Here is a 57,671-nt window from a genome sequence, read left to right on the forward strand (position 1 = left end):
GCTGGATCACCTCCCGTACGACGAGCGCGCCGCTCTCGGCGTCTTCTCGGCCGCCGAGCGCGCCGCCCAGCAGCGCGCCGAGCACCAGGGCGCCGCGGCGGAGGTCATCATCGACACCGCGGCCCTGGCCCAGTCCGCCCCCATCGAGGAGCACCCGGCCGAGCCCGCCGCCGACCTGCCCGCCCCGGCCCCCAGGCCCACGCCCCCCACCCCGAAGGCGAACGGCTCCGCCCACGCTCTCGAAAGCCACCAGGGCCGCACCGCCGACGCCCCCCTGTGCATGACCTGCGGCACCAAGATGCGCCCGGCGGGCAGCTGCTACGTCTGCGAGGGCTGCGGCAGCACCAGCGGCTGCAGCTGACAGCGGGGGCGGGTCGCCGCTGAGGCGACGGGTTGAACGCCCGTTGTACGGGGGTCTGGCATACGTGATCGCCCCCTGGTTTCGATCTGGAGCCAGGGGGCAACAGGTGCCTCTCGGCGCCCCCGCTGGGCGGCCGAGACGGCAGACGCCCGGTCTTCCAGGGTCAGGCGTTCGTCGCGACCGAACGATGTCGACGCGCACGTATGACGGAGGTGTTGATCATTTCAGAGAATCCTCGTCAGACCGGTGACAAGGCCGCCTCGGATGCCGGCAAGACGCTGGCGGGCCAGAACGCGACCGACGCGGAGAAGTCCGCCGCGGCGAGCGCGCTGTCGCAGGCACCCGAGAGCACCGGCCAGACCGGTGAGAAGGCCGCCTCGGACGCCGGCGAGACGCTGGGGAGCAAGGACGCGACCAAGACGGAGAAGTCCGCCGCGGCCAGCGCCCTGTCGCAGACGCCTTCCGACGAGAAGTGACATGCGGGCTGCCCGGGTCACCACCCGGGCAGCCGCCCCGCACGTCTCTCGGCTTCCGCCCGCCTCCCCGGCGGGTGAGGACCGGCGCGTCGTCGTCATCCACGTTTGACGGGTTCATCGCGGGGCGCCTGGCTGAGGGCGCCAGGGGGTTGCCGGTGAGGTTCTCGTGGTGCCGGTTCCCAGGAGGACGGCCAGGGCGATGGCGGTGGGGATGAGCAGGTAGGCGCCGCAGGAGGCCAGGACGAGCAGGGTGAAGGCGGTCGCCACCTGGGCGAGGCGGCGGGGGCGGCCGGTCAGGAGGCGGGCGGCGGCGGCGCAGCCGATGGCGGTTACGGCGGCCAGGCAGGCCGAGGTCGACCGCATGAGGGCGTCCAGGTCGAGCGAGAGGACGGCGGCGGACGCGGCGGCGAGCGTCGTCAGGGCGGCGGGGGCGGCGAGGCCGCGGCCGGCCATGGCGGCGGTGGCGACGGGCCGGGGGAGGGCGCCCTCGCGGGCGAGGGCCGGGCCCAGCCGGGCGATGCCCGCGATGTAGGTGTTGAGGGCGCCGAAGCTGAGCACGAGGGCGGCCACGGCCGTGACCGGGCGCGCGGCGCCGCCGATGCCGAGTTCGAGCAGCGCGGTCAGCGCGACGGGCGACTCGCCGGCCGGGCCGCGGAGCACACCGGCGCTCGCCACGGCGAGGCCGACGTAGAGCACGCCCGCGATGACCAGCGTGAGGACGGTCGCCCGGTACAGGTCGCGCCGGGGGTCGGCGAAGTCGCCCGACAGGTGGCTCGCCGCCTCCCAGCCCACGAACGCGAAGAACAGCACCCCCGCCGCGTGCACGACGCCTGTCCACCCGTGCGGGGCGAAGGGGACGAAGTCGGCGGCCCGCACGTGCGGGGCGGCGGCGAGCACGGCGGTGACCAGCAGCAGCACGAGCAGGCCGGTCAGCAGGAGCTGCAGGCGTCCCGACAGGCGCAGGCCGGCGAAGTTGGCCGCGAACGCGACGGCCAGGAGCGCCACGGCCGTCGCGAAGGCGCCCGCCCGGCCGAGCCCCAGCTCGGCGGCCACGTACTCGCCGCCGATGAGCGCGCCCGCGAACACGCCGCAGGGGATCGACAGGTAGAACCACCAGCCCGCGAGCGCCGAGACGCGGGGGCCGAACGCGCGGGAGGCGAACGCCGCCACCCCGCCGCCGCCGGGGAAGCGGGCGCCCAGAACGGCGAAGGTGAGCGCGACCGGCACGCTCAGCGCCAGCAGCCCCGCCCATGCGACGACGGCCGCCGGGCCCGCCGCCTGCGCCGCCAGGCCCGGCAGGGCCAGCACGCCCGGCCCGAGCACGCCCCCGGTCAGCAGCGCCGTCCCCTGGCTCGCGCCGATCCGGTGCGCCTTCCCCTTGGCCTGCCCACCCGTCGGTGACCGTCTGATCGCCAGAATCATGTCCCCCCCATTCCCCCAGTCGGTGAATCGAGGAAGACGCTAGTCAGGCGTACGGCTGTAACCGCCTTCAATCGAACGTTCGGCTCAAACAGGTGCGAGAATCCCCGGCATGGACGAACTTGATTCGGAGATCATCCGGCTTCTCCAGACAGACGCTCGGCTGTCCAACCGGGAGCTGGCGCGGCAGCTCGGCGTGGCGCCCTCGACCTGTCTGGAACGTGTGCGTGCCCTCGGCCGGCGCGGCGTGATCCGCGGCTACCACGCCGACATCGACATGAACGCCCTCAACCGCGGCGTACAGGCGATGGTCGCCGTCCAGGTGCGCCCGCTCAGCCGCACGGTGATCACCACGTTCAAGGACTCGGTGAGCGCGCTTCCCGAGGTGCTCAGCGTCTTCGTGCTCTCGGGCGGGGACGACTTCCTGCTGCACGTGACCGCCCAGGACCTTGACCACCTGCACTCCTTCCTGCTCGACCGGCTGAGCAAGCGCAAGGAGATCGTCAGCTGGCGCACGTCCATGATCTTCCAGCGTGTCCAGAAGACGGTCCTCAGCAGGCTCCCGGACCCGCCCGCCGCGGAGTGACGGGGTGGCCGGGCGGGTCCCTCCCGGAGCTGTGGGACGGCGCTCAGCGGGCGGCCGGCCCGCAGGCTGGGCGGTGACCGGTGGCGGCCGAGGCGCGTCACTACACTGGGCGGTCGTCGGCGGCGGGGGGAGGTGGCGGTGGGCCGGTGGGTCGAGGTCGGCGACCGTGTCTGGGTGCGGCGGCATGACGAGCTGGACCTCTCCCTCGGGCTGATCGCGGGGGAGCGGGCCTGCCTGGTGGTCGACACCGGGGGCGACGAAGGCCAGGGGACGGAGTTCGCCTCGGCCGTCCGGGAGCTGACCGGGCTGCCGTGGGAGGTGGTGCTCACGCACGCCCACTTCGACCACGCCTTCGGCGTCGCGGCGTTCGGCGACCGGCCCGTGTGGGCGCACCCCGGCTGCCGGGACGACCTGGCCGCGACCGCCGAGGCGCAGCGGGCGGCGTGGTCCGAGCATTACCGGAAGGCGGGCAGGCCCGAGGTGGCCGCGCGCCTGGAGACCACCCGCGTCGTCCTGCCCGGGCGGCTCGTGGCGACCTCGGCGGAGCTCGACCTCGGCGGACGGCTGGTGCGGCTGGCGCATCCCGGCCCCGGGCACACCGGCCACGACCTGGTGGCGCACGTGCCCGACGCGGGCGTGCTGTTCGCCGGAGACCTGGTCGAACAGGGGGCGCCGCCGTCGTTCGACGACGCCTACCCGTCGGCCTGGCCGGGTGCGGTCGACCGGCTGCTGGCCTTCGGCGCGACCACCGTGGTCCCCGGCCACGGCGACCCCGTGGACGCCGCCTTCCTCACCCGCCAGCGCGCGGAGCTGGCCGAGGTCGCGGAGCTGTGCCGCTCGGTCGCCCGTGGCGAGACGACGGCCGCCGAGGCCCTCGCCCGCTCCCCGTACCCGGAGGACTTCACCATGACCGCGCTGAACCGCCCGGTAACCCCTGTCTGACCCGAGCGGCGACATCGCGGGGTGTGGCACCGCCGGGAGGCGCTCATCATGACCGCGCGGAACCGCCCGCCGGTCCCTGTCTGAGCGAAGCGGCCACGCCGCAGGGGCACGCACCGCCGGGAAGCGCTCACTCGCATCCGCGCGGTGAGCGTCGGGTCAGCCCGGCCAGGGGCTCTCAGGTCGCGGGCCGGCACCGGGGAGGCTCGCCGTCGGCCGGGCCGTCAGTCGGCGTCGCGGACCAGCAGGGCTATCTGGACGCGGTTGGCCAGGCCGAGCTTGGCCAGCGAGCGGCTGACGTGGGCTTTCACCGTGGTCTCGCTCATGTCCAGCTCACGGGCGATCTCGGCGTTGGACAGCCCTCGGGCCACAGCGGAGGCGACGTCGCGTTCGCGGCCGCTGAGCAGGGCCAGGCGCCGTCGTGCGGCGTGCGTGTCGGCGGAGCCGTGGCCGGCGAAGGTGTCGATCAGTCGTCTGGTGACCGTGGGAGCGAGGATGGCGCTGCCGTCGGCCACGGTGCGGACGGCGGCGATCAGGTCGCGGGGCGCGGTGTCCTTGAGCAGGAACCCGGCGGCCCTGGCGCGCAGGGCGCCGTGGACGTACTCGTCGAGGTCGAAGGTCGTCAGCATGACGACCTTGGGCGGTTCGGGCGACCGGTTGATCTCCCTGAGCGCGGCCACGCCGTCCATGCGCGGCATCCGCACGTCCATCAGCACGACGTGCGGCCAGTGCCGCGCGACGGCGGTCACCGCCTCGGTGCCGTCGGCGGCCTCGCCGACCACCTCGATGTCCTCGGCGGAGTCCAGGATCATGCGCAGACCGGCGCGCACCAGGGCCTCGTCGTCGACGATCAGGACCCGGATCACGCCGGAAGCCTCGCGGACACCACGAAGCCGCCGTCGGCACGCGGCCCGGCGGTGAACTCGCCGCCCAGCAGCTCGACACCCTCCCGCAGGCCGACCAGGCCGAGCCCGCCGCCGGGCATCGCCGGCCGGCGCCCGCGAGGCGCGGCGTTGGCGACGGTGATCTCCAGCCCGGCCGGGAGGCGGCGCACCACCACTCGTGTGGCGGCGGCGCCGGCGTGCTTGTGGATGTTGGTGAGGGCTTCCCGCACGACGCGGTAGGCGGTGTGCTGCACGACGACGGGCAGCTCGCCCGCCGTCCCCTCGTCGTGCCGTTCCACGGGCACGCCGGCCGACCGGGACTGGTCGAGCAGCCCGTCGAGATCGTCCAGCGTCGGCTGCGGCGGGAACGGCTCTCCGCCCGCCGGGCCGTCATGCGCGTGGGGCGCGCCGTCAGGGCGGCTGAGGATGCCGAGGACGGCCCTGAGCTGGGCGAGAGCCTCTCCGCCCGTGGTGCGGATGAGCTCCGCCTCGGCCGCGGTCGCCTCGTCCGGGGCGTTGACCTCCAGGGCGCCGGCGCGCAGGACCATCAGGGAGACCCGGTGCGCCACCACGTCGTGCATGTCCCGCGCTATGCGGGCGCGTTCCTGCGCGCGGGCCTGCCCGACGCGGGCGGCCTGCTCGCGCTCCAGACGCTGGGCACGGTCGCGCAGGCCCGCCACGACCTGGCGGCGGGCCCGCGTCCACAACCCGATCGTCAGCGGAAGCCAGACGAACAGCGGCGCGCTGCCGAGCGAGACCAGCACGTCGACGGCGGGGCGCGGCACCACCGCCGCCAGGGTCGCCGCGGCCGCGTAGACCCCCAGGTGGAGCGGCCGCCGGTGGCTGATCGCCGCCACATACACCGCCACCGACAGCAGGAAACCGGGTGAGCGCAGCACGGCGTCCACGACGGCGACCAGCGCCAGCGGCCACCACCGGCGCCGCGCCGGCCAGGCCGCGGTTGCGGCCAGCGCTCCCACCGCAGCGGCCAGGGCGTACGGGGACACCGGGACGGGCCCGAGCAGCGCGCTCGGCGCCGCGCCGGGCAGGCCCGCCGGAATGAACGCGCCGCAGAAGGCGGCGGCGGGCAGCAGACAGGAGGCCGGCCGGTGGCTGGGCCCGTGGACCCTCACAGGCCCAGCCTAGAGACCGCGTCCAGCGGCTCAGCGCCGGCGGAGGTCCGCGGTCGGGGGTGGAGATGGGGGCGGCGGATCCGCGCGGGGCTCGGCCCGGAGAGGGTGGTCACCAGCTCAGCGTCCGCAGGCGCCTGCGGTCGGGGTCGGGGGCGGTGGCGGTGGCGAGCTCGGGGACGGCGTCGCGGAGCACACGGATGCCGAGCGGCACGAGCACCAGGCACGCGACGGCGCCGGAGAGGGCGTCGAGCGGCTCGCTCGCCTTGAGCACGCCCCCCCACAAGGTGCCCCACCAGAGCAGGACCAGCGAGCGTCCCAGGCCGAACGTGCCCGACCGGAACGCCCCCGCGGCCAGCAGCAGCACCCCGAGGTACTGGCAGGCGGACGCGATGACCGGCACCCGCCACGGCCCGTACGAGATGTCCACGTACGTGGACATCACCGCGGTGGTCGCCGGGCCGAGGCCCTGCGCCTCGGCGAGCTGGAAGGCCGTCTGGTCGACGCCGGCGAAGTACAGGCGCCCGAACAGGCCCAGCACAGCCAGCGTGCCGCCCCAGAAGGCCAGGCCCGGCGAGCGGGCCGCGATGATCCGCGCCAGCGTGGCGAACGCGGGCCACAGCAGCAGGGCGCCCGCGGCGAAGCAGGCGTATCCGGCCGTGACCAGCGCGGGGTGCGCCAGGTACGCGGCGAGCTGCTCCGGCGCGGCGAACGGCTGCGCGGCGAACGCCTCGGCCTGGGCGGGCGTGAACGCCGCCGAGCGGACCCCGAGGTGCCGCAGCAGCAGGCCCGCGAACCACACGACGGGCCCGAGGACGAGCGCCGTCCCCCCGATGATCCGGCCGGGGAACCACGGGTTCCGGCAGAGGAGGGCCGGGGTGCTGAACGTGCCGCCCGATCGGGCGGCGGTGTCTGTTCCTGACATGCTCCGCACCCTGCGGCACCGGCGTCGCCGTCACATCGTCCGAACGACGCGGCGGCCGTCTCTTTGGTAGCGGGTACCGCGTGTCGGGTGCCGGGTGCCACGTGTCGGGCGCCGTGTGTCGGGCCCCGCGGTGTCGGCCGGTCAGGCGGCCGGGGTGGAGCCTCCGGGGCGGGGGAAGCGGATGACGTTGCGGCCGGTGTAGGCCTGGAGGTGGACGACCTTGGTGTCGTGGGAGGGTCTCCGGTCGTGCGCCGACCGGATGTCGCGGACCTTGTGCCGTGGAGCGTATGCGGGCACCGCCGCAAGCCTTCTCATCGTGTCCCCCCGGACGTGATGCTTCTGTTATTGAGATGTCTACAGATCCAGTCGTAAGACTATTGTAAAGATCTCTAGTACGGCAGGGGATGGCCGGAAGGGGACCGCAGATCCAGGGCGAGCCGGTCTCCGACGCGGCGGCCCGTGCGTTTGCGGGTGCTCCTGATGCGCTTCATCGCCGTCTCCCTCCGGTCGCCGACCTTTCGAGCAGACTATTGCGCGCGGTGCCCCACGTCCTCTTGTTTTCGTCGGCGACCGCCGCCCCGGTTGCATGCTCCAGCCGTCCTCCAACCGCCGGTCGTACGCTCGCGGACGCCGCCCTCCCCCCGGCTGACCTGGAGGCGTCTGCCATGGCTCTTCGATCCCTGTTGCGGCTCGGCGCGGCCCTCGGCCTGTTCGCGATCGTGCGGGACCCCGTGCGAACCGCCGGAAAGCTGCCCTTCCGCGATCCCTCCGTCCCGCTCGACCGGCGCGTGGACGACCTTCTCGGGCGGCTGACGCCGCGGGAGAGGATCTCGCTGCTGCACCAGTACCAGCCCGCGATCGCGCGCCTGGGCGTCGCGTCCTTCAAGACCGGCACCGAGGCGCTGCACGGCGTCGCCTGGTCCATGGACGTGGACGCCAAGGGCGCCACGGTGACGGCACGCGGCACGGTGTTCCCGCAGGCGGTGGGCCTGGCGAGCACCTGGGACCCCGCGCTGCTGGAGCGGGTGGGCTCGGTCGTCGGCGACGAGGTCCGCGGGTACCACGCCGAGAACCCGCGGGTGTGGGGCCTGAACGTGTGGGCTCCGGTGGTGAACCCGCTGCGCGACCCCCGGTGGGGGCGCAACGAGGAGGGCTACTCCGAGGATCCGACGCTCACCGCCGCGATGGCGGTCGCGTACGCCACCGGGTTGAGGGGCGAGGACCCCGACCACCTGAAGACGGCCCCCACGCTCAAGCACTACCTGGCCAACAACAACGAGGTGCGCCGCGACACCACCTCCGCCGGCCTGCGCCCCCGGGTGGAGCACGAGTACGAGCGGCCCGCGTTCGAGGCGGCCGTCGCGGCCGACGCCGCCACCGGGGTCATGGCCTCCTACAACCTGGTCAACGGCCGCCCCGCGACCGTCAACCCGGGCCTGAACACCGTCGTGCGCTCCTGGACCGGCCGCGACCTGCTCAACGTCACCGACTCCTCGGCGCCGTCCATGCTCGCCGGACCGCAGGCCTACCTTCCCGACCTCCCGCACGCGTACGCCGCCGCGCTCAAGGCGGGCGTCGACGTCTTCACCACCGAGGACACAGACGCCGGCCCGACCGTCGCGGCCATCGACGACGCGCTCGCCCAGGGCCTGATCACCGAGGCGGACGTCGACACCGCCGTCCGGCACATCCTGTCGATCCGCTTCCGGCTGGGGGAGTTCGACCCCGGCGGCGGGCGCTACGGCTCGATCGGCAAGGACGTCGTCGACGGCCCCGAGCACCGGCGCCTGGCCAGGCGGGCGGCCTCCGCCGCGATGGTGCTGCTCAAGAACGCGCACGGCGCGCTGCCGTTGAGCGCCGCGACCACCCGGAAGGTCGCCGTGGTCGGCCCGCTGGCCGGCACGATCTACACCGACTGGTACTCCGGCGGCCTGCCGTACCGCGTCACGCCGGTCGACGGCATCCGGGAGCGGCTCGGCGACGGCGCGGTGGTCGCGGCCGAGGGCGCCGACCGCGTCGCCCTGCGGAACGTGGCCACCGGGAGATACGTGACCGCGGGCGGCGGCCCGGACGGGGCCGCGCTGAAGGAGGGCCCGGCCGCGGCCGGCGACGCCGAGCTGTTCGACGTCTTCGACTGGGGCCAGGGCGTGCTGACGCTGCGGAGCGTGGCCAACGGCAGGTACGTGGGCTACGACTGGACGAACTTCGTCAACGACCAGGAGCAGCCCAACGGCTGGTTCGTCCAGCAGCAGTTCAAACTGGAACCGCAGGACGACGGCACCTTCCTGCTCCGGTACGCCGGCTACGAGGCGGGGCGGCCGTGGTTCGGCCCCAAGACCTGCCTGGCGCCGGACGACGACGGCACCCTCGTGCTGACCACCGCCGACCAGGCAGCCCGGTTCGCCAGGGAGACCGTCACCAGCGGAGTCGAGGCGGCCGTGGCCGCCGCCAAGGCAGCCGACGTCGCGGTGGTCGTCGTCGGCAGCATGCCGTTCATCAACGGCCGCGAGGAGCACGACCGCACCGACCTGAACCTCGCCGAGGGCCAGCACGAGCTGGTCAGGGCCGTGGCCGGGGCCAACCCGGACACCGTGCTGGTGCTGCAGAACAGCTACCCGACCACGATCAACTGGGAGCAGGAGCACGTCCCGGCGATCCTGTGGACCACCCACGCGGGCGCCGAGACCGGCAACGCCCTGGCCGACGTGCTGTTCGGCGACGTCAGCCCGGCCGGGCGGCTGACGCAGACGTGGCCCAGGTCGGCGGACGACCTCCCCGACATCCTCGACTACGACGTCATCAAGGCTCGCGCCACGTACATGTACTCCACCGCCGAGCCGCTGTACCCCTTCGGCCACGGGCTCGGCTACACCACGTTCGCCTACGAGGGCCTTGAGCTCGCCGCCGGCTCGGTGGGGCCGGGGGGCGTGGTCGAGGCCCGGGTGACGGTCGCCAACACCGGGGCCGTGGACGGCGACGAGGTCGTCCAGCTCTACACCCGCCAGCGGTCCTCCCGCGTGGAGCAGCCTCTCAGGCGGCTACGCGCGTTCCGCCGCGTCCACCTGCGCGCGGGCGAGCGGGCGACCGTCACGCTGGCGTTCCCCGCCGCCGAGCTGGCCTTCTGGGACGTCACCCGCGGCCGATGGGTGGTGGAGAGCGCCGTGCACGACGTCATGGCGGGCGCGTCGTCGGCCGACATCCGCCGCACGGCGGCGCTGGAGGTGGCGGGGGAGACGATCCCGCCGCGCGACCTGTCCAGGGTGACCCGGGCCGCCGACTTCGACGACTACCGGGGGGTGGTGCTCGTCGACGAGACCAAGGCCGGCGGGGACGCCGTCGGCGGCACCGGCGCCGGCGACTGGATCTGTTTCGCGGGCGCCGACCTACGGGCGGGCGCCACTGGACTCACCGCCCGGGTGGCGGCGACGGCCGCCGGGGCGATCGAGGTCCGCCTCGGCTCGCCCGGCGGCACGCTCGCCGGCACGGCCGAGGTGCCGGCGACGGGCGGCGTCTACTCCTACCGCTCGGTCACCGCGCCGCTCGTCCCGGCGCCGGGCGTCCACGACGTGTACCTGGTGTTCACCGGAGACCTGCGGATCAGCGACTTCTCCCTCTCGCCGGGCGAGGGGCGGTAGGGCGCGGCGGCTTCGGCGGGCGGCGCGGCGCGGGATCGCCGTCGTTGACGTTTGTTCGTTTAGTAGGCAAACTAACGGCCAGCCTGTCCCGGATCGCCAGGAGCGCCGATGCCGTACCGTCCCCCTCTGATCGCGCACGAGTACTTCAGCGCTGACCCGCCGGAGCTCCCGGTGCGGGCCCGGGGAGAGCAGGGCTTGTCGGCGCTCACGCGCGCCGAGCCCATGGCGGCGGACGACCGGGGCGTGACCTTCAAGGCGTCCACCACGGCGGAGGAGGTGCTGCTCGTCCAGGTCTCGGTCGCGGGCGAGGGCGTGATCCGCGTACGGCTAGGCGAGGACGTCGCGGCCCGAACGCGGTCGGCGCGGGCGACCGAGATGGTGCGCCCGGGCACGTACGCGGGGGCGCGGATCGAGACCGGCGAGAACCGCACGGTGGTGGACGCCGGCACGGTGCGCGCGGAGATCACCCTGGACCCCTGGCACCTGCGGTTCACCGACGCCGGCGGCCGCGTGCTCACCGAGCAGGACCGCGGGCACGTGGACATCAGCGGCCGGCTGCGCACGCTGCCCTTCGGGCGCTCCCGGGTGGACGGCGCCACGGTGGCCTACCAGGAGAGCCTCGTCGCCCGTCCCGACGAGCACTTCGGCGGCTTCGGGGAGAAGTTCACGCCGCTCGACAAGCGGGGGCAGCGCCCGCTGATGTGGAACTTCGACGCCTTCGGCGCGGAGTCCGACCGCTCATACAAGAACGTCCCCTTCTACGTCTCCAGCCGCGGCTACGGCCTGGTCGTCGACAGCGGCATGCCGGTGGAGTTCGACGTCTGCCGCGCCACCCACAGCTGCGTGGAGATCGTCGTGCCGGACGACCTGATCGACTACTACGTCGTCGCCGGCCCGACCGTGCCGGAGGTGCTCGCCCGGTTCGACCGCCTGACCTGCGCCCCGGAGCTGCCGCCCAAGTGGGCGTTCGGGAGCTGGATCTCCTCGGGCTTCTTCAAGGACTCCCAGGAGCGGGTGCTGGAGCGGGCCGGGAGGATCCGCGAGCGCGGCATCCCCTGCGACGTCCTGCACCTGGACTGCTTCTGGCAGGTGAAGGGCCACTGGTCGGACATGCGGTGGGACGCCGAGAGCTTCCCCGACCCCGAGGGCATGCTGGCCGCGCTGGCCGCGCAGGGCTTCCGCGTCTGCCTGTGGATGAATCCCTATGTCTCCCACCTCAGCCCCGCCTATGCCGAGGCGGCGGCCGAGGGGTACTTCCTGAAGAACCGCGACGGCGAGGTGTACGTCGCCGACGCCTGGCACGGGTCGTACCCGGCGTGCGGCGTCGTCGACTTCACCAACCCGGCGGCCGTCGAGTGGTTCAAGGGCCTGCTGCGCCCGCTGCTGCGGCAGGGCGTCGCGTGCTTCAAGACCGACTTCGCCGAGGGCGTGCCCGCCGACGCAACGTCCTTCAACGGCATGACCGGCACCGAGCTGCACAACGTCTACGCGCTGCTGTTCAACGACGTGGTGGCCGAGGTCACCCGGGAGGTGAACGGGCACGCCCTGGTCTGGGCCCGCTCCTCCTTCCTCGGCGGCCAGCGGCACGCGGCCCAGTGGAGCGGCGACACCTACACCTCCTACGCGGCGATGGGCAGCACGATCCGCGGCGGGCTGTCACACGGCCTGTCGGGCATCCCGTACTGGAGCCACGACGTGGGCGGCTTCACCGGCAGGCCGTCCGACGACCTGTACGTCCGGTGGGCGCAGTTCGGCGCGCTGTCGTCGCTCGTGCGGTTCCACGGCACCACCACCCGCGAGCCCTGGGAGTTCCCGGAGGTCGAGCACCTGGCCGTCGAGGCGCTGACCCTGCGGTACCGCCTCATGCCGTACATCTACTCGGCGGCGGTGGAGGCGGCCCGCACCGGGGCGCCGATGATGCGCGCCCTGTGCGTCGACCACCCGGACGACCCGGTGGCCTGGCAGGCAGACCTGGAGTACCTGCTCGGGCCCGACCTGCTCGTCGCGCCGATGACCGCGCCCGAGGGCACCCGGCAGGTCTACCTCCCGGCGGGCCGATGGGTCGACTACTGGACCCACGAGGTGCACACGGGCGGGCGGTACGTCGAGGTGACCAAGCCGCTCGGCCGGATCCCCCTGTTCGTCCGGCACGGCGCGCTGCTGCCGGTGACCGAGGTGCGCGACACGGTCGGCGACGAGCCGTTCGCCGGCGTCACCGTGGTCGCCTACGGCGCCGGCGAGACCGGCGAGAGCCGGACCACCGTCAGAGACGTCGACGGTGACACGACGGTCACCGCCACCAGGGACGGCGACGTGCTCCGCGTCACCGTCTCCGGCCCCGCGCGGATCACCGACGCCGAGATAGCCCCTCTCGAAGGCGCCCCTGCCACGGCCGCCGTCGCATAGCAACCCCCTGGAGAAACACCATGTCCAAGATAGGGATCGTCGCCGCGGTGGTCGCGGCGGCGCTGGCACTGGCCGCCTGCGGCTCATCGGATGACGCCGGCGGGGGCGGTGCGGGCGAGGCGAGGACGCTGAAGCTCTGGCACTACGAGAACGCCACCAGCGCCATGGGCGTCGCGTGGTCCGAAGCGGTCAAGCGCTTCGAGGCCACCCACCCCGGCGTCAAGGTGAAGTTCGAGGAGAAGGGCTTCGAGCAGATCCAGAAGACCGCGGGCATGGTGCTCGGCTCCGACCAGGCGCCCGACGTCATGGAGTACAACAAGGGCAACGCCACGGCGGGCCTGCTGTCGAAGCAGGGGCTGCTCGCCGACCTGAGCGAGGAGGCGGCCAAGCGCGGCTGGGACAAGCTGCTGAGCCCGAGCCTGCAGGCCACCGCCCGCTACGACGAGCGCGGGGTGATGGGCTCGGGCCGTTGGTTCGGCGTCCCGAACTACGCCGAGTACGTCATGGTCTATTACAACAAGGACGCCTTCGAGAAGCAGGGCGTGAAGGTGCCCACCACGTTCGAGGAGTTCACCGGCGTCCTCGACGCCTTCGCCAAGGCCGGCGTCACCCCCATCACGGTCGCCGGCGCCGAGTACCCGGCCCAGCAGATCATGTACCAGCTCGCGCTGAGCAAGGCGCAGCGCCCCTGGGTGGACGCCTTCCAGCGCTACCAGGGCAAGACCGACTTCCACGGCCCGGAGTTCACCTACGGGGCGACCACCTTCGCCGACTGGGTGAAGAAGGGCTACATCGGCAAGGAGTCCGCCGGGCTGAAGGCCGAGGACATGGGCGTCGCCTTCACCTCCGGCAAGTTCCCCATCATGATCTCCGGCAGCTGGTGGTACGGGCGGATGGCCACCGAGATCAAGGACTTCGAGTGGGGCACGTTCCTGTGGCCGGGCAACCAGATGAGCGCCGGGTCCAGCGGCAACATATGGGTCGTGCCGGAGAAGTCCGCGAACAAGGACCTGGCGTACGACTTCATCGACATCACGATGAGCAAGGACATCCAGAACCGGCTGGGCAACGCGGGCGGCATCCCGGTCGCGGCCGACGTGTCGGCGATCACCGGTGAGAAGAACAAGGAGCTCATCGAGAACTACAACAAGCTGGCGGCGCAGGACGGGCTGGCGTTCTACCCCGACTGGCCGGCGCCCGGCTACTACGACGTCATGGTGGCCGGCGTGCAGGAGCTGATCAACGGCACCAAGGCGCCGGACGCGGTGCTGGACGACTTCGCGGCGCCGTACAACGACAACCTCGCCGACATCGGCGGCTGAGGTGGCGGTGCACGCCCCGGTGACGCGGCCGGCGTCGCCCGGCGCCGCGTCAGAACCGCCCCGGCGAACGCGCCGGGGCGGGGGGTACTGGGTCTACCTGGTGCCCAGCGCGGTGCTGTTCCTCGCGGTGGTCATCGTGCCTTTCCTGATGAACATCGCGATCAGCTTCACCCGGTGGAGCGGCTTCGGCGTCCCGAAGTGGATCGGCCTGGACAACTACCGGAAGCTGCTGGGGGACGAGATCTTCTGGGTCTCCTTCCAGCACAACGTGGCGCTGATCCTCGCGATGGCGGTGATCCCGACCATCGCCGGCCTGATCCTGGCCGCGGCCCTGTTCGACTACATCGGCAGGCGGTTCGGCTCCCGGACGGCGAGCGCGCTGCGCGCCGCCTACTACCTGCCGCAGGTGCTGCCGGTCGCGGTGGCCGGCGTCGTGTGGGGCTGGATGCTGCACCCGTCGTACGGCGCGCTGAACGAGATCCTCGGGGCCGCCGGGCTGGGCTCGCTCGCGCGCAACTGGCTCGGCGACCCCGACCTCGCCCTGGCGACCGTGATGGCCGTCATGGTGTGGTTCCAGCTCGGCTACCCGGTGGTCATCTTCATGGCCGGGCTCCAGCGGGCCGACCCGGCGCTGTCGGAGGCCGCGGAGATCGACGGCGCCTCCTGGTGGCGGCGCTTCTGGCACGTCACGGTGCCGCAGATCAGGCCGGAGATCTTCGTGGTGCTGCTGACCTGCACCATCGCGGCGCTCAAGGTCTTCGGGCCGATCTTCGTGCTGACCCGCGGCGGGCCGGGCCAGGCGACGAACGTGCCCGCCTACTTCAGCTACCAGAACTTCTTCCAGAAGGCCAACGTCGGGTACGGCTCGGCCATCGCGACCGTCCTCGCGCTGATCATCGTCGTCGTGACGTTCCTCTTCCTGCGCGTCCAGGAGCGCAAGCCATGACCTCCCTGTCCCTGCGGCGCGAGACCGCCCAGGTGCGGGCGGCCCGCCGTCGCGCCCCCGCCGCCGGGGCGGGCCCCGGCCGGTGGGCCGTGCTCGCCGCGCTCGTGGTGCTCGCGGTGGTGATGCTCGTGCCGTTCGCCATCGTCACCCTCAACGCGCTGAAGACCCCGGCGGAGTACGCGGCCAACGGCCCGCTCGCCCTGCCCGGCGGCATCTACCTGGACGGGCTCGTCGAGTTCTGGAACCGCGTCGACTTCGGCCGCAAGCTGCTCAACAGCTTCCTCATCAGCGCGTCGGTGGCGGTGCTGGCCGTCACGCTCGCGGTGCTGAACGCCTACGCGCTCGGCATCGGGCGGGTACGGGGCCGGCTGTGGATCCTCGTGCTGTTCCTGATGGCCAACACGCTGCCGCAGGAGGCGCTGGTCTACCCGCTGTACTACATCGCCAAGGAGGTGGGGCTGTACGACAGCCGGATGGCGGTGATCCTCATCTTCACCGTGGTGCAGGGCGCCTTCGGCACCTACCTGCTCGCGGCGGTGCTCGGCGACTTCCCTCGGGAGATCATCGAGGCCGCGGCCATGGACGGGGCCGGCCGGTGGCGCATCCTGTGGCGGATCGTGGTGCCCGTCAGCCGCCCGACCCTGACCGTTCTGGCGATCTTCTTCTTCATCTGGACGTGGAACGAGTTCTTCCTGCCACTGGTCTTCCTGATCTCCAACGACAACCAGACCGTGCCGGTGGCCCTCGGCGTGCTGCAGGGCGACAAGATGATGGACGTCACCATGTCCAGCGCGTCGGCGCTGCTCGGCATCATCCCGGCGGTCGTGTTCTTCCTCATCTTCCAGCGCACGCTGACCCGCGGCGTCACCGTCGGCGCCGTCAAGTGACCCCCGTCCGATCTCTCGCGTCACCCACCTGACCTGGAGGCGCACACCATGTCCCTTCTTCGGCGACCGTTATGGCTGGCGGCCCTTCTCGGCCTGCTCATGACGCTGCTCACGGCCCCCGCCAGGGCGGCCGACGACCCGCCCTTCCGCGACCCGTCCCTTCCCATGGCCCAGCGGATCGACGACCTCCTCGGGCGGCTCACGCTCGCCGAGAAGGTCTCGATGCTGCACCAGTACCAGCCCGCGATCCCGCGTCTGGGCATCGGCGCGTTCAAGACCGGCACCGAGGCCCTGCACGGCGTGGGCTGGACGACGAACGTCGACGACAACGGCGCCGTCGTGACGGCCAGGGGCACCGTGTTCCCGCAGGCCGTCGGCCTGGCCAGCACCTGGGACCCGGCGCTGCTCAAGCGGGTCGGCTCGGCCGTCGGCGACGAGGCCCGCGGGTACCACGCCGAAAGCCCCCGCGTGTGGAGCCTCAACCTGTGGGCTCCGGTGGTCAACCTGCTGCGCGACCCGCGATGGGGGCGCAACGAGGAGGGCTACTCCGAGGACCCGACGCTCACCGGCGCGCTGTCGATCGCGTACGGGTCGGGCATGCAGGGCGAGGACCCCGACCACCTGAAGACGGCCCCCACGCTCAAGCACTACCTGGCCAACAACAACGAGGTGCGCCGCGACACCACCTCCTCCAGCCTGCGCCCGCGCGTGGAGCAGGAGTACGACCAGGCGGCGTTCAAGCCGGCCATCGCGGCCGACGCCGCCACCGGCGTCATGGCGTCCTACAACCTGGTCAACGGCCGCCCGGCCACGGTCAACCCCGATCTGAACGCGGTCGTGCGGTCGTGGACCGAGCGCGACCTGCTCAACGTCACCGACGCGCACGCCCCCAACAACCTCGTCGGCTCGCAGGCGTACTTCCCCGACCTCGCGCACGCCAACGCCGCCACCCTGAAGGCGGGCCTCGACAGCTTCACCACCGACAACACCAACGCCACCCCGACCGTCACGTCCATCGACGACGCGCTCGCCCAGGGCCTGATCACCGAGGCGGACGTCGACACGGCCATCCGGCACATCCTGTCGATCCGCTTCCGGCTGGGGGAGTTCGACCCCGGCGGCGGGCGTTACGGCTCGATCGGCAAGGACGTCGTCGACAGCCCCGAGCACCGGCGCCTGGCCAGGACGACGGCCGCGTCGGCGACGGTGCTGCTGAAGAACGCCCGCAGGACCCTCCCGCTGAGCACCGCCACCGCCAAGAAGGTCGCCGTGGTCGGCCCGCTGGCCGACACGCTCTACACCGACTGGTACTCCGGCGCCCTGCCGTACCGCGTCACCCCGCTGGACGGCATCGAGCGCAAGCTCGGGCCCGGCGGCACGGTGACCGGCACCGAAGGCGTCGACCGCATCGCGCTCAGGAACGTCACCACCGGCAGGTACGTCACCGCCGGCGCCGGCCAGACCGGGGCGGTGCTCAAGGAGGGCGCGACCACGGCCGGGGCCACCGAGCAGTTCGACGTCTTCGACTGGGGCCAGGGCGTGCTGACGCTGCGGAGCGCGGCCAACGGCAGGTACGTGGGCTACAACTGGACGAACTTCGTCAACGACCAGGAACAGCCCAACGGCTGGTACGTCCAGCAGCAGTTCAAACTGGAACCGCAGGACGACGGCACCTTCCTGCTCCGGTACGCCGGCTACGAGACGGCGTACGACTGGTTCGGGCCGAACAAGTACCTGGCGCCGAACGCCGACGGCACCCTCGTGCTGACCACCGCCGACCAGGCCGCCCGGTTCGCCAGGGAGACCGTCACCAGCGGAGTCGAGGCGGCCGTGGCCGCCGCCAAGGCAGCCGACGTCGCGGTGGTCGTCGTCGGCAGCATGCCGTTCATCAACGGCCGCGAGGACCACGACCGCACCGACATGAGTCTCGCCGAAGGCCAGGAGGCGCTCGTCAAGGCCGTGACCGCGGCCAACCCCAAGACCGTGGTCGTACTGGAGAACAGCTACCCGACCACGATCAACTGGGAGCAGGAGCACGTCCCGGCGATCCTGTGGACCACCCACGCGGGCGCCGAGACCGGCAACGCCCTGGCCGACGTGCTGTTCGGCGACGTGAACCCGGCGGGCCGCCTGCCCCAGACCTGGTACCGGTCGGCCGCCGACCTCCCCGACATCCTCGACTACGACATCATCAAGACCGAGGCCACCTACCTGTACTCCACCGACCGGCCGCTGTACGCGTTCGGCCACGGGCTCAGCTACACCACCTTCGACTACCGGGGCCTGAAGCTGGACGCACGCTCGGTGCGGCCCGGCGGCACGGTCAGGGCCGAGGTCGAGGTGACCAACACCGGCAGGCTCGACGGCGCGGAGGTCGTCCAGCTCTACACCCACCAGCGCACCTCGCGGGTGAAGCAGCCGGTCAAGCAGCTTCGCGCCTTCAAGCGGGTGTACCTGCGGGCGGGGGAGACCAAGAGGGTCACGCTGTCGTTCAAGGTCGCCGACCTGGCCTTCTGGGACGTCACCCGCAACCGCTGGGTGGTCGAGAAGTCCCTCCACGACGTGATGGCCGGCGCGTCCTCGGCCGACATCCGGCGCCGCGCGACGCTGGAGGTGATGGGCGAGACCATCCCGCACCGCGACCTGTCCAAGGTGACCCGGGCGGCCGACTTCGACGACTACCGCGGCGTCGAGCTGGTCGACGAGACCAAGGCGGCGGGCGACGCCGTGGGCGGCACCGCCACCGGCGACTGGATCTCCTTCGCCGGCGCCGACCTCGGGGCGGGCGCGACCCGTCTGTCGGCCGGGGTCGCCGCCACCGCCCCCGGGCGCGTCGAGGTCCGGCTGGGCTCGCCCACCGGACGGCTGCTCGGCGCCGCCGACGTGCCGGCCACGGGCGGCGTCTACTCCTACCGCACGGTCACGGCGCCGCTGGCGCGGGCGCCGGGCGTCCACGACGTGTACCTGGTGTTCACCGGTGATCTGCGGATCAAGGACTTCTCCCTGACCAGGTAGTCCCCGGCCTTCAGGCCATCGCCGGGCACCCCGCCGCCGGGGTGCCCGGCGTCACCGTCCGATCCGGAGGACCAGCGAATGAACCGCCGTCCCCGCCCCCCGGCCTCGCGGCGCGCCGCCGCCCCGATCGTCGCGGCCGTCACCGCCCTGCTGGCGTCGCTGGTGACGCTCACGCCCCCGGCCGCGCCCGCCTCGGCGGCCCGCGCGGCGCCCGCTCCCGTCGCCGCCCCGGCCGCGCCGACCGGCCCCGTCGTCCCGGGCGCGGAAACCGGCCCCGCCCCCGTCCCCGGGGACAGGGCGACGGTCACCTACGACAGGTACTCGCTGATGGTCGGGGGGCGACGGCTGACGTTGCAGGCGGCCGAGTTCCACTACTGGCGGCTGCCCAGCCCCGGCCTGTGGCGCGACGTGCTGGAGAGGATCAAGGCCGCGGGCTTCAACGCCGTCTCCACCTACTTCAACTGGGCCTTCCACTCGCCCAAGCCCGGAGTGTACGACTTCACCGGGGTGCGCGACGTGGACGCGTTCCTGCGCGCCGCCGAGCGCGCCGGCCTGTACGTGGTCGGGCGCCCCGGGCCGTACATCAACGCCGAGACCAGCGGCGGCGGCTTCCCCGCCTGGCTGAAGAGGGTGCCCGGCCGCGCGCGCAGCAGCGCGCCCGGCTACACCGAGGCGTACCGCGACTGGCTGCGCCGCGTCAACGCGATCATCGCGCCGCACCAGGTGACCCGGGGCGGCCCGGTCATCCTCTACAACGCCGAGAACGAGTACGCCGTCGCCACCGACGCCCGGTACATGGCCGACATCCAGGCCCGGGCAAGGGCCGACGGCATCGACGTGCCCATCACCACCAACGTCTGCTGCGACGCCGCCGACTGGGTCTCCACCTGGGCCTCGGGCGAGGGCGCGGTGCAGATTCCCGGCGTGGACGACTACCCGCAGTCCTTCGACTGCGCGAACGCCGGCGCCACGTGGGGCCCCTGGGGCGAGGGCGTCACCGAGCGGCTGCGCGACGACGCCCCGGTCTACGCGGCCGAGTACCAGGCCGGGGCCATCGACCTCGGCGACGCCGGCTACGACAGGTGCCGCGAGCTGACCGGCACCGACTACATGAAGTTCTTCTTCAAGTCGAACCTCGTCGTCAGCGGCGCCACCATGTTCGGCTACTACATGGGCTACGGCGGCACCTCGTGGGGATGGCTGCCCCAGCCCAACGACACCTACACCTCCTACGACTACGGCGCGGCGATCACCGAGGCGCGGCGGCACACCGCCAAGTACGACGAGTTCAAGCTGCAGAGCCACTTCCTGACCACCGTCGCCCCGCTCACCACCACCGACGCCGCGGCCGCCCCGCCGTCCTCCAACCCCGCCCTGGCGACGCTCGCCCGCGCCGACCCCCGTTCGGGCACCCAGTTCGTGCTCGTGCGCCACACCGACCGCGCGTCGGCGACCGACGAGTCCGCGACCCTCGACTGGCAGGCTCCCGACGGCCGCTACCCGCTGCCCGTCCGGGTCGACGGCCGCGACGCCAAGGTGCTGCTCGGCGGGTACGACATGGGCGGCCAGCGCCTGGCGGTGTCCAGCTCGGAGCTGATGACCCACGTCACCGCGGACGGCCGGGACATCGCCCTGCTGTACGGGCGCGACGGAGAGCGGGGGACCACCGTCCTGCGCTACCCGTCGGCCCCGTCGGTGACGGTGCTCGACGGCTCGGTGGCCTCCTCCTACACCGCCGGGGACCTCCGGCTCGACTACACCCACACCGGGCTGGCCCGCGTGCTGGTCAGCGGGGGAGGCCGCCGCCCGCTGCTGCTCCTGCTCGGCACCGACGCCTCGGCCGCGTCCTTCTGGCGCGTGGACACCGGCCGGGGGCCGGTGCTGGTGCGCGGCACCTCGCTCGTCCGGTCGGCCGAGGCGCGCGGCGACGCGGTCTCCCTGCGCGCCGACACCGCGGCGCCCGGGGAGGTCGAGGTGTTCGGCTCCGCGCGCCGCCTGTCGGTCAACGGCAGGCCGGTGCCCGCCGCCCGGACGCGCAGCGGCTCCCTGCCCGGCCCCTCGCCCGCGACCCCGCCCGCGCTGACCGGGTGGCGTGCCGCGACCGAGGCGCCCGAAGCCCTTCCCGGCTTCGACGACTCCGGCTGGACCCGCGCCGACCGCACCACCACGGCGATCCCGTACACCCCGCCCGCCGACCAGTCGGGGGCCGCGCCCGTGCTGTTCGCCGAGGAGTACGGCTACGACCACGGGAACGTCTGGTACCGGGGCCGCTTCACCGCGACGGGCACCGAGACGGCCGTGTCGGCGAGCGCGATCACCGGCAGGCGCGGCGTCTACCTGGTGTGGCTGAACGGCCGCTACCTGGGATCGGCGGCCGGCGGCACCCAGGCCGACAGCGACACCGCCAACCCCCGTCCGGGCCCGGGTGACTTCGCCGTCCCGCCCGGCCTGCTGAAGGCGGGGGAGAAGGCGGTGCTGTCGGTCCTGGTGGAGAACATGGGGCACAACGACGACTGGATCGCCGACGACAACCGCTTCAAGCAGCCGCGCGGCCTCTTCGGCGTCTCGCTGACCGGCACGCGGGCGCCCATCGCGTGGCGGATCCAGGGCGCGCGCGGCGGGGAGGATCTGCCCGACCCGGCACGCGGCCCGCTCAACACCGGCGGCCTGTACGGGGAGCGCGCCGGCTGGCACCTGCCCGGCCACCCCGACCGCTCCTGGCGCCCGGCGCCCGCGCGCCCCGAGTTCGGCCCAGGCGTGACCTGGCTGCGCACGACGTTCGAGCTGGACCTGCCCGAGGGGCAGGACACCTCGATGGCGCTGCGCTTCGGCCGGCCGGGCGCGCAGCCGCCTCGCGGCTACCGCGTCCTGATGTTCCTCAACGGCTGGAACCTCGGCCAGTTCGGCGGCGACGTCGGCCCGCAGACCGATTTCGCCCTGCCCGAGGGCATCCTGCGGCACCGCGGCGAGAACACGCTGGCCCTCGCGGTGATCTCCACCACCGGCGCCGCCCTGGCCCCGGTCGCCCTGGTCGCGACCTCCACCCACCGCGGCGGCGTCCCCGTCGGCCCCGTCCGGGCCCCCGGCCACCGGGGGTCGCCCGCGCCCTGAGACGACGGCCGCGCACCCGGGCGCGGCCGGTCGGGCGGACCGTCCATGGGTCGCCGGCGGCTCATGGACGCCGCCCGGGGTATCGCCGAAGCCTTCTCCCCGCGGCCCATAAGCCTCGCCCCGACATGGAGGTGAATACTCGCCGGAGCGGTCAGGAAAACATCACGCGGCCGGTAATCGTCTGCGGTGGACGGGGCTTTCCCGATGACCCGATCGGGTCGTGATTTCCGGCCCCAAGCGCGGCTGCCACGCATTACGCTTGGTAGTGAATTGACTACGGAATGACTGCAACGTTGTCCTGATGTCAATGACTCAGGTCTGAGCGTCGCGAGGGGACCCCCATGACCAAGATGATCGACATCGACCCCGAGGAGTCGCCGCGCACGCGTTTCGCGTTCGAGCTGCGCCGGCGCCGCCTCGCGGCCAAGCTCACCCAGAAGCAGCTCGCCCGCCGCATCGGCTTCTCCACCAGCGCGGTCGCGATGGTCGAGACCTCCAAGTTCCGCCCGTCCGAACGCTTCGCCGAGCTGTGCGACGAGGCGTTCGGCCTGGACGGCGTCATCGCCGCCCTCTACGCCGAGGCCTGGCCGCCGCCGCCCCCCGTGCCCGAGCACTTCCGCGACTGGGCGGTGGAGGAGCAGCGGGCCACCGCCCTGCGCTTCTGGGCCCCGATGCTCGTCCCCGGCCTGTTGCAGACCGAGAACTACGCCCGGCAGGTCCTGTCGCGCCTGCCCGGAACCACCGCCGGGCAACTGGAGCAGGCGCTGGCCGGTCGAATGCAACGGAAAGTCGTTCTGCGCCGCGACAATCCGCCGGCGGTCACGGCGCTCATCGACGAAGGCGTCCTGCACCGCCCCATCGGCGGCGCGGCGGTGGTGCGCGAGCAACTCGAACATCTTCTGGAGATGGCCCGCCATCCGAAAGTCACCATCCAGATCGTCCCTTATAGCGCCGAGGCGCTGTCGGGGCTGAATGGGGCCTTCACCATCGCCGAGATGCGAGGGAATCCGTATACCGTTCGGGTGGAATCCCAGCCCCGGGGGCGCACCGTCTCCGACCGGAGCACCATCGCCGATCTCGTCAACGCCTATGACGCCATCCGGGCGGACGCCCACCCGCAACACCTGACCTGCCGGTTGATCGAGGAAGTGGTGAAGCAGAAGTGGACCTGAGCCGTGCGCGGTGGCGGAAGTCCAGCCGGTCGGGCAGCGACGGCGGCGAGTGTGTCGAGGTGGCCACCAACCTGCCCGGCATGGTCACCGTCCGCGACTCCAAGCACCTCGACGGCGCACCGCTGGTCTTCCCGCCCGGCGCGTGGGCGGCCTTCCTCGGCGGGGTCAAGCGGGACGCCTTCCGGCGCGTCCCGGCGGCCGGTCGCGGTCAGCCCCTGGTGTAGCGGTACAGCAGCCTTCCGTCCTTTCCGTTCGTCTCCGAGAGCGGCACCTCGGCGAGCGTCCGGAGCACCTTGCCCTTCAGGTCGACGAGCTTGATCGTGCGAGTCGTCCCCCGGTTGTCGGTGACGATGAGGTGCGCGTCGTTGAACCAGCCGACGAAGGAGCCGGGGTAGGGCACGGGCAGCGAGGTCGTCCGCCGCCCGGTGGAGCTGTCCCAGACGCACATCCTGTTGATCGCGTCGGCGCAGCGGGTGGCGAACAGCCGGCCGGCGGGGGAGACGCTGCTCTCCGCCGCGGTGATGTCGCCCACGTCGGTGAAGGTGCGCACGATCTTGCCCTGGAGGTCCAGGAACCGCAGGCCGGTCTCGTCCCCGTCGAAGTGGCTGATCGCGACGCCGGTCTCGCCCGGCCCCCACACGAAGTAGGTCCTCCTGCCCCCGGCGGCGTTCGGAACCGGCACCAGCTTCGCGGTGGCGGTGGCGACGTCGACCACGGCGAAGCCGATCGGTCTCTTGGCGCTCCCCACCGTTTCGAGGGTGGTAAGCAGCAACCGCTTGCTGTCGGACGACCAGAACGGGTTGAAGTTCTCCAGCGGCTTGTCCGCCAGCCGCACGTTGAACTCCCGGCCGGTCGAGCGCTCGAGCAGCCTGACGAAGTCGTAGCTCTGTGGCGTCATGGACTTCAGCCACGGCAGGATCGCCACCCACCGGCCGTCGGGGGAGACCACGGGCTCCTGGAAGGGGCCCATCTCCTCGAATCGGCCGGTCTTCGGGTCGCGCGCGTAGGTCAGCGACTGTCCGTCGGCGTTGTGCATGAACGACGTCAGGCGCACCGGGTCGCTGGGGGCGTCGTGCACCTTCACCTTCGTCGAGGGGAGCAGGAAGGTCGTGGCCACCGGTGAGGGCGCGGCGGTCACCTCCCGGATCGGCGAGGGGGCCGCGGTGGCGGAGCGCCCGGCGACGGTGGCCGGCGGGCCGAGGCGCGCCAGCAGGTAGACGAGCCCGCCCGAGACCAGCCCCACGACCACGGCGCCGGCGGCCACCTGCGTCGCCACGCGTCGCCGCCGCGGTGCCGGCGAGGGGGACGTGGCGGCGTCCGGCGGGCTCGGGGGGAGCGGCGGACGTGTGGTCGCCGGGCTTCCCGCGGCCACGGCCGTGCCCGCCGACAGCAGCTCCCCCGCGGGGGCCTGTTCCCTGGTCGCGCCGAGCAGGCGCAGCAGCGCGTCGCGCGCGGTGGGGCGCAGCGCCGGCTCCTTGGACAGGCAGTCGGTGATCAGGTCGCGCAGGTCGCCGTCGAGGTCGCCCAGCTCGGGCTCCTTGTGCAGGATGCGGTTGACCACGGCCGGGAGCGAGTCCATGCCGAACGGCGGCCGCCCGGTGGCCGCGAACGCCATCGTCGACCCCCAGGCGAACAGGTCGGCGGGCGGCTCGACCTGGGCCCCCTCGATCTGCTCGGGGGCCATGTACGGCGGCGTGCCGATCACGCCGGAGCCGGTCGCGGACGCGTCGAGCGCGCGGGCGATGCCGAAGTCGATCACCCGCGGGCCGTCCCTGCCCAGCAGGACGTTGCTCGGCTTGAAGTCGCGGTGCACCACCCCGGCCCGGTGGATGGCGGTGAGCGCGGTCATCGTCCCCACGGCCAGCCGCCGCAGCCGGGCGCCGTGAAGCGGCCCCTCCTCGTCGACCACCTGCTGCAGGGTGGGGCCGGCGATGTACTCGCTGACGATGTAAGGACGGCCGTCCATCGTGCCGGTGCCGATGACCTGGGCGGTGCAGAAGGGGGCCACCCGGCGCAGGATCTGCGTCTCGCGAAGGAACCGCTCCGGCGCGAAGGTGCCGTCGGTCGGCGGCGCGCTCGGCGCGAAGGTCGGCGGCCCGGAGCCCGCCTGCCCGAGACCGTGGCGCAGCAGCTTGATGGCCACCTGCTCGCCCGTGGGCGACGTGCCGAGGAAGACCGATCCCTGGCCGCCCTCGCCGACACGGCCCGCGATCTCGTAGTCGCCCACGCGCGGCGGGTCGCCGGTGCGCAGGGGAGCGATGTCAGCCATGGAGGCGCTAACTCCCGAGGTATCTGAGCTGGTGGGTGGTCTCGTCGCCCTTGGGGTGCTCGGCCAGCGTGCGCACCGCCTTGCCGTGGAAGTCCAGGACCACGTACTTCCTGGGGTCCTTGCGCGGGTCGAAGACGATGATGTGGTGCTCGTCCCACCAGTCGTAGGCGGTGGCGCTGCCCTCCCACAGCTTGATGGTGGCCGTCCGGTTCCCGCTGCGCGCGTTCCACACGCAGATGTTCGACCGCTTGCCGCTGTCCTCCGGGCAGTACGTGAAGAAGGACTCGCCGGAAGGGGAGTACAACCCGGGGCCGGACATCATGCCCACCCAGGGAATCGTGCGCACGACCTTGCCGCTCATGTCGCGGAAGCGGATCCCGAACCGGGGCTTGTCCTTCTCGTACGCGCCGACGACGTACGCGCCGTCGGGGGTCCAGTCGAAGTTTCCGTACCCGTCGCGCTTGTCGTCGGTGAGCACGACGGTGGCCTTGCGGGTCGTCACGTCGACGACGACGAAGCCTTCGGGGTACTGGGTCTCGCTGTCCTTGTCGATCTCGTAGACGGTCAGCAGCAGGCGCTTGCTGTCGCGGCTCCAGGTGCCCGACAGGCCGCGCAGCGGCTGTTTGAGCGTGTCCACATTGAACTTCTCGCCCGTGGCGAGGTTGACGAAGGTGACGTAGTCGGTACTGGAGGCGGAGAACTTGATGAACGGGTTGACCGCGGCCCACTTGCCGTCCGGCGAGACGGTCGCGTCGCCGAACCCGGCGCCGTCGGCGATCTTCTTGAACTCGTCGGCCCCCGGGTAGCGGGCGTAGGTCTCCAGCTTCTTCCCGTCGATGTCCTGGATGAAGTAGGACGCGAGCCTGACCGGGTCGGCCGGGTTCTCGTGCACCGTGAGCTTGGTGCCGGGCGCGGTGAACTTCTCGCTGGCCTTCGGGGGCGGGGTCGGCGAGGCCTGGATGAGGGCGGCCGACGGCGCGGGCAGCGGCGTCGGGGCCGCCTGGGGCTGCGCCGGCGGCCGGTCGGTGCGGGAGGTGAGCGCGTAGACGGTGCCCCCGGAGACGAGCGCGATGGCGACGGCGGCGGCGACCAGGGGCAGCAGGCGCCGCCGCGCGCGGCCGCGGCCGGGCGGGGGCGGCAGTTCGACGCGGGTGCCGGGGTCGGGCGGCGGCGCCATGCGCACGTCCTGCGGCGGGGTGGCCACGGCGAAGCCGGGAGCCGGCGCGGCCGGCGGGCCGGCGCCCTCCTGGGCGGGCTCCATGGTCGCCAGGATCTGCGAGTGGCCGACGAGCCGCAGCAGGGCGTCGCTGGCCGTCGGGCGGCGCGCGGGATCCTTGGCCAGGCACTGGGCGACCAGGCTGAGCAGGTCGTCGTTGAGCACGCTGAGGTCGGGCTCGTCGCGCAGGACGCGGTTGATCGTGGCCGACATGGAGCCCGCCTCGAACGGGGCGCGCCCGGACGCGGCGTAGAGCACGGTCGAACCCCAGGCGAACATGTCGGCGGCGGGCCCGACGGCGGCGCCTTCGAGCTGCTCGGGCGTCAGGTAGGCGGGCGTGCCGACCGAGCGGGTGGTGCTCTCCACGCCGGCGTCCAGCGCCTGGGCGATGCCGAAGTCGATGACCCGCGGCCCGTCGGGGCCGAGCAGCACGTTGCCGGGGCTGAACTCCCGGTGCACGATGCCGGCCTGGTGGATGGCGACCAGGGCGGTCATGGTGCCGATCGCCAGGCGGTGCAGCGCCGGCCCGCGCAGCGGCCCGTCCTCCTGCACGGCCCGCTCCAGGGTGGGCCCGTCGATGTACTCGCTGACGACGTACGGCCGGTCGCCGGCCAGGCCGGTCTCGATCACCTGGGCCGTGCAGAAGGCGGACACCTGGCGAAGCTCCTCGACCTTGTCCAGGAACCGGTCGGAACCGGACAGGTCGGCGTGCAGGATCTTGATCGCGACGTGTTCACTTCCCGGGCCTTTACCCAGGTAGACGATGCTCCGGCCACCCTCACCGATCCGTCCGACTATGTGATATGTGCCTAGTTCGGATGGATCGTCCGATCGCAGAGGTAGAACCTCCGGCATGTCGGGGTCTCCTTAAAGAGTCCGTCCGTGGATCATCAATTATGCGGATGGAAACCGCTGGCCGGGAGTCCTATCGCGCTTTTCCTGGGTAACTCGGTACAGGAGAGCTAGGGAGGAAGATCATGGCCAAATGCGAAGTATGCGGCAATGACTATGATATGAGCTTTGAAATACACGCCAAGGGTGGTGTGCACACCTATGACAGCTTCGAGTGTGCGATCCACGGCATGGCGCCGATCTGCGAACACTGCGGGTGCCGCATCGTGGGTCACGGGGTGTCCGCGGACGGTCACTGGTACTGCTGTGCCCACTGCGCTCGGGAGAAGGGCGTCTCGGCGATCGTGGACCATGTGGGGGCGGCCTCCGGCTGATCCCGCCAGCGCGGAGAGGCCGTGCGGGGTACGGCCGGTCGCGTCCTGACTTGCGACTTTGGTGCTGGTACGGACATTGTTAGAGGAGTCGGTCCCGGCAGTGAGGTCAGGTCACGCGCCGGGACCGGCGCAGCCCCCTCGCTCCGCCGTCTCCCGTCCGGCCGAAGGCCGCCCGCTCCTCGCTCGTCCACCGCCCCGTCGCGCCACCCCGCGCTCTCCGCGGCTCCTGACCGCCCCCGGGCCCTCGGCGTGCCGCCCGTTCCGCGCGCCGACTTCGGGCTCGCGGTTCCCGTTCGCTCGCGCTATCATCAGTTCGTCTGGAGCCTAAACAAAGTAGGCCAAGGTGACGAGAGCCGGAAGGGGCGCTCCCCGCCTCCCTCTCCGCCGTCCCCCACGGGCCGGCCCCTCTCTCCGGCGGTCACCCGGCGCCGCGGCGTGCGGTCGTCCGCCGGACGATGCGGCATGATGGGCCCACCGTGGCTCAGCGGAACGGGGCTGAATTTGATCAACGCGCACACCGCCCCCCAGCCGGCGGACTTCGCCGATGTCAGGGCCACCAACCTGGCGGTCGTGCTGCGCTTCGTCCGGCAGAACGCTCCCTGCTCCCGGGCCGACATCGCGGCGTCCACCGGCCTCAACAAGGCCACGGTCTCCAGCCTGGTCGCCGACCTCATCGACCGCCGCCTGCTGCGCGAGACCGGTCTCACCGAGAACCGCGTCGGCCGCCCCGCGACCATGCTGGTGCTCGACGGCTCCCCGTACGCCGCCATCGGCGTGGGCGTCAACGTCGACTACCTGACCGCGGTGGCCGTCGACCTCGCGGGCACCGAGCTGCTGTCGTGGCGTCGCTCCTTCCCCGGCGCCACCGCGACCCCCAACCAGGCCGTCGCCGCGGTCGCCGCCCTCGCCCGCCGCGTGCTCAGCCGCGTGGGCAAGGAGGCCCGCCAGGTGCTCGGCCTCACCGTCGCGATCCCCGGCCTCGTCGACCTGAACGGCACGGTGCGCTTCGCGCCCACCCTCGGCTGGCGCGACGTCGACCTGCCGGGCGACCTCGCCAAGGCGCTGCGCGACCCCGGCTTCCCGGTGCTCGTGGACAACGACGCCAACCTCGCGGTGCTCGCCGAGCACCGGTTCGGCCCGCACGGGGGCGCGGCCAACCTCGTCTATGTCACCGGCGACGTCGGTGTGGGCGCCGGCCTCATCATGGACGGCCGGTCGCGCCGCGGCGGCCGGGGGTTCGCCGGGGAGATCGGCCACATCGAGATCGATCCGGCGGGCCCCGTCTGCCGCTGCGGGCGCCGCGGCTGCCTTGAGGCGATGGCCGGCGTCGGCGCCGTGCTGCGGCACACCGCCCCCGACGCGACGCCCGCCGAGCTCGAACCCGAGATCGACGAGGTGGTGCGGCGGGCGACCGCGGGCGACCGCGACGTCCTGGCCCTGCTCGGCGCCGTCGGCCGTGATCTCGGCAAGGGCGCGGCCGTGCTCGCCGACGTGCTCAACCCCGAGGTCGTCGTACTCGGCGGTTACTACGTCCCCCTGTCGCCGTGGGTGCTGCCGCCCGCGAGGCAGGAGCTCGGGCTGCGCAGCTGCGCGCCGGAGGTGGGCGGCACCCGGCTGGAGGTCTCCACGCTCGGGTACGGCGCGGCGGCGCTGGGCGCCGCCGCCCGGCTGCTGGACTCCATCGACTCCGGCCGGCTCCCCGCGCACGCCTGACCGCGCCCCTTGACCGATAGCGCGCGAAGCGGCACGCTTCAGAAGAACCCTCTGTAACACCCCTGAAACTTCACATATCCCGTCGAAACGCTTCAACAGGCCGCGAAGCGGCCCGTCGTCGAAACGCTTCGACTCCCGCCCGCCCCGCACCTTTCGAAGCGTTTCGACAGTCCCCGGCCGACGAAGGAAGATCCCGATGAGCACCCCCTCCTTGTCAGGCGCCTTCCGTGATCCCGGCCGTCCCGTGGACGAGCGCGTCGCCGACCTGCTCGGGCGGCTCACGCTCCGGGAGAAGATCGGCCTCCTGCACCAGTACCAGGCGGCCGTCCCCAGGCTCGGCGTCGGCGCCTTCCGCACCGGGACCGAGGCCCTGCACGGGCTCGCGTGGCTCGGGCCGGCGACCGTGTTCCCGCAGGCGATCGGCCTGGCCAGCACCTGGGACCCCGACCTGGTGCGCGAGGTGGGCGCGGCGACCGGCGACGAGGTGGTGGCCTTCCACCACAAGGACCCCGCCGGCGCCGGGCTGAACGTCTGGGCGCCGGTCGTCAACCCGCTGCGCGACCCGCGCTGGGGGCGCAACGAGGAGGGCTACTCGGAGGACCCCTGGCTGACCGGGGTGATGGGCACCGCCTACGCCCGAGGGCTGCGGGGCGACCATCCCACGCTCAAGACGGCTCCCACGCTCAAGCACTTCCTCGGGTACAACAACGAGAGCGACCGCTGCTCCACCTCCAGCGGCCTGCCGCCCAGGGTGCTGCACGAGTACGAGCTGAAGGCGTTCCGCGCGCCCCTCCAGGCGGGCGCGGCGGTGTCGCTGATGCCGTCCTACAACCTGGTCAACGGCCGCCCCGCGCTGCTCAGCCCGCTGATCGGCGACACCCTGCGCGCCTGGGCGGCGGACGGCCTGTTCGTGGTCAGCGACGCCTACGCCCCCGCCAACCTGGTGACCCTCCAGGCCTACCACGCCGACCTGCCCGAGGCGTACGCGTCGGCGATCAGGGCGGGGCTCGACAGCTTCACGCAGGACGACAACCAGCCCGCCGCCACGCTCGGCCACATCGCCGAGGCGCTGCGCCGGGGACTGCTGGCCGAGGCCGACGTCGACACCGCCGCCGGGCGCGCGCTGGCGCTGAGGTTCCGGCTCGGGGAGTTCGACCCCGCCACGCCCTACGACCACCTCACACAGGAGGTGGTGAACAGCCCGGAGCACCAGGCGCTGGCGCGGCGGGCCGCCACCGAGTCGATCGTCCTGCTCAAGAACGAAGGCCTGCTGCCGCTGGCCGCACCGGTCGGCGTCGCGGTGGTCGGGCCGCTCGCGGACACCCTCATGGAGGACTGGTACAGCGGCACCCTGCCCTACGCCGTGACGGCCCGCGCCGGCCTGGCCGAGCGGTGCGCGGTGGAGTTCTGCGAGGGCGTCGACCGGATCGCCCTGCACACCCCGGGCGGCTACGTCACCGCCGCCGAGCACTTCGCCGGCGCGCCCCTGACGGTCGGCCAGGCGGCCGGCCCCACCGCCACCTGGTTCGACCTGTTCGACTGGGGCGGCGGTGCGTACGCCCTGCGTGCCGTCGCCAACGGCAGGTACGTCACCGCCGGCGACGACGGCGTGCTCGTCAACGACCAGCCCGGGCCCGGCGGCTGGGAGGTGCGGCAGACGTTCCGCCTGGACGAGCGGCCCCGGGGCGCGCTGGCGCTGCGCCACATCTCCACGGGCCGCCACGTCGAACTGTCCCCGGACGGCGTGCTGCGCCTGGCCGACGACCCGGAGGCCGCCGCCGTGCTCACCCTGGAACCGGTGAGCAGCGGAGCCCAGGCCGCCGCCGAGCTGGCCGCGCGGGCCGACGTCGCGATCGTCGTCCTCGGCGACCACCCGCTGGTCAACGGCAGGGAGACCGAGGACAGGGCCGACCTGTCGCTGCCGGGTGCCCAGGACGCGCTGCTGCGGGCCGTCCACGCGGCCAACCCCGCCACCGTGCTGGTCGTCAGCAGCGGCTACCCGTTCGCGCTGACCTGGGCGCAGGACAACGTGCCCGCCGTCGTGTGGTCCGCGCACGGCGGCCAGGAGTACGGCCACGCGCTGGCCGACGTGCTGTTCGGCGACCAGGACCCCGGGGGCCGGCTCACCCAGACGTGGTACCGCTCGGCGCGCGAGCTGCCCGACCTGCTCGACTACGACATCATCGCCACCGACTCCACCTACCAGTACTACCGGGGCACGCCGCTCTACCCGTTCGGCCACGGCGGCGGCTACACGGACTTCGCCTACTCCGGCCTGCGGCTGTCGGCCGAGGAGGTGGGGCCGGACGACGTGCTGGAGGTGCGGGTCACCGTCACCAACACCGGCAGGCGGCCGGGGGTGGAGGTCGTCCAGCTCTACACCCGCCAGCGGCGCTCCCGGGTGAAGCAGCCGCTGCGCCGGCTCCGCGGCTTCGAGCGGATACGGCTGGCCCCCGGCGAGAGCCGCACCGTCATGATGGCCGTCGACGTCGCCGAGCTCGCGTTCTGGGACGTCACGCGCGGCCGGTTCGTGGTCGAGGAGGCGTCGCACACGGTGCTGGTGGGCCGCTCCGCACGCGACATCCGGCTCTGCGCCCGGCTCGCGGTCGCGGGGGAGCGGATCCCGCCCCGCGACCCGTACGCCCGCCCCGTGCGGGCCGCCGACAACGACGAGTACGACGGCGTCCTGTTGTGCGACGCCGACCGCACGTCCGGCGACGCGGTCCGCGCGACCGAGCCCGGGGCCTGGATCGTCTTCCGCGAGGTCGACTTCGCCGGCGGCGCGGCGTCCTGCTCGCTGGCCGTCACGAGCACCGAGGGCGGCGTGCTCACGCTGCGCCTCGGCGACCCGCTCGGCGGCGAGGCCGTCGGCGCGGTGTCGGTGGCGCCGGGCGGCGACAGGTACGCCTTCTCCCAAGCGCGCTGCCCGCTTGCCGGGGCCGCCGGAGTGCACGATCTTTATGTCGTGTTCGAGAGCGAGGGCGTGACCGTGCGTGATCTCACCTTCACGGCCGCGGACGCGGAGGGCGCCGGGTGAGGACGGTCACCATCGCCGACGTCGCCAGGCACGCCGGGGTGGCGGTGAGCACGGTGTCGTACGTGCTGAGCGGCAAGCGGGCCATCTCCGCCACCACCAGCCAGCGGGTCATGCGCAGCGTGCGCGCCCTCGGCTACCACCCCAACGCGGGAGCCCGCGCCCTGGCCAGCAAGCGCACCAATGTGATCGCGCTGGTGCTGCCGCTGCGCGCGGGCATGCATCTGCCGGTCCTGATGCAGTTCGCCACCGCCGTGGTGACCACCGCGCGCCAGTACGACCACGACGTGCTGCTCATGACCGCCGACGAGGGGCCCGACGGGCTCCGGCGCGTCGCCGCCAGCGCGCTGGTGGACGGGCTCGTGCTCATGGACGTGGAGCTCCACGACCCGCGCGTCCCGCTGCTGCGCGAGCTGGGCCAGCCGAGCGTGCTGATCGGCTTCCCGGCCGACGCCTCCGGCCTGACCTGCGTGGACCTCGACTTCGCCCGGGCCGGCGCCCTGTGCGCCGAGCACCTGGCCTCCCTCGGCCACCGCGAGATCGCCCTGCTCGGCGCCCCGCACGTGGTGTACAAGCGCGGCACCGGCTACGCCGAGCGCACCATGGAGGGGTTCGCCGAGGCCGCGGCCGGGCACGGGCTGACGGCGCACGCCTCGCCCTGCGACGAGGGGTTCGACCAGGTCTCCGCCACGGTGACCGCCCTGCTGGAACGCCACCCCGGCCTGTCGGGCGTGGTCGTGCACAACGAGGCGGCGACCGGGCACGCACTGGGCGCGCTGCGCATGCTGGGCAGGCGCGTGCCCGAGGACGTGTCGGTGGTGGCGATCTGCCCCGACGACGTCGCCGAGCGCGCCAGCCCCCCGCTGACGTCGGTGCAGATCCCCGCCGCCGACGTCGGCCACCGCGCCGTCTGCCTCCTGATGGACAAGCTGGAAGGCGCGACCGTCCCCCACTCCACCCTCCTGGAGCCCCGCCTGACCACCCGCCGCAGCACCGCCCCGGCGCCACCCCCCGCCTGACCTCCGCCCGGCCGCGAGAGGCGACGCTCGCGCGACCGCCCCCGACTGAACGCTCCCCGAGCCCGGCCCGCCCATCCGCCGCGCGCCGCCACCCGCCCCGGGGCTGAGCCCCGCCCGGCCCTCTGGAGAGCGTTTCCGGGGGCTTACGAGCGTGCCCCGGCGCAACCCGTGGGCGCCCGCCGAAGTGGGTGCTCGGCTGCTCAGTGAGCCTTCTGCGGCTCGACCGTGCCGGGGGTGCGGGACGTCGTGTGCTCGGTGACCATGACGGCGACGAGCAGGGCCGCCAGGGCGGCGAGCTGGGCCAGCGCCGACCACAGCCCGAGCGGGGTCGCCGCCGCGGCGAGCCCCGCCGCCGCCAGGCGCACCGGGCGCGCGGGCAGCAGCAGGACCCTGCGGTACATCGCGTCGCCCGCGAGGTAGAGCACCACCCCGGCCGACAGCGCGATGGCCGGGCCCGCGTACAGCGGGTCGATCGGGTGGCCGAGCGCCTTCTTGACCCCGGCGGCGACCGCCACGACGCCGAGCAGCATCGGCATGTGCGCATAGAAGTACGCGCCGAGGATCATCCGGGTGCGGCGTACGGGCTCCGCGCCCGTCAGGGCGTGCTCGGCCGCCTCCTCGTCGCCCTCGGCGAAGTAGCTCCACCACAGGCACGCCGCGAGCACCAGGCCCAGCGAGGCGGCGACCAGCAGCCCGGGGCTCACCAGCCCGTGGGCGCCGATGCCGATGGCCACCACCGACTCCCCGAGCGCCACGATCACCAGCAGGCCGTGCCGCTCCACGATGTGCCCGGCGTGCAGCGTGAACCCCTTCTGGCCGATGAAGTACGGGCTGGTCCACACCAGCACGAGCGCCGCCGCCCACAGCAGGTGGGCCGCCGTCCCGGACTGGAACCCGGCGGCGAACAGCAGCGCCGTGGCCCCCAGGTTGAACGGCACCACGCGGACGAAGGAGGCGGTCGCCTGGAGGTACAGCCCGGCGTGCACCAGCACGACGATCAGGTAGCCCAGCGCGAACGCCCACCCCCCGCCCTCGAAGGCCGTGGGGATCGCCAGCGCCATCACCAGGAACCCGCCCATGCCCATGAGCACCAGCACCCGCCGCGCGGGCCGCTCGGGCGGGACGGTGTTGGTCAGCCACGCGTAGCCGGAGTACATCCACCACATGACGCCGAAGACCAGCAGCGCTCGCAGACCGCCCACGACGGGCGAGGTGGCCGCGTGGCCCGCGGGGGCGTCCTCGCCGAACCCCGCGACGAGCAGGGCCGTGAGCTGGGTCAGCGTGAAGACGAAGACGAGGTCGAAGAAGAGTTCAAGCGTGGAGACGCGCAGTTCCCGCCCGGAGGGGATCGGCTCGGCGCGCTCGGAGAACCAGGAGGGCAAACGCACCCGCCCATCCTTGCCCCCTTCCCCCCGAAACGGTACGGATTTTCCCCACCCCGCCCCACCCACCCCCGGCCGCCGGTCTCCGCACCCGCCCCCGCCCTCCGGTACGCCGGCCACCGCCCCGCCTCCGGCACACCCCGCCCACTCGCCGCCGACCACGCCCTCCGGGGGCCGGTCGCCGCGCTCTGCCTTCCAGTACGGCTGGTCGCCGTACCCGGCTTGCCTCCGGGTACGGCCGCTCACTCGCCCTACCTCCGCCTTGTCTTCCGGTAGGGCTGGTCGCCGTGTCGTGGCCTTGTCTTCCGGTAGGGCCGGTCGTCCTGTCCCGCCCTGCTATCCGGTGAGGGAGGTCGCGTACCGCGGCGCTCTTCGCCACGGCTGGGTTCCGTGCCCGGCTCACCTCCGACCAGCCGGTCGTCGCGTCGGCGTGTGCCTTGGGGGTCATGGATGAGGGGGGCCGGGGGATGGGGGCCGTGAGGACACGTGCGCGCTGCTCGGGTGGGGATGAGGAAGAATCAGGGCGTGTTCTTCGGCATCCTGGGTGCGACGGAGGTGTGGCTCGACGGCGGCGAGCCGGTCGCCGTCGGCGGGCCACGGGTGCGGTCGCTGCTCGGCCTGCTCCTGCTGGACGCCGGCCAGGTGGTCGGCACGCAGCGGCTGATCGACGGCCTGTACGGCGAGAGACCGCCCGGGGACGCGGCCAACGCCCTGCAGTCGCAGGTCTCACGCCTGCGGCGGGGGCTCGGGCCCGAGGGCGGCGGCCTGGTGGAGCTGCACACGGCGGGGTACCGCCTCGCGGTCGCGCCCGAGGCGGTCGACGCGCACCGCTTCGGGCGGCTGGCCGGGGAGGGGCGCGCGGCCCTGGCCGCCGGAGACCGGCCGCGTGCCGTCACGGTGCTGCGCGACGCGCTGCGGCTGTGGCGGGGCCCGGCGCTGGCCGACGTGCCCCACGCCGCGGCCCGGGCGGCCGGGCTGGAGGAGCTGCGCCTGGCCGTCACCGAGGACCGCCTGGAAGCCGAGCTGGCCCTGGGCGGCCACCGGCAGGCCGTGGCCGAGCTCACCGAGCTGGTGGCCGCGCACCCCCTGCGTGAACGGCCCCGGGCGCAGCTCATGCGGGCCCTGCACGGCGCGGGGCGCCAGGCTGAGGCGCTCGCCGTCTTCCACGAGGGCCGCCGCCTGCTGGCCGAGGAGCTGGGCGCCGACCCGTCCCCCGAGCTGACCGCCGTCCACCTGACCCTCCTCCGCGCCACCCCACCCTCCGGCCACCCCGCCCCCACACCGAGCCCCGCCCCTGAATCCAGCCCCACGCCCGGCCGGCCACCCGCGCCCGTACCGGGCTCCGCGCCCGTACCGGGCTCCGCGCCCGCGCCGGGCTCCAGCCCCGCGTCCGGTTGGCCACCCGCGCCCGCATCGGGCTCCGCGCCCGCATCGGGCTCCGCGCCCGCATCGGGCTCCGCGCCCGCATCGGGATCCGCGTCCGTACCGGGCTCCGCGCCTGGATCCAGCCCCGCGTCCGGTTGGCCACCCGCGCCCGCGCCGGGATCCGCGCCCGGATCGAGGCCTGCGCTTGGATGGGCGCACGTGCCTGGGCCGCTACCCCCGGACGGGCCGAGCCCTGTGTCTGGGACGGACCCCGCGCTCGGGACGGACCCCGCTTCCTGGTGGTCGCCCGGTTCCGGGGCGCCGTCGGTGGGGGAGCCGTTCGCGGGGGGCGAGGCTGGTTCTCCGGGGGCGTGGCGGCGGGTTCCGGCGCAATTGACGAGCTTCGTGGGGCGTGAGGAGGAGCTTCGGCGGGTCGGTGAGCTGTTGGGTTCGTCGCGGCTGGTGACGCTCACCGGCCCGGGGGGCGCGGGCAAGACGCGGCTGGCCGTCGAGGCCGCGGAGCGGGAGCCGGGCGAGGTCTGCTTCGTCGACCTCGCCGCCGTCGGCGACGGCGCCGAGGTGCCGCAGGCGGTGATGGGCGCGCTCGGCCTGCGCGAGAAGGGCGTGTCGGCGCTCGCCCAGGCGCCCCCGCCCGATCCGGCGCCGTCCGGCGTCGCGGCGCGGCTGGTGGCGGTGCTGTCGGAACGACGGCTGTTGCTGATCCTCGACAACTGCGAGCACGTGGTCGCCGCGACCGCCGTCCTGACCCGACGGCTGCTGGGCGGCTGCCCCCGGGTGCGGGTGCTCACCACCAGCCGCGAGGCGCTCGGCATCACCGGGGAGGCCCTGTGCCCGGTGCCGCCGCTCGCGCTGCCGTCCGGCGGGGTCTCGGTGCGAGAGGCCATGGAGTATCCGGTGGTACGGCTGTTCGCCGACCGCGTCGCCGCGGTGTCGCCCGATTTCGCGCTGGGCCCGGGGAACGTCGACGCCGTGGTGGACGTCTGCGCCGCCCTCGACGGCCTGCCGCTCGCCATCGAGCTGGCCGCCGCCCGGCTGAGGTCGCTGCCGCTCGCCGAGATCGCCTCCCGCCTGCGGGGGGTCCGCCCCGGGTTCTCGGGCGCGCCGGCCGGTCCGACCGCCTCCTCGGGCGGTGAGGCGGTTGCGCACGACCGGTTCCGGCTGCTGTCGCGTGGCGATCGCACCGCCGCGCCGCGGCACCAGACGCTGCGTGCAGTGGTCGAGTGGAGCTGGAACCTGCTGGAGCCGGAGGAGCGGGTGCTGGCGCGGCGGCTCACCGTGTTCCGCGGCGGCGCCACGCTCGCGGCGGTGGAGCGGGTGTGCGGGTTCCCACCCGAGGAGGTCGCCGAGATCCTGGCCGGGCTGGTCGACAAATCCCTCGTGGAGGCGTCGTCCGGCCGATACCGGATGCTGGAGACCATCCGGGAGTTCTGCGCCGAGCGACTGCTGGAGGCCGGGGAGCTGGAGGCGACGCGCGCCGCGCACGCGGGCTACTACTGCGCGCTCGCCCGCGTCGCCGAGCCGCATCTGCGCCGCGAGGAGCAGCTCGACTGGCTGAGCATGCTGTCGGCCGAGCACGGTGACATCCACGCCGCCCTTCGCTGGGCCCTCGGGGCCGACCACACGGTGGCCATGCGGCTGCTGGCCGACCTGTCGGTCTACTGGTGGCTGCGGGGCCTGGTCAGCGAGGCGGCGTCCGCTGCCAGGGAGCTGGTGCTCGCGCTGGGCGCCGAGCCGCCCGCCGGCCTGGAGGACGAGTACGTCGCGTGTGTCGTGCTGGCCGGTGCCGAGCAAGCCCGCGACGAAGGGCTGCGCGCGCCGCGCGAACGCGCGCGGATGATCGTGTCCGCGCTCGGCCGGTCCACCCGCCAGCCGTTCACCCTGGTGCTGTGGGCGCTGGCCACCGGCCCCGCGGGCGCCGACGGCTACACCTGGGACCACGAGGGCTGGACCGACCCCTGGCTTCAGGCGCTCGGCCGCCTCGGCGACGGGTACATCGAGCTCTTCTACGGGAACCTGTCGGACGCCGACGAACTGCTTGCCGCCTCCCGCGACCGGTTCCGGCAGGTCGGCGATCGCTGGGGCACGATGCAGGCGCTCGACGCGCTGGCCGACGTCGCCGAGCGCCGGGGAGAGCGGGACAGGTCGCTGGTGATGCTGGACGAGGCGCTGGAGCTGGCCGGGCTGCTGGGGGCGACGCAGGACACGGCGGAGCTGCTGTGCCGGCGCGCCGACGCGCTGGTCCGGGCCGGGCGGCTGGAGGAGGCCCGGGCGACGTACCGGCGGGGGGACGAGCTCGCGCGTACGAGCGGCGCGCTGGGGGCGCGGGCGGCGGCGTCCCTCGGGCTCGGCGAGCTGGCCCGCCTGCGCGGCGACCTCGCCGAGGCACGGCGTCACGTCGAGCAGGCGCTGGCCGCGTGCGGATCCGAGTGGGTGAGCGCGACGAGCACGTGGGCGAGGGTGCTCGTCGCGCTCGGGCGCATCGAGGCGGCGGAGGGCGACGCCGCCGGGGCGGACGCCAGGTTCGAGCAGGCGGTCTCCGTCGCACTGGAGCTTCGCGATCTCTCCGGTGTGGCCGGCGTGGTCGAGGGCATGGCCGCCGCGGCGATGCTGAACCAGGACGGCGAGCGGGCCGCGCTGCTGCTCGGCGCGTGCACCGTCCTGCGCGGAGCCCAGCGGCACGACCCCGACATGCTGGCGGTGGCGGCCCGGTCGAGGGAGTTGGTCGGCGCCTCGGCCTTCGCCACGGCCTACGAACGCGGCGCCACGCTGACCCGCGAGCAGGCCCTCACCCTCGCGGGCGTGACCCTCGACGCCTCCATCGGCTGGACGTCTGCCGCCCCCGCCGCTCGCCGTCACCGCTGAGGGCCGGGTCCCGGGAGCGGGGGGCGTGAACCGGGGGCCTTGTCGCCCTTCATGGCGTCCCCCTGGGCCGCGTGCCAGGGGGACGCGCCGGGAGCGGCTCAGCGGGTGGTGCCGCCGGGGCGTTCGTAGTCGAGGATGACGACGCCGGAGGACAGGATCGTGGTGTCGACCAGCGCGAGCTCGGTGGTGTCGTAGTCGGCGAAGATCGGGTCGGCGCCCGACCCGCCGAGGGCCACGGGGTGGACCCAGAGGCGGAAGCGGTCGACCAGGCCCAGCTTCATCAGTTGGCGCGAGATGCTGACGCTTCCGTACACCAGGATGTCGTCGCCGGGCTCGTGCTTGAGCCGGGTGACCTCCTCGGCGAGGTCGCCTTTGGCGAGGGTGGCGTTGTTCCAGGAGAGGGGCTCTTCGAGCGTGCGGGAGAAGACGAGCTTGGGCAGGCTGTTCATGCGGTCGGCCGAACCGGAGTCGTCGGTCATCGAGGGCCACGAACCGGCCATGATCTCGTAGGTGACCCGGCCCACGACGAGCTGGTCAGCGCCGAAAAGCTGGTGATGCGCGTATTTCTCGGTATCTTCACGGAATCGGTCGGTGACCCATCCCATATCACCATTAGGGCCGGTGGCGAATCCGTCGAGCGTCGCGAACAGCGACACGATTACCTTTCGCATGTGATCTCCTTGTGATCTGCTCGGGCAATTCATATATGGATTCTCGTGACCGGTCTCAAACCGGCCGCACGAGATCAGCGCCCCTGATCTGCGGGCAGCACGCAGCCGAAACACGGCATCGCATACCGAAACGGGTGTTCTGTCGACGCGGCTCCGACGCGATTCCGACGTGGCTGCGACGTGGCTCCGACTCGGCGGACTCTGCCGGTCGTGATACGGGGGCAGCGGTCGGTCAGTTGGATCCGATCGGCTTAGGGCGGTCGGATCCGGCCCGCTGTCAGTCGAGTCCGGTCGGTCTGATCCGGTCGCCTGGTCCGGTCAGCCGTCGCTCGGGTCTGGCCGGGTCCGGGCGGTCGGGTCCGGTGAGTCGTCAGCCGGGTCCGGGCGGGAGCGGTCGGTAAGCCGGGGCCGGTCAGCCGGGTCCGGGCGGGAGCGGTCGGTAAGCCGGGTCCGGTCAGCCGGGTCCGGTCAGCCGGGTCCGGTCAGTCGGAGTCGGCGGGCTTTGTCTTCCGGCCGCCGGCCACGAGACGGTCCTGCTGGTCGGTGGCCGAAGATGGGTCCGGGGCCGCTGCGTCGTCCGTGGCGCTCGCCGGTGGGCGTGGCGACTTGCGTGGGCGGGTCAGTTCGGCGGTGTCGCGGGTGTCCGCCGGCTCCTTGGGGAAGGTCACCGGGCCCTTCGCGCCGGTCGCGGGCTCGGCCGGCTTCGCGGCGGGGTGATCCGCGGACGCCGAGGGGGCGCGGTCGGTGGTCTCCCGCCACGAGGAGATCACCGAGTCGGCCTCGTCGTCGGCGGCCATCTCGCTCGCCGCCTCGTTCTCGCGCCGCCGGATCACCACCAGGTGGTCGACCGACAGCCGCCCGGCGCCGACGACGGCCAGCAGCACCGACGCCGCCCCGAGCGCGACGACGAGGTTGATGTCGCCGCCGGTGAGCGGCAGGCCGGTGTCCCCGCTGACCAGCAGGAAGACGGCCAGGGCCTCCACGAAGAGTATGAGGCCGCAGGCCGGCACGGCGAGGCCCGCGACCAGCAGGGCCCCGCCGATCAGCTCGATGAGCATGGTCGTGGCGGCCCAGGCGCCGGGCAGGGGCGCGTCCATCTTGGTGAACTGGTCGCTGGTCGCGGTGAGTCCGAATTCCAGCTTGTGCCAGCCGTTGGCGAAGAAGATCCCGCCGACGCCCAACCGGGCGGCCAGCGCGGCCAGGTCGGTCAAGGTTCGTCTCACGGTAGCCATTCTCTCGGGTCGGTCCGCGTTACACCGACAAATGCCCTGAATCGCGTCTGTCATGCCCGCGTATTTCGCCCTCGCGGTCGCGGGACGTCGGTGACGGGGCGTCTTCGGGGTTGCCTTCGTCGGCGGACGGCGGATGACGCGGCACCAGAGCCAGCGCGGTGAGCGCGGTGAGGGCCAGCAACCCCACGCTCACCAGCACGGTGGAGTGCAGCGCCGTGACGAAGGCGGTGCGCGCGCCGTCCATGAGGGTCGCGCCGGCCGCGCCGCCCAGCTGCGTCGCGACGTGCGCGGCCGAGGCGAGCGACTCGCGCGCCTGGGCGAGCGCCGTCGCGCCCACCCCGGGCACCTGGCCGAGCGCGGGAGCGTAGACGACCGTGGTGATCGTGCCCAGAACGGCCACGCCGAGGCCGGCGCCCAGCTCGTACGCCGTCTCCTCGATGGCCGCGGCGCCGCCCGCGCGCGACTCGGGCGCCGAGGCCATGATCGTGTCGGAGGCGGCGAGCAGCGAGACCTGGACGCCGAAGCCGATGCCGGCGAAGCAGGCGCCCAGCATCCACGGGTGCTGCTCGGTGCCCCAGGCGAGCGTGGGCGCCAGGGACGCCCCTGCGAGGGCGAGACCGCCCGCCATGGTGGCGCGCAGCCCGAAGCGCCGCAGCAGGCTCGCCGCGCTGAGGCCGCCCGCGACCGCCGCCACCATGAGCGGCAGCATGCGCAGCCCGGCCCGCAGCGGGCTGTCGCCGAGCACGAGCTGCAGGTACTGCGCGAGCATGAGCTGCAGCCCCACGAGCGCGAAGACCGCGAGCAGCACGCACAGCACACCCACCGCGAACGCGCGCTGGGCGAACAGGCCGATGTCCAGGAAGGGATGCGCCAGCCCGCGCTGCCGGGCGGTGAACCACGCGAGCAGCCCCACGCCGGTCAGCAGCACCGCGACCGCGGGGCCCGGGCCCGTCACAGCGCCGTGCCCGGCCTCCTTGAGCCCGAACGCCAGGAACAGCACGCCCAGCGTCGACAGCACGGCGCTCGGCACGTCCCACCGGTGGCCGGGGCGGCCGGGGGAGTCGGGCAGCAGACGGACGGCCAGCGGGAACGCCGCGACCAGCAGCGGCACGTTGATCAGGAAGACCGCGCCCCACCACAGGTGCTCCACCAGCACGCCGCCGAGCAGCGGGCCGACGGCGGCGCCGCCAGCCGCCACGGCGCTCCAGACGCCGAGGGCGATGGCGCGCTCCCGCCGGTCGGTGAAGACCTGACGGATGATCGACAGGGTGGCCGGCATGATCATCGCGCCGCCCACGCCCAGCAGCGCCCGCGACATGATGAGCGCCGCCGGGGTCGCGGCGAACGCGGCCGACAGGGACGCGACGCCGAACACCAGGTAGCCCGCGAGCACGAAGCGCCGCCGGCCGTAACGGTCGCCGAGAGTGCCGAAGGTGAGCAGCAGCGGCGCGACGACGAGCGAGTAGACGTCGATGATCCATAGCAGCTCGACGGCGGACGGCTCCAGGGCGGAGGTCAGCGCCGGAACCGCGATGTGCAGGACCGTGGCGTCGACGGCGATCAGCAGGAGGCTGGCGCAGAGCAGTGCGAGGACCGCCCACCGTTGCCGGTGGCCGGTGGCCGCCGCCTCGCCACGTGGGCCGGACCGCGTCCCCAGAAGGGTCATTTCACCCCAAAGTAAGCCAGCCCGCTGAACATGCGTGGCAGCCTAAGGCCATCCCGGGTGATCGTTCAGGGAGTTGCCGCAATGGCCCGGACGGGCCTCGCCTGCGCCGGGAGAGGGTCGCGGGACCGGTGCTTCCCGTGGGACGACCCCGGCCTCTCTAGAGAGCCATAGCTATATGTCCGACATCTAGGCAATCTGCGGTTCGCCGCACACCATGACAGCGTGGGGAACGCCAGCGAGCCCGATCCATCGCCGGTGCCGTCCCCGCGAGACCGGGCCGACCCCCGGGCGTGGTGCGTGGTCGCCGTCGCGCGGCTGGCACGCGACCAGCCGGAGGGAGCGCTGGAGGCCGCCGGCGAGGCGGTCGACCGCGACCCCGAGGGCGAATGGGGCCACCGGCTGGCGAGTCTCGCCCATGAACGCCTCGGCCGCGACTCCGAGGCGGTCGTCGCGGCTCAGGACGCCGTCCGGCTCGCACCCGGCTCCTGGGCCGCGCGGCTACGCCTCGGCTCGGTCATGCGCCGGGTGCCCGGCCGCTGGCGGGACGCCTGGGCGCAGGCCCAGCAGGCCGTCCGCTTCGCCCCCGAGGAGGCCGACCCGCACGTGCTCATCGGCGACCTCGCCCTGCTGCGCGGCGACCACGGGCAGGCCGCCTCCGCCTACCGGAACGCCCTGCGCAGGGACGACGGCCACCCCGGCGCCCGGATCAACCTCGGCCTCACCCACCTGCGCTGGGAACGCCCGCACGGCCACCACGACCCCACCTGGAGCGTCGACGCCCGTGAGACCGGCCACGCGCGGCGCACCCTGGAGCTCTGGTCACGGCGGGTCCGCGTCCTGTCGGCCGCCTCCCTGGCCGTGGTCAGCGTCCTCACCTTCTGGTACGAGCTGCGCGAGGAGGCCCGCGTCGGCGGCGCGGCCGTGCTCCTCCTGCTTCTGGCCCTCACGGCCGCGCAGGCCCGGGCGATCGCGGTGTGGAAGTACGTGCCCGGGATGCTCGCCCGCGACCTGTGGCTGAGCGTGAGCGTGTCGGTAGCCCTCCTGGTGATGGCCGCATACGCGGTGGCGCTGGCGACCATCCCCGACTGGTCGCTCGCCGACGCCGCGGTCCCGCTGGTCTCCGCCGCCTCGGCGGCGGTCGAGTGGGAGGACGTCCTGGGCGGGTTCTGGGCCGGCCTGTTCGGCCTCGTCGTGTTCAACGGCGTCGCCGTGCTGGCCCTGCGCGGCTTCGCCGAGGCGTGGCAGGGCCGCCCGGTGAAGGCCCTCGCCGAGTTCGCCGCCGCCCCGCCCGAGCGGGTCGGGCTGCGCGACACCGGCGTCACGCTGTGGATCGTCGCCGCCCGCCTGTGGTTCCTGGTGGCCCTCATCGGCGTGGCGCCGCTCGTGGCGGGTGAGCGCCGCGCCGCGCTCGCCGGGGTGTGCGTCCCGGCCGCGATGGCGTACGTGCGCGCACGCGGCGGGCTTCGGGGGCGGGTGGGCACCCTGCTGCGCAGGGACCTGTGGCTGGCGGTCGCGGTCGCGTCCCTGCTGCTCGCCTCCGCAGCCCTGGTGACGGCGGGCGCGGTGCGCGCGCTCGGTGGGCCGGTGTGGGCGGCGGAGCGGGCGTGGTGGACGGTCGCGGGCGCGCTGCTGCTGTTCGCCGCGGCGTTCCTGCTTCGCGCCGCGCGCGCCTGGTGGCGCGGGTCCGCGGGGCCGTGGCGCGGGTCGCTGATCCTCTGCGAGGGCTGCGGGCCCCGCCTGCCCGGCGAGGTCACCCCCTCGGTGGCGCTGGGCGCCGACCTGCGCCGCGCGTTCACCTACTCGCGCAACGTCGTGCTGGCCTACGTGGGCGCCGACGGGCCCCGCACGCTGGCCGTCGGCGCGGTGACCTCGGTCAGCGGCTCGGGGGAGCTGCGCCTGATCGTCGCGGAGGAGGCGTGGTCGGCCGCGGCGCGCGACCCGCGGGTGGCCGTCTTCGTCGCCGATCCGGTGGAGCGCAAGTTCTGGGCCGAGGTACGGGGGATCGCCCTGGCCGACCCGGTGGAGGACGTGCTGCGGGTGACGCCGAAGCACGTGCTCGTCGGCGAGTACCCCGGTCGCCACGAGGCCCGCCCCTCCGCGCGCCGTCCCTGATCCGGCGCGTGCGGAAGGCACGGCGTCGGGACGCGCGCTTCCAGCCTCGGTGCGGTATAACCGGGAGGCGACCGGGGAGGCAAAATGCGGGACTCCGACAGGGCCCGGCCGGCGGGGCGCGCCGCGGCCCGTGATGCGTTCGAGCAGGTCCGACTCCGTTATTTCCGGCTTTCCCGGACCACGAGGCGGATCATCTTCGGCACGGCCGTCATCGGCGCCGTCGCGGTCTCCATCCCTCTCGGCGGGTCGCCGTTCACCACATTCGTGACGATGCTGTTACTCCTCGGATTCGCCGAGCTCACCCTTCGGTTTCCCCGCGCAGCCGCGACCGTGCTGGTCGTGGTGGCCTGGTCGTCCCTCATGGTGGTGATGGGCAGCTTCCTTCAGCCGAACTTCCCGCTGCCCACCCTGTACATCCTGCTCGGCATGGTCACCGGCGCGGCCGCCCACCTGATCCGCTGGGTCACGCCGTGGATCACCACGCTGGCCGCGCTCGGCGCCGCCGCCCTGGTCGCGTTCGCCGTGGCGCTGTCCTCGCCGGCCCTCGCTGTGTGGGCGGCGTACGGCGTCGTGGCCGCCGTGCTGGCCTACCGCCTGGTGCAGGCCAGGCAGGTCCGCCGCCGGTTCGCCGCCGCGGCGCCCGCGACCGCCGTCCAGGTCGGGCAGCGGGTGCGCGACGGCGCCGCCGAGCGCGACGGCCCCGCCGAGCGCGGCGCGCCCCCGCCGATCTCGGTCGAGGAGGCGCTCGGCGAGCTGGAGGGCATGATCGGCCTGGAGCCGGTGAAGGAGCAGGTGCGCTCGATCGCCGCCTCCATCGAGGCGTCCCGCCTGCGGGCCGAGGCGGGCTACTCCACCGAGCCGCCCATGCGCCACTTCGTCTTCGCCGGCCCGCCCGGCACCGGCAAGACCTCCGTGGCGCGCACCGTCGCCAAGATCTTCTACGCCTTCGGCCTGCTGGATACCCCGTACGTCGTCGAGGCGCAGCGGGCCGACCTGGTCGGGGAGTACCTCGGCGCCACCGCGATCAAGACCAACGAGCTGATCGACCGGGCGCTCGGCGGCGTGCTGTTCATCGATGAGGCCTACAGCCTGGTGAACTCCGCCGAGGGCCAGCCCGACCGCTTCGGCGCCGAGGCCGTGCAGACCCTGCTGAAGCGCGCCGAGGACGACCGCGACCGCCTGATCATCATCCTGGCCGGCTACGACAAGGAGATGGCCGCCTTCCTCGGGTCCAACCCGGGGCTGTCGTCCCGCTTCTCCACCCGCGTCAAGTTCCCCTCCTACTCGGCGGCCGAGCTGCTGCGCATCTGCGAGGTGCTGCGGGCGCGGCGCGGCGAGCGGCTGTCGGCCGACGCCGGCCCCGCCCTGCTCTCCCTGTTCGAGGACGTCCAGCGGCGCGGCCTGGTCGACGAGCTGGGCAACGCGCGGTTCGCACGCAGCCTTGTCGAGGGCGCGGCCCAGGCCCGCGACGTGCGGGTGGTCGGCGCGGGAGGCTCCCCCAGCCACGTCGACCTGGTCACCACCACCGCCGCCGACCTCACCAAGGCCTTCAACGACATCACCGCCCGGTTCCGCGGCTACCAGGCCACCCCCAGCATCGAGGAGGCGCTCGCCGACCTCGACGGCATGGCCGGCCTGGAGCCCGTCAAGCGGCAGGTGCGGGCCATCACGGCGCAGCTCCGCGTCGCCCGCATGCGCGAGGAGCAGGGGCTGCCCGCCCCGCCCCAGATGCGGCACTTCGTGTTCGTCGGCCCGCCCGGCACCGGCAAGACCACCGTGGCGCGCGTGCTCGGCCGCGTCTTCGCCGCCCTCGGCCTGCTGTCGCGCCCCGACGTGGTCGAAGCGTCCCGGGCCGACCTGGTCGGCCAGCACCTCGGCGCCACCGCGATCAAGACCAACGAGCTCGTCGACCGGGCGCTCGGCGGCGTGCTGTTCATCGACGAGGCGTACAGCCTGGTCAACAGCGGCTACCACGGCGGCGACGCCTTCGGCGCCGAGGCCGTGCAGACCCTGCTCAAGCGCGCCGAGGACGACCGCGACCGGCTCGTGATCATCCTGGCCGGCTACGCCGCCGAGATGGAGCGGCTGCTGTCCACCAACCCCGGCCTGGCCAGCCGCTTCAACCAGCGTGTCTCCTTCCCCTCCTACACCCCCGCCGAGCTGACCGAGATCGCAGGCCTGCTGGCGAAGCGGTCGGGCGACCGCTTCGACGACTCGGCCCTGCGCGACCTGGCCGACGTCTTCACCTGGGTCTGCGCCGAGGGCCTGATCGACGGTCTCGGCAACGGCCGGTTCGCCCGGTCGCTGTTCGAGCGGGCCGCGCTCGGACGCGACGTGCGCCTGGCGGGGCGCGGCGGCACGGCCAGCGCCGCGGAGCTGACCACGATCACCAGCGAGGACGTCCGCGCCGCCGTCGACGAGCTCGCCGACCGCTGATCAACGCCGGCCCGCCGGCCGGTCCGGCGCCCTCACCGGCAGACACCTGAGCGAGATGACGACAATCCTGTCACCGTCTGGTCGCCGCGTGTAGCAGGATGGACACCGAGAGTCACCGGGCGGGCTCTCGGTGTGCGCGATCCGGCGCGACTCGGCAGCGGGCGGAAGGGGGGCGATGGCAGGGTTCCTGCTCCGCCGGACGGCCAACTGCATCCTGCTGATCACCGTCGCGACCAGCCTGGCGTACCTGCTGGCCGCCACCGCGCTGGATCCCCGGTCGAACTACGAGGGGCGCAACCCGCGCCCCCCGGCCGCCGTGGTGGAGGCCCAGCTCTCGCGGCTCAACCTCAACGACCGCGCCCCGCTGTCCGAGCGCTACCTCACCTGGGCCGGCGGCGTGCTGCGCGGCGACTTCGGCCGCACCTGGAACGGCGACCGCGTCGGCGCCGACCTCGCCCGGCGCGCGGGGGTCACGCTGCGACTCGTGCTGCTCGGCGTGGTGCTCGGCAGCGTGGCCGGGGTCCTGGCCGGCGCGGCCGCCGCCGTCGGGCAGTACGGCTGGTTCGACCGGCTCTCGACGGCCTGCGCGTTCCTGGTGCTGGCCATCCCCACCGTCGTGCTGGCGCACATGCTCGTCATCGGCGCGGTCTGGCTCAACGACCTGCTGGGCGTCCAGGTCTTCCTGGTCAGCGGCGAGGCCACGCCCGGGCTGGCGGACGGCGTCGGCGCCGGGCTGCTCGACCGCGCCAAGCACCTCGTGCTGCCCACGATCTCGCTGGCGCTCGGCCAGATCGCCGTCTACAGCCGCTACCAGCGCAACATGATGCTCGACGTGCTGGACGCCGACTTCGTCCGCACGGCGATGGCCAAGGGGCTGCGCAGGCGCACCGCGCTGGTCAGGCACGCGCTGCGCACCTCGCTCATCCCGGCCGTCACCTACTTCGCGTTCACCTTCGGCTCGCTGCTGGTGGGAGCCACGATCACCGAGTCGGTGTTCGGCTGGCACGGCATGGGCGAGAAGCTCATCGCCTCGATCCGCTCCAACGACGTCAACACGGTCGCGGCGATCAGCTGCTTCGCCGCCTTGGCCGTCATGCTCGCCTCCCTCGCCTCCGACGTGCTGCACGCCGTCCTCGACCCGAGGGTGCGGGTGGGCTGATGGCCGCGCCCCCGCGGGAGGAGCTCGCCGAGACGATGGCGGGCGCCCGGCACACCAGGGTGCCGTCCAGGTCGCGGCTGGTGGCCCGCCGCTTCCTGCGCACCGGGCAGGGCCGGGTGGGCTTCGCGCTGCTGGCGTCGCTGTTCCTGCTCGCGTTCCTCGGGCCGCGCGCCGCCCCCTGGTCGGCCACCGACCTGGACTTCACCGCCTTCCTGCAGCCGCCGTCGGCGTCGCACTGGTTCGGCACGCTGCAGACCGGCACCGACGTGTTCGCCGTCACCATGAGCGGCGCGCGGCGATCGCTGCTCGTCGGCCTGCTCGTGGCCGTCCTGTCCACCGCCTTCGCCGCGGTGGCCGGTTCGTTCGCCGGCTACTTCCTCGGCTGGACCGACCGCACCCTCATGTGGGTTACCGACCTGCTGCTCGTGCTGCCGGCCTTCCTGATCCTGGCCGTGATGTCGCCGCTGTTCACGGCGGGCCGCTGGCTGCTGTTCGTGGCGATGCTCGCGGCGTTCCTGTGGATGGTCACCTCCAAGATCGTCCGGGGCATGACCCGCTCGATCAGGGAGCGCGAGTACATCCAGGCGGCGCGCTTCATGGGGGTCGCGCCGCCGACGATCATCTTCCGCCACGTCCTGCCGAACCTCGCGTCCCTGCTGGTGGTGGACGCGACGCTGAACGTCAGCGCCGCCATCCTCACCGAGACGAGCCTGTCGTACTTCGGGTTCGGCATCCAGCCGCCCGACGTCTCGCTGGGCGGCCTGATCGCCGACGGCTCGGCCACCGCGCTCTACGCCCCGTGGACGTTCTGGTTCGCCGCCGGCGTGCTGATCGTCATGATCCTGGCGGTCAACCTGGCCGGCGACGCGCTGCGCGACGCGTTCGACCCGGACGCCGGGAGGGCCGGGTGACCGGCGTCACGGGGGAGCGCCCGCTCGCCGGGCGTGCGCCGGCTCCCGGACGCCCCGGAGCCGGCGGGCCGGTGCTGGAGGTCAGCGACCTGTCGGTGCGCTTCGGGGAGGTCCACGCCGTGCGGGGGGTGGGCTACTCCCTGGCGGCGGGCGAGGTGCTGGGCGTGGTGGGGGAGTCCGGCGCGGGCAAGTCGGTCGCCGCGCTGGCGGTGATGGGGCTGCTGCCGCGCCGCGCGCGGGTCACCGGCTCGGCGCGCCTGCACGGCGCCGAGCTGATCGGCGCCCCCGAGAAGAGGCTGGCCGCCCTGCGCGGCAGCGGCATCTCGATGGTCTTCCAGGACCCGCTGTCGGCGATGACCCCGGTATACCGCGTCGGCGACCAGATCGCCGAGGCGGTGCGCGTCCACGGCGAGGTCACCCGGCGGGCCGCCGCCGAGCGGGCCGTCGAGCTGCTCGACCTGGTCGGCATCCCCGACCCGCGCCGGCGGGCCCGCGCGTTCCCGCACGAGTTCTCCGGCGGCATGCGGCAGCGCGCGATGATCGCCATGGCCGTCGCCAACGACCCCGACGTGATCATCTGCGACGAGCCCACCACGGCGCTCGACGTCACCGTCCAGGCCCAGGTCATGGAGGTGCTCAGGAAGGCGCAGCGCGAGACCGGCGCGGCGGTCCTGCTCATCACGCACGACCTCGGCGTGGTCGCCGGCTTCGCCGACCGCGTGCTGGTCATGTACGCCGGGCGCGAGGTGGAGCTCGGCACGGTCCACGAGGTCTACGCGCGGCCCCGCATGCCGTACACCGCGGGCCTGCTCGCCTCGGTGCCGCGCCTGGACGCCGGCGCCGAGCTGCCGCTGGTGCCGATCGGGGGCCGGCCGCCCTCGCCGGCCGAGCTGCCGCCCGGGTGCCCGTTCGAGCCGCGCTGCGCGCTGTCGATCCCCGAGTGCCGCGCGGCCGAGCCGGCGCCGCTGGAGGTGTTCCCCGGCCACCGGGCCGCCTGCCTGCGCGCCCGCGAGCCGGGCCGCGCGCCCCGCCCCGAGGCTCGCGGGGCGGCGGTACCGCTCGCCGGCGACGGGCCGCCGCGCCCGGCGACGCCGGTCGTCCTTGAGGTCCAGGGGCTGGTGAAGCACTACGCGCTGACGCGCGGAGCCCTCCTCCGGCGCCGGGTCGGCACGGTCAGGGCCGTCGACGGCGTCGACCTCGACATCCGCGAGGGCGAGACGCTCGGCCTGGTCGGGGAGTCCGGCTGCGGGAAGACCACCACGCTCATGCAGATCCTGGAGCTCACCCGCGTGCAGGCCGGCCGGGTGAGCGTGATGGGCCGCGACACCGCGACGCTCACCTCCCGCGAGCGCCTGGCCCTGCGCGGGCGCGTCCAGGTGGTCTTCCAGGACCCGCTGGCCTCGCTGGACCCCCGGATGACCGTCCACGACATCGTCGCCGAGCCCCTGGTCACGCACCGGCGCGGCGACGCCGCCCCCCGGGTGCGTCGGCTGCTGCGAATGGTCGGCCTCGACGCCGCCGACGCCGCGCGCCACCCCCGGCACTTCTCCGGCGGCCAGCGCCAGCGCGTCGCCATCGCCCGGGCGCTGGCCCTCGAACCCCGGCTGGTCGTGCTGGACGAGCCGGTGTCGGCGCTCGACGTGTCCGTCCAGGCGGGCGTGATCAACCTGCTGGAGGACCTGAGGGACCGCCTCGGCCTGTCCTACCTGCTCGTCGCGCACGACCTCGCCGTGGTGCGGCACATCGCCGACCGCGTGGCGGTGATGCACCTCGGCAGGATCGCCGAGATCGGCCGGGCGGGCCGGGTGTACGGCGCGCCGGCGCACCCGTACACGCAGGCGCTGCTGGCGGCGGTGCCGATCCCCGACCCCGCGCGCGAGCGGCGGCGCCGCCGCGTCCTGCTGGAGGGGGACGTCCCGAGCCCCGCCGATCCCCCCTCCGGTTGCCGGTTCCGCACCCGGTGCCCGAAGTTCAAGGCCCTCGCGGACGCTCTGCGGGCGCGCTGCCTCACCGAAGAGCCCGAGGTGCGCCCGCTGGAGGACGACCACGGAGCGGCCTGCCACTACGCCGAGAAGCCGGGCGTCGTCCAGAGCACGGCGCCGACCACAGCGAGGAACCTGGAGGAACCGTGACAGCACCCGGGAGGGGCGGGCGGCGGCCACGCGCGCTCGCCGCCGCCCTCGCCGTCAGCGCGACGTTCGCGGCGGCCGCGTGCGGCGCCGGCCGAGAAGCCGGGCCCGGCGGCGTGTCCGGCGCGTCGCCGGCGGCGATGAAGGCGTCCGACGTCAACCCGGTGTCCCGCGACCGCGTCAGGGACGGCGGCACCCTGCACTGGGGGCTCACCGAGTCGCCCACGCAGTGGAACCTCAACCACGTCGACGGCAACCTCGCCGAGGTCAAGAAGGTCGTCGACGCCCTGATGCCCTCCGCCTTCCGCTCCGACGAGAAGGGCACGCCGTCGCCGAACGCCGACTACGTCACCGACGCGCGGGTGAGCGCCACCAGCCCCCGCCAGGTGGTGACCTACACCCTCAACCGCAAGGCGCGGTGGTCGGACGGCAGGCCGATCACCTGGCACGACTACGAGGCCCAGTGGAAGGCGCTGAGCGGCGCCGACCCCGACTTCCACGTGGCCGCCACGACCGGCTACCAGGACATCGCCGGCGTGGCACGGGGCGAGGACGACTACGAGGTGGTGGTGACCTTCCAGCACCCGTTCTCCGAGTGGCAGTCGCTGTTCTGGCCGCTGTACCCGCGCTCCACCAACGCCACGCCGGCCTCGTTCAACACCGGGTGGCTGAACCGCGTGCCGGCGACGGCCGGGCCGTTCAGGTTCGGCTCGTTCGACCAGACGGCCAAGACGATCACCCTCGTGCGCGACGACGCCTGGTGGGGCGACCGGGCCAAGCTCGACAAGATCATATTCAGGTCGCTGGACGGCGAGGCGCTGGTGGGCGCGTTCACCAACGGCGAGGTCGACGTGTTCGACGTCGGCCCGTCCGCGGCCGACTACTCCCGCGCCCGCGGCGCCAAGGGCGCGGTGATCAGGCAGGCCGCCGGTCCCGACTTCCGCCACTTCACCTTCAACGGCGAGAGCCCGGCGCTGTCGGACGTCCGCGTGCGCCGCGCGATCACGATGGGCCTCGACCGCGACGCCATCACCCGCTCCGACCTGCAGGGGCTCGGCTGGGACAGCGTGCTGCTCGGCAACCACTTCTTCATGAACACCCAGGAGGGCTACCAGGACAACTCCGGCGGGAGCGCGACGTACGACCCCGCCGCGGCCGAGCGGCTGCTGGACGCCGCCGGCTGGCACCGGCACAGCCCCAACCGGTACAAGGCGGGCCGGCGGCTGGAGCTGCGGTTCGTGGTGCCCTCGGGCCTCCAGCTCAGCAAGTCGGAGGGGGAGCTGGTGCGGGCCATGCTCCAGCGCATCGGGGTGAAGGTGACGGTCCAGGCGGTGCCGAGCGACGACTTCTTCAGCAGATACATCATTCCCGGCAACTTCGACATCGCGCCGTTCTCCTACATCGGCACCCCCTTCCCGATCTCCAGCGCCTACGGCACCTACGCCGACAAGGTGAAGGGTTCGGACGGCAGGTTCCAGTGGAACGCCAACTTCGGCAGGACGGGCAGCCCCGAGATCGACACCGCCATGAAGCGCGCGTCCTCCGACCTCAACCCGGCCAGGGCCCGCAAGGCGGCCAACGAGGCCGACAAGCTGGTGTGGGCCCAGGCCGGCGTGCTCCCGCTCTACCAGCGCCCGCAGAACTGGGGCGTGAAGTCCACCCTCGCCAACATCGGGGCACCGGGCTTCCACACCCTGCGCTACGCCGACATCGGCTTCACCGCCTAGCTAGACGGGCGGCGGCTCGTCGGGGATGTCGGCGATGTCGTCGAGGGCGGCGGCGAGCTCGTGCGGGTGGTCGCCGATGCGCTCGGCGATCTCCATGAGCACGTGGAGCACGTCGTGCCGTTCGTGGCCGAGGTCCAGAAGGCGCTGGGCGGCCTCCCACAGCTCCTCGGGGTCGCCGTCCCACAGGCGCTTGGCGATCTCCTCGTGCCAGGCCAGGTGCTCGGCGAAGTCGGGGCGGTCGCGCTCGTCGGCGTGGTCGATCTCCAGCAGGATGCGCCGGTCGGCGTCCACCGCGGGGTCGAGCGCCTCAAGGTCGACGTCGCCGTGCATGCCCTGGAGGTGGGGGAAGGCGAAGGCCCGGCGGGCCAGCGCCGACAGGTCGCCGTCGGGCAGCAGGCGCTCCACCAGGGAGCGGTCCAGGCCGAAGGTCGTGGGGTCGCGGTAGGCCTCGGTGAACTGCCCGGCGGCCTCCCAGACGGCGTCCAGGGTCGCCCGCAGGCCGGGCTCGGGCAGGCCCGTCTTCGGCGCGGCGAAGCGCACCCACGACAGCAGGACGTGCGGCATGGCCTCCTGCTCGGCCTCGCTGAGCAGCACCTTGCGCGGCAGCCAGTCGAGCAGGAAGGTCTGGCACTTGGTCGGGCTCACCCGCAGGGGACGGTTGAAATCCTGGTCGCAGCCGTAGTCGATGATGTGGTCGGCGCACCGGGAGGCCGCCGAGGGGTCGGACAGGTGCTCGGCGGCGTCGGAGGCCAGGAACTCCGCCGCCAGCATCGCGCGGCGGTCTCTGCTGTAGGGCGCCTCGCTGAACAGCGGCGCGGGCCGCTTGCGGCCGGGCGGCAGCGCCTTGATGCGCGCTCTGGCGAAGGCGTGGAAGGCGCTGTAGCCGTCGCTGACGAGCTTCGGCGACTTGCGGCCCAAAGAGGCCGTCGTCGCCTTCATCGCGAACTCCAGCAGCGCCCTGGCCTGCGTGGCCTCAAGCTCCTCGAAGCGCAGCATCGGGTTGCCCGAGGCCTCCGCGGACGCCTTCTCCAGCAGCTGCTCCACGTGCGAGGAGACCCACGCGTCGCGCGCCATGCCGCGCATGTTGTAGTCGACGATCACCACCAGGGCGTGGGAGTCGTCGGGCTCGGGCCGCGGCGGCTCGGCCGGCGGCGCGGCCGCCGGGTCGGCCTCGCGCACGAGGTCGCGGTAGGCGAAGGTGCACACCACCGTGTCCTGGTCGCCGTAGGCGTCCCGCGAGACGTAGCAGCCGCGCGGTTTGACCGCTCCGACGCGCTCGGCCCAGCGGGGCCTGGCCACGTCGGACTCCATCAGCGCGAGCGCCGCCCCCTCGGCCTTGGCCGCCTGCCTGGGCGTGCCGAGGTAGGCGACGGCGATCAGCAGGGTGAGCGCGGCGGGGGTGCCGGCCTTGGCCGCGAAGCCGACCAGGCCCTCGCCGAGGAACTCCTCGACGTCGCCGCGGCGCAGCTGACGGCCCCACCACGCGCCCAGCATGTCGGACACCATCAGCTCGGCATCCAGCGGAGAACGCACGGCGAGCAGCTCCCGGGCCGCCAGGAGCATCTCGGCGAACACGTCGTCCGGCGGCTGGGTCCCCCTGGGGTCTCGGCGTCGTCGGCGGCTCACGCCCCTAACCTTCTCGCATTCCGGGGGCGAACGGTGCACGGAACGCCGCCTGGTGATCCCGCTGTTACCGTGCACACCCCGGCGGGGCCGGGGAGACGCGGCGACGCCCCTCCGGTGTCAGGGACGGCCGTGCCCTGGGGCGGCGTGCGGCGAGGGCGTGAGCAGAGGGGCCGAGGTGGCCACCGCGAGCAGGCGCTCGCGGGCGATCCGCTCCACGGCGTCCGCCGGGACGTCCACGCCGAGGTGGGCGGCGCAGGCCCGGACGTCTTCGACGCACCGGTGGACGGTCTCCACGGGCACGCTGAGGAACTCGCCTGAGAGGCGGGCCCCGATGACCTGGTGGGGTGGCGCCTGGCCGCTCGCCGGCGGCTCGGCGGTACCCCCGTTGAAACGCGTCGCTAGAGCAGGCATAGCTGTCTCCCGATCCTCCGGTGCGGCGGGGGTTGGCCCCCGGACAGTGCTCTAAGGACCGTGCGTACCCATTCCATCCTGTCTAATCGCGGTGTCAACCCCTTGCCCCGTAAGGCTTAGGGGCATCCGGCACCGGATCGCCTTTCCTGTGGGAAGCTGTCCCTGGCACGCCGGTTTCGCACGGCGGGCCGTGCCTGACGGCGACAAGGCCCTTAGGGGGTCCGAGATGGCGGAGGGAAGGCTTGGCCGTGCTTGCGATGAGCGGGCCGATCGAGCGGGCGCCGAAGAAGTCGTCCGATCTTGCTGCACACCGCTGCGCGTTTTTGACAGGATGCGTTGACCGCATCGCGGCCGGGGCTTCCGTCCGCGCGTGCCCATCGCCGATGATGTAGTGCAGATTCCGCGCTACCAATCACAGTTATGGAGATGTGCCTCGTGGGAGACCCTGGCACGCGACGGAGGTGCCGACCATGAGCGCCGAAACCTCCGTGCCCCGTCCCCGGGAGTCGGGTGTGGACATCTCAGACCCCGCCCTGTTCCAGGGCCTGCTCGCAGAGGCGCCGTTCGCCTTCGCGTTCCTCGACACGGCCGGTAGGTTCACGCGGGTCAACCAGAGTTTCGCCGACGTCAGCGGCCTGGCCGCCGACGAGCACGAGGGCCGTGCGGTCTCCGAGGCCCTGCCGGCCGATCTCGCCGCCCTGGTCGAGCCCGCTTTCCGCAGGGTCGTCGAGGAGCACCGCGCGGTCGCCAACCACGACCAGCGCTTCCGCACCATGTCGCCCTCGGGGGAGCAGCGGCACTGGAGCCTGTCGTTCTACCCCATTCACGGCGAGAAGGGGTCGCTCGCCGGTGTCGCCCTGTTCGGCGTGGACGTCACCGAGCGCCAGCTCACCGAGGAGGAGCTGCGCCGCAGCGAGGAACGTTACCGGTCGGTTGGTGGAGTCCCAGCAGCAACTGGTGTGGATCACCGCGCCCACCGGCGCGGTGATCGAGGACGCTCCGCAGTGGCGCGCCATCACCGGCCAGAGCCTTGAGGAGTACTTCTCCTACGGCTGGCTGGAGGCCGTCCACCCCGACGACCGCCCGGCCGCCGAGGAGGCCTGGCGCGACGCCCTGCGCGGGCGCACGATGTTCGAGTGGAGCTACCGCGTCCGCACGCGGGCAAGCGGTTACCGGCACTTCGAGGTGCGGGCCGTCCCGATCATCCGCCACGGCCGGGTCGTCGAGTGGGTCGGCGCCAACAGCGACGTCACCCCGCAGCGCGAGGCCGAGGAGATGCGGGGCCGCCTGACCGACCAGCTGGGCGCCGCCGCGCTGCGCACGGCCCGGCTCCAGGGCGCCACCGCGATCCTGGCCGAGGCGCTCACCGTGGAGCAGGTCGTCCAGGTGATCATCGACGTCGGCCGCACCGCGCTGGCCGCCGACAGGTCGGCCGTGGCCCTGCTCGACACCGACCGCGCCGCGCTGAAGCTCATCAACAGCGGCGGCCTTCCCGACGTTCCCGGCGCGCCGGGCGAGGAGATCCCGCTCGCCCAGTCCAGCGTGATGACCATGGCGGTCAACAGCCGCAGGCCGGTCTTCGCCGAGTCGCCCGAGAGCCTGCGCGCCCAGCTGGTGGACGCCGGCGGCGACGAGGCCGTGATCTCGGGGTTCCTCGCCCACAGCGACGAGCGGGCCTGGGTGGGCCTGCCGCTGCTGGCCGCCGGGCGCGCGCTCGGCGCGCTGCGGTTCGCCTTCACCCGCCCGCAGAAGATCTCCCAGGAGGACGGCGTCTTCCTGGAGGCGCTGGCCGGGCAGTGCGCGCTCGCCGTGGAGCGGGCCACGCTGTTCGAGCGCGAGCACCGCACCGCCGAGACCCTCCAGCGGAGCCTGCTTCCCGACCGCCTGCCGCACATCCCGGGCCTGGTGCTCGCCCAGCGGTTCCGCTCGGGCAGCAGGCACGTCCAGGTCGGCGGCGACTGGTACGACGCCTTCGTGATCCAGGACGGCCGGGTGGCGGCCGTCGTCGGCGACGTCATGGGCAAGGGCGTGAAGGCGGCGGCCGGCATGGGCCGAATCCGCAACGCGATGCGCGCCCTGGCGCTCACCAACCCGCCGCCCGCGGCGGTGCTCACCGGCCTCGACCGCGTCTTCGACGCGACCGAGGAGGAGGAGCAGGTGACCACCTTGGCGTACATGGTGGTCGAGCCGGGCACCGGCGAGGGCACCTTGGCGCTGGCGGGCCATCCGCCGCCCCTGCTGGTGTCCCCCACGGGCACCGGAGTGCTGTC

Annotated in this window: 37 protein-coding genes and 1 pseudogene (2 of these 38 cut by a window edge); 25 read left to right on the plus strand and 13 right to left on the minus strand. The window is 73.4% G+C overall.

What is annotated here, in order from left to right; genetic code table 11:
• Positions 1-361, plus strand: the 3' end of a protein-coding gene (locus PYR91_RS22525) for a vitamin B12-dependent ribonucleotide reductase (RefSeq protein ID WP_279782500.1). 2,492 nt of this gene lie to the left of the window's left edge; the window shows 361 of its 2,853 coding nt (coding positions 2,493-2,853); its start codon lies beyond the left edge, outside the window; its stop codon occupies positions 359-361.
• A gap of 203 nt (positions 362-564) precedes the next feature.
• Positions 565-837 (plus strand): hypothetical protein, encoded by a 273-nt coding sequence (locus PYR91_RS22530; RefSeq protein ID WP_279782502.1) that lies wholly within the window; start codon positions 565-567, stop codon positions 835-837.
• A gap of 114 nt (positions 838-951) precedes the next feature.
• Here PYR91_RS22530 and PYR91_RS22535 read toward each other — a convergent pair whose 3' ends face one another.
• Positions 952-2,259, minus strand: a complete 1,308-nt coding sequence (locus PYR91_RS22535) for an amino acid permease (protein ID WP_279782503.1) — start codon at positions 2,257-2,259, stop codon at positions 952-954.
• 109 nt (positions 2,260-2,368) lie between these two features.
• Between PYR91_RS22535 and PYR91_RS22540 the strand changes: the two genes are divergently transcribed.
• Both PYR91_RS22540 and PYR91_RS22545 read left to right on the plus strand, forming a co-directional pair.
• The gene (locus PYR91_RS22540) at positions 2,369-2,842 is read left to right on the plus strand and encodes an Lrp/AsnC family transcriptional regulator (RefSeq protein ID WP_279782505.1); all 474 of its coding nucleotides are present in this window, start codon (positions 2,369-2,371) and stop codon (positions 2,840-2,842) included.
• Between the two features lie 138 nt (positions 2,843-2,980).
• On the plus strand, positions 2,981-3,784 hold the full coding sequence (locus PYR91_RS22545; protein ID WP_279782507.1) for an MBL fold metallo-hydrolase: 804 nt from the start codon (positions 2,981-2,983) through the stop codon (positions 3,782-3,784).
• A 221-nt stretch (positions 3,785-4,005) separates the two neighbouring features.
• Here the strand turns inward: PYR91_RS22545 and PYR91_RS22550 are convergent, their stop codons facing one another.
• The 4 genes from PYR91_RS22550 to PYR91_RS22565 form a co-directional block, all read right to left on the minus strand.
• A complete protein-coding gene (locus PYR91_RS22550) occupies positions 4,006-4,647 on the minus strand; it encodes a response regulator transcription factor (RefSeq protein ID WP_279782509.1) in 642 nt (213 codons plus the stop codon).
• Complete coding sequence (locus PYR91_RS22555) at positions 4,644-5,798, minus strand: histidine kinase (protein ID WP_279782510.1); 1,155 nt, start codon at positions 5,796-5,798, stop codon at positions 4,644-4,646. The genes PYR91_RS22550 and PYR91_RS22555 overlap by 4 nt, the downstream gene beginning before the upstream one ends.
• A gap of 109 nt (positions 5,799-5,907) precedes the next feature.
• Positions 5,908-6,720 carry a hypothetical protein gene (locus PYR91_RS22560; RefSeq protein ID WP_279782512.1) on the minus strand — a complete coding sequence of 271 codons (813 nt, stop codon included), beginning with the start codon at positions 6,718-6,720 and terminating at the stop codon, positions 5,908-5,910.
• A 141-nt stretch (positions 6,721-6,861) separates the two neighbouring features.
• Entirely contained in the window at positions 6,862-7,035 is a 174-nt protein-coding gene (locus PYR91_RS22565) for a hypothetical protein (protein ID WP_279782513.1), read from the minus strand.
• A gap of 350 nt (positions 7,036-7,385) precedes the next feature.
• Between PYR91_RS22565 and PYR91_RS22570 the strand changes: the two genes are divergently transcribed.
• The 9 genes from PYR91_RS22570 to PYR91_RS22610 all read left to right on the plus strand — a co-directional run bounded on the left by PYR91_RS22570 (position 7,386) and on the right by PYR91_RS22610 (position 23,438).
• Positions 7,386-10,355 (plus strand): glycoside hydrolase family 3 protein, encoded by a 2,970-nt coding sequence (locus PYR91_RS22570; RefSeq protein WP_279782515.1) that lies wholly within the window; start codon positions 7,386-7,388, stop codon positions 10,353-10,355.
• A 108-nt stretch (positions 10,356-10,463) separates the two neighbouring features.
• Positions 10,464-12,761 (plus strand): alpha-xylosidase, encoded by a 2,298-nt coding sequence (gene yicI / locus PYR91_RS22575; protein WP_279782517.1) that lies wholly within the window; start codon positions 10,464-10,466, stop codon positions 12,759-12,761.
• Between the two features lie 20 nt (positions 12,762-12,781).
• On the plus strand, positions 12,782-14,083 hold the full coding sequence (locus PYR91_RS22580; RefSeq protein WP_279782519.1) for an extracellular solute-binding protein: 1,302 nt from the start codon (positions 12,782-12,784) through the stop codon (positions 14,081-14,083).
• 7 nt (positions 14,084-14,090) lie between these two features.
• The gene (locus tag PYR91_RS22585) at positions 14,091-15,029 is read left to right on the plus strand and encodes a sugar ABC transporter permease (RefSeq protein ID WP_279782521.1); all 939 of its coding nucleotides are present in this window, start codon (positions 14,091-14,093) and stop codon (positions 15,027-15,029) included.
• Positions 15,026-15,916, plus strand: coding sequence for a carbohydrate ABC transporter permease (locus PYR91_RS22590; protein ID WP_279782523.1), 891 nt, complete (start codon positions 15,026-15,028; stop codon positions 15,914-15,916). Before PYR91_RS22585 ends, PYR91_RS22590 begins: the two co-directional genes overlap by 4 nt.
• A gap of 48 nt (positions 15,917-15,964) precedes the next feature.
• Positions 15,965-18,931, plus strand: a complete 2,967-nt coding sequence (locus PYR91_RS22595; protein WP_279782525.1) for a glycoside hydrolase family 3 protein — start codon at positions 15,965-15,967, stop codon at positions 18,929-18,931.
• Positions 18,932-19,009: 78 nt separating this feature from the next.
• On the plus strand, positions 19,010-22,042 hold the full coding sequence (locus tag PYR91_RS22600; protein WP_279782527.1) for a beta-galactosidase: 3,033 nt from the start codon (positions 19,010-19,012) through the stop codon (positions 22,040-22,042).
• 341 nt (positions 22,043-22,383) lie between these two features.
• A complete protein-coding gene (locus tag PYR91_RS22605; RefSeq protein ID WP_279782528.1) occupies positions 22,384-23,214 on the plus strand; it encodes a helix-turn-helix transcriptional regulator in 831 nt (276 codons plus the stop codon).
• Positions 23,205-23,438: a DUF397 domain-containing protein gene (locus PYR91_RS22610; RefSeq protein WP_279782529.1), complete on the plus strand. Its 234-nt coding sequence runs from the start codon at positions 23,205-23,207 to the stop codon at positions 23,436-23,438. The genes PYR91_RS22605 and PYR91_RS22610 overlap by 10 nt, the downstream gene beginning before the upstream one ends.
• On the opposite strand, the gene PYR91_RS22615 is transcribed toward PYR91_RS22610, so the two are convergent.
• Together PYR91_RS22615 and PYR91_RS22620 are read right to left on the minus strand one after the other, a co-directional pair.
• The gene (locus PYR91_RS22615; protein ID WP_279782530.1) at positions 23,423-25,483 is read right to left on the minus strand and encodes a protein kinase; all 2,061 of its coding nucleotides are present in this window, start codon (positions 25,481-25,483) and stop codon (positions 23,423-23,425) included. The genes PYR91_RS22610 and PYR91_RS22615 overlap by 16 nt on opposite strands.
• Positions 25,484-25,490: 7 nt before the next feature.
• A complete protein-coding gene (locus PYR91_RS22620; protein WP_279782532.1) occupies positions 25,491-27,554 on the minus strand; it encodes a protein kinase in 2,064 nt (687 codons plus the stop codon).
• A gap of 122 nt (positions 27,555-27,676) precedes the next feature.
• On the opposite strand from PYR91_RS22620, the gene PYR91_RS22625 reads away from it, so the two are divergent.
• The 4 genes from PYR91_RS22625 (at position 27,677) to PYR91_RS22640 (ending at position 33,691) form a co-directional block, all read left to right on the plus strand.
• Positions 27,677-27,925, plus strand: coding sequence for a hypothetical protein (locus tag PYR91_RS22625; protein WP_279782533.1), 249 nt, complete (start codon positions 27,677-27,679; stop codon positions 27,923-27,925).
• Positions 27,926-28,390: 465 nt separating this feature from the next.
• Entirely contained in the window at positions 28,391-29,638 is a 1,248-nt protein-coding gene (locus PYR91_RS22630) for an ROK family transcriptional regulator (protein ID WP_279782535.1), read from the plus strand.
• A gap of 196 nt (positions 29,639-29,834) precedes the next feature.
• On the plus strand, positions 29,835-32,675 hold the full coding sequence (locus PYR91_RS22635) for a glycoside hydrolase family 3 C-terminal domain-containing protein (protein WP_279782537.1): 2,841 nt from the start codon (positions 29,835-29,837) through the stop codon (positions 32,673-32,675).
• Positions 32,672-33,691, plus strand: coding sequence for a LacI family DNA-binding transcriptional regulator (locus PYR91_RS22640; RefSeq protein ID WP_279782538.1), 1,020 nt, complete (start codon positions 32,672-32,674; stop codon positions 33,689-33,691). Before PYR91_RS22635 ends, PYR91_RS22640 begins: the two co-directional genes overlap by 4 nt.
• A 200-nt stretch (positions 33,692-33,891) precedes the next feature.
• Here the strand turns inward: PYR91_RS22640 and PYR91_RS22645 are convergent, their stop codons facing one another.
• The gene (locus PYR91_RS22645; protein WP_279782540.1) at positions 33,892-35,079 is read right to left on the minus strand and encodes a low temperature requirement protein A; all 1,188 of its coding nucleotides are present in this window, start codon (positions 35,077-35,079) and stop codon (positions 33,892-33,894) included.
• Between the two features lie 501 nt (positions 35,080-35,580).
• Between PYR91_RS22645 and PYR91_RS22650 the strand changes: the two genes are divergently transcribed.
• Positions 35,581-39,321 carry a BTAD domain-containing putative transcriptional regulator gene (locus PYR91_RS22650; RefSeq protein ID WP_279782542.1) on the plus strand — a complete coding sequence of 1,247 codons (3,741 nt, stop codon included), beginning with the start codon at positions 35,581-35,583 and terminating at the stop codon, positions 39,319-39,321.
• A gap of 98 nt (positions 39,322-39,419) precedes the next feature.
• On the opposite strand, the gene PYR91_RS22655 is transcribed toward PYR91_RS22650, so the two are convergent.
• The 3 genes from PYR91_RS22655 to PYR91_RS22665 form a co-directional block, all read right to left on the minus strand.
• Positions 39,420-39,992: a dihydrofolate reductase family protein gene (locus PYR91_RS22655; protein WP_279782544.1), complete on the minus strand. Its 573-nt coding sequence runs from the start codon at positions 39,990-39,992 to the stop codon at positions 39,420-39,422.
• Positions 39,993-40,474: 482 nt separating this feature from the next.
• Complete coding sequence (locus tag PYR91_RS22660) at positions 40,475-41,215, minus strand: DoxX family protein (RefSeq protein ID WP_279782546.1); 741 nt, start codon at positions 41,213-41,215, stop codon at positions 40,475-40,477.
• Positions 41,216-41,243: 28 nt separating this feature from the next.
• Entirely contained in the window at positions 41,244-42,890 is a 1,647-nt protein-coding gene (locus PYR91_RS22665) for an MFS transporter (protein WP_279782548.1), read from the minus strand.
• Between the two features lie 222 nt (positions 42,891-43,112).
• Here PYR91_RS22665 and PYR91_RS22670 point away from each other — a divergent pair, with 222 nt between their 5' ends.
• From PYR91_RS22670 to PYR91_RS22695, 6 genes are all read left to right on the plus strand, one after another.
• Positions 43,113-45,002, plus strand: a complete 1,890-nt coding sequence (locus PYR91_RS22670; RefSeq protein WP_279782550.1) for a hypothetical protein — start codon at positions 43,113-43,115, stop codon at positions 45,000-45,002.
• Positions 45,003-45,086: 84 nt separating this feature from the next.
• A complete protein-coding gene (locus tag PYR91_RS22675; protein ID WP_279782552.1) occupies positions 45,087-47,438 on the plus strand; it encodes an AAA family ATPase in 2,352 nt (783 codons plus the stop codon).
• A 175-nt stretch (positions 47,439-47,613) separates the two neighbouring features.
• The gene (locus PYR91_RS22680) at positions 47,614-48,597 is read left to right on the plus strand and encodes an ABC transporter permease (protein WP_279782554.1); all 984 of its coding nucleotides are present in this window, start codon (positions 47,614-47,616) and stop codon (positions 48,595-48,597) included.
• A complete protein-coding gene (locus tag PYR91_RS22685; RefSeq protein WP_279782555.1) occupies positions 48,597-49,508 on the plus strand; it encodes an ABC transporter permease in 912 nt (303 codons plus the stop codon). Before PYR91_RS22680 ends, PYR91_RS22685 begins: the two co-directional genes overlap by 1 nt.
• Before the next feature lie 71 nt (positions 49,509-49,579).
• On the plus strand, positions 49,580-51,640 hold the full coding sequence (locus tag PYR91_RS22690; RefSeq protein ID WP_279782859.1) for a dipeptide ABC transporter ATP-binding protein: 2,061 nt from the start codon (positions 49,580-49,582) through the stop codon (positions 51,638-51,640).
• Positions 51,637-53,364: an ABC transporter family substrate-binding protein gene (locus PYR91_RS22695; RefSeq protein WP_279782557.1), complete on the plus strand. Its 1,728-nt coding sequence runs from the start codon at positions 51,637-51,639 to the stop codon at positions 53,362-53,364. Before PYR91_RS22690 ends, PYR91_RS22695 begins: the two co-directional genes overlap by 4 nt.
• Here PYR91_RS22695 and PYR91_RS22700 read toward each other — a convergent pair whose 3' ends face one another.
• Positions 53,365-54,927 carry a hypothetical protein gene (locus PYR91_RS22700; RefSeq protein ID WP_279782861.1) on the minus strand — a complete coding sequence of 521 codons (1,563 nt, stop codon included), beginning with the start codon at positions 54,925-54,927 and terminating at the stop codon, positions 53,365-53,367. It lies immediately after the preceding gene.
• Between the two features lie 180 nt (positions 54,928-55,107).
• Complete coding sequence (locus PYR91_RS22705; protein ID WP_279782559.1) at positions 55,108-55,401, minus strand: hypothetical protein; 294 nt, start codon at positions 55,399-55,401, stop codon at positions 55,108-55,110.
• A 470-nt stretch (positions 55,402-55,871) separates the two neighbouring features.
• Here PYR91_RS22705 and PYR91_RS22710 point away from each other — a divergent pair.
• Positions 55,872-57,671, plus strand: a pseudogene (locus PYR91_RS22710) (SpoIIE family protein phosphatase) (it continues 301 nt past the right edge of the window).

The organism is Sphaerisporangium sp. TRM90804 (assembly GCF_029846175.1).
Lineage (GTDB): Bacteria > Actinomycetota > Actinomycetes > Streptosporangiales > Streptosporangiaceae > Sphaerisporangium.

Coding starts and splice junctions, on each gene's coding strand:
- PYR91_RS22650 (WP_279782542.1), top strand. CDS start 35,581: ATGAGGAAGAATCAGGGCGTGTTCTTCGGCATCCTGGGTGCGACGGAG.
- PYR91_RS22680 (WP_279782554.1), top strand. CDS start 47,614: ATGGCAGGGTTCCTGCTCCGCCGGACGGCCAACTGCATCCTGCTGATC.
- PYR91_RS22625 (WP_279782533.1), top strand. CDS start 27,677: ATGGCCAAATGCGAAGTATGCGGCAATGACTATGATATGAGCTTTGAA.
- PYR91_RS22700 (WP_279782861.1), bottom strand. CDS start 54,927: ATGCTCCTGGCGGCCCGGGAGCTGCTCGCCGTGCGTTCTCCGCTGGAT.
- PYR91_RS22630 (WP_279782535.1), top strand. CDS start 28,391: ATGGGCCCACCGTGGCTCAGCGGAACGGGGCTGAATTTGATCAACGCG.
- PYR91_RS22580 (WP_279782519.1), top strand. CDS start 12,782: ATGTCCAAGATAGGGATCGTCGCCGCGGTGGTCGCGGCGGCGCTGGCA.
- PYR91_RS22570 (WP_279782515.1), top strand. CDS start 7,386: ATGGCTCTTCGATCCCTGTTGCGGCTCGGCGCGGCCCTCGGCCTGTTC.
- PYR91_RS22565 (WP_279782513.1), bottom strand. CDS start 7,035: ATGAGAAGGCTTGCGGCGGTGCCCGCATACGCTCCACGGCACAAGGTC.
- PYR91_RS22665 (WP_279782548.1), bottom strand. CDS start 42,890: ATGACCCTTCTGGGGACGCGGTCCGGCCCACGTGGCGAGGCGGCGGCC.
- PYR91_RS22620 (WP_279782532.1), bottom strand. CDS start 27,554: ATGCCGGAGGTTCTACCTCTGCGATCGGACGATCCATCCGAACTAGGC.
- PYR91_RS22615 (WP_279782530.1), bottom strand. CDS start 25,483: ATGGCTGACATCGCTCCCCTGCGCACCGGCGACCCGCCGCGCGTGGGC.
- PYR91_RS22560 (WP_279782512.1), bottom strand. CDS start 6,720: ATGTCAGGAACAGACACCGCCGCCCGATCGGGCGGCACGTTCAGCACC.
- PYR91_RS22590 (WP_279782523.1), top strand. CDS start 15,026: ATGACCTCCCTGTCCCTGCGGCGCGAGACCGCCCAGGTGCGGGCGGCC.
- PYR91_RS22540 (WP_279782505.1), top strand. CDS start 2,369: ATGGACGAACTTGATTCGGAGATCATCCGGCTTCTCCAGACAGACGCT.
- PYR91_RS22605 (WP_279782528.1), top strand. CDS start 22,384: ATGACCAAGATGATCGACATCGACCCCGAGGAGTCGCCGCGCACGCGT.
- PYR91_RS22600 (WP_279782527.1), top strand. CDS start 19,010: ATGAACCGCCGTCCCCGCCCCCCGGCCTCGCGGCGCGCCGCCGCCCCG.
- PYR91_RS22705 (WP_279782559.1), bottom strand. CDS start 55,401: ATGCCTGCTCTAGCGACGCGTTTCAACGGGGGTACCGCCGAGCCGCCG.
- PYR91_RS22635 (WP_279782537.1), top strand. CDS start 29,835: ATGAGCACCCCCTCCTTGTCAGGCGCCTTCCGTGATCCCGGCCGTCCC.
- yicI (WP_279782517.1), top strand. CDS start 10,464: ATGCCGTACCGTCCCCCTCTGATCGCGCACGAGTACTTCAGCGCTGAC.
- PYR91_RS22655 (WP_279782544.1), bottom strand. CDS start 39,992: ATGCGAAAGGTAATCGTGTCGCTGTTCGCGACGCTCGACGGATTCGCC.
- PYR91_RS22595 (WP_279782525.1), top strand. CDS start 15,965: ATGTCCCTTCTTCGGCGACCGTTATGGCTGGCGGCCCTTCTCGGCCTG.
- PYR91_RS22675 (WP_279782552.1), top strand. CDS start 45,087: ATGCGGGACTCCGACAGGGCCCGGCCGGCGGGGCGCGCCGCGGCCCGT.
- PYR91_RS22535 (WP_279782503.1), bottom strand. CDS start 2,259: ATGATTCTGGCGATCAGACGGTCACCGACGGGTGGGCAGGCCAAGGGG.
- PYR91_RS22685 (WP_279782555.1), top strand. CDS start 48,597: ATGGCCGCGCCCCCGCGGGAGGAGCTCGCCGAGACGATGGCGGGCGCC.
- PYR91_RS22530 (WP_279782502.1), top strand. CDS start 565: ATGACGGAGGTGTTGATCATTTCAGAGAATCCTCGTCAGACCGGTGAC.